Genomic DNA, 54282 nt, shown 5'->3' with positions numbered 1-54282 from the left:
TTTCGCTCCGCCAGAGTTCGTGTCCTGGCACCAGTGACCAGTCCCATTTGTATGGACTCCGCTGGAGGCGCGGCGAGGGCGAGGCCACTTTCATGATCCGATCAGATACCGCAAGACTAGCAGCACGGGAGACTTCCAGAATACTGGGCATGAACAACCAGCGCTCTGCCGTTTTTGCGGCGTTTGTATCGGTTCACAAGATGTCCGGTTCGCGCCGCTCATCGCGAGGGGCGTTCCGTCACTGTGAAGATGCCGCGCCGCTCCTGCTGAACGTGTTGCCAAAACTGAGAAAACATGACGTCGCAATTTGAACTGACCCCGACCAACAAGAAACCCCGGCGCAAGCACAGCGTTTTGCCAAAACCGAGCTCGCACCGCTGCTGGCGCGCATGCGTTGCCAACCATTCCATCAAGTAGTCCCATTGTTGCGCCTCCGAGCTCAATTGATCATGCGACCGTTGGAGGTCTTCAAAAGCTGTGCGATTAGGGAACGTCTTATATGGGCGCCTCCCGGATCGCAAGTAACTCGTGGATGTGAAGAAGCAGGAGGCAGGGCTGCAGTCTTATATCCGGCCTGTTGTGCAGGCGGATATGCCTGCTGGCCCTGATGGTTTTCGCTGACAAGGTTCCCATCTGAACATCGAGCTTGGTGCTCTCGTTCCCTATCGGAGTGTCCTCGTCCCGGTCCGACCTGTCTGGCCCATCACACGCGTGGTCGCTTGCTCTCCTTTAAATCGGGTGCAAAGACTTCCCTGTCAGTGCGATGCCTGCCAGGCCTCGGGCCGCCAGGCTTGTCCGCGCGCCAGCACCGCCCAGATCGTTCGCGCCAACTTGTTCGCGACCGCGGCGACAGCCACGCTGTACGGTCGGCGCTGCAACAGAGCTGCCAGCCATGGCCATGTCGAGCTGTCCTTTGCTCTGATCACGACGGCTCGAGCGACTACTACCCCAGTGGCTGTAGAGAAATTGAGGCAGCAGGATTGGCGGTTGCATCGGGTGTATGGAGGACTCGCGTACCGTGCACGCCGGATCTGGCAAGCAGAGGATTGCCCCCAAAAATGAGCAGCTGCATTTCATTGCGACTGACTAGTCGAGAGCATTCCTCTTTGTAAATAATCCCCACATCGTAGTTTCTTGATGATGCGCATGCCTGTGTTGTCCGTAGAGCCGATTTTTGTGACAAGGACAGCAGCGAATGCAGATGCCGACTTTTGGCGATAGTGAAGGCGCAGTGTGCGAGCACCATTACCGGCCGAGGAATCGCTGGCTTTGCGTTGATCGGCGTCGTGATCGCGATGGTGATCGTGGCCGTTCCTGCGGCGATCACCACACGCAACTATCGCGACGATGTGCTGCGCGATCAGTTCGGGGGTGGCATCGTCGCCCGATTTTTAGTCCCATGGCCTTTCACTGCACGGTGGTCTTCCTCAGCCTGCTGATCACGGGCACCCCTGCAGCCTGTCGAGGCAGAGCCGGGCGTATGCCGACAACTATCGGGACCGGCAAATTGATCCTGCCGTCGCTGGTTGCACGCTATATGGTGATCCCCTGGGCCATGCAGGACCTGCGCCTCGTCAGTGTCGGCAGACGCGCGCGCTGCCGGTGGCCGCATCTCTGTTCATCACAGGTATGGGCGTAGGCTGGGGCGAGGTGATCGCAACGGACGGCCTCATCGCCATTCCGCCACTGGTCTTCACCTTCGCGGCGGCTCGACAAATTCCCACAGGACTGACCGCGAGTGCGGTGAAAGGATGATCCCCATGAAACGACGCGACATGCTGGCGCACACAACGCTGGCCGTTTTCGGCGCCAGCCTGCCGCTGGCCTCTACCCGCGCACAAGACCGATTCTCACGTTACCGCGGACAGGTCGTGAGAATGAGTATTCCGGTGCATCCGCACTACGATGCGATGCTCGAACTGCTACCGGTGTTCACACGCGAGAGCGGCATCAAGGTCGAGGTTGACCGGTTACCGATCCCGAAAATGAAGGAAAGACAACTCGCTGAGCTCGCCAAGCCGCAGAGCATTTTCGATCTGGCATGCTACGTGGTCATGTGGAAGAGCGAGTACGTCCGCAAGAACCTCGTGCACGAACTCGACACGTTTCTGAAGAACCCAGCTCTCGCGGATCCGGCTTTCGACATGGCGGACATCGCGCCCAACTACTTGGAGAATTTGGGACTGGTTGGCGGCTGGCGCGGCTACCTTGCGGGACCGACGGCGAAACTCTACGGACTGCCCTACGGCGCGGAGACATCGATTCTCGCCTACCGCACCGACATCTTCGCGAAGCACGGGCTCGTTGTGCCTGCCACGTATTTCGAGCTCGAGCACCTGCTGCCGTTGCTGCGCGACAAGTCCGGCATCGGCGCACTGAGTTCGCGTGGGCGGGTGGGCCATCAGTGTGTGCATGCATGGCTGCTACACCTCAATCCGATCGGTGGCAAGGTATTCAACCTCGATTGGTCGGCGCGCGCCAACGATGCCAAGGGTCTGCGTGCGCTGGAGTTGCTGAAGTTGGTGATCGAAACCGGACCGAAGGACGCCGTCGAATTCGATCAGTCGGCCATGATGAACGCTTTCCTGCAAGGCGAAGCCGCGATGTACCTCGATTCGACCGTGATCTTCGGTGCCGTGCGCGACCCGCAGCAATCGAAGATCGTCGGCAAAGTCGCATATGCGCGGCACCCGAAAGCCTATGTCCATGCCTCGCAGTCGGGTGGCCTCGGCCTCGCGATTCCTCGCACCGCAAGGAATGCCGAGGCTGGCTTCCTGCTGATGCAGTGGCTGACCTCAAAAGCGCAGGACAAGGCGGTGTGCCGCTTGGGCGGCGCACCCACGCGGCTGTCGACGCTCCAGGACGAGGCGTTGACGCGGCAGTACCCGGAGTATCTGACAATGCGTTCGCAGATTCAGGATGCCTCGCCCGATTGGCGGCCGATCATCGCGGAGTGGGACGAGATCAACACGCAAGCGCTAGGCACGAGTATCGGCGATGCGCTGCACGGCAAGGTTTCATCGCAGCAGGCACTTGACGGTGCGAACCAGAAGATCGCAGCCATCATGCGCCGCAGCGGCTACAAAGGTTGACCATTCGTACGCTTCGAAGTGAGCCTATTGCCCGGTGTTTCCTTTCCTCTCTTCTCAGGTGAGGCGGCCGACCAATACTGTCTCAGTATCCGGGCGTTCTTGCTGGTCAAGGCAAGTGCCGCTTCTGCCACCCAGATCTTTTTCTCAAGCGAACTACCCATTGCGATATTGGTCGCTTCGCTTATCGGCAGGCAGTTCGGGAACCTCGACCGTGGAGCCGAAATTGAGCAGCAGACTGTTAATCTTACTGTGTCATAAATGAAATAATGCGATCCTCTCGTCTTCGCACCGGAGGATTGATGAATGCAGCAGAGCGCTTCGATAGCTACCTGGAGCACTTGAGCGCAGGCTTGGGTCACATGGACCGGCACGCCGGCCTTCGTGGTTACTGCACGGGCCTGATGCTCCCCCTGTCGCGCAAGAGCGTGGAGCCCATGGCCGCGCGGGTGGATCCGACGCATGCCAGCGCGCGGCACCGAGCACTGCATCACTTCGTGGCCAAGGCCGAGTGGTCTGACACGCAGATGCTCCGTCGCGTGTGTCAATGGGTGATGCCCAGGATGGACTTCAGCCAGGGCGGCTGGTGGATCATCGACGACACCGAGTTCCCGAAGAAGGGGTGCCATTCGGTCGGGGTCACGCGCCAGTACTGCGGGATGCTGGGCAAGCAGGACAACTGCCAGGTGGCCGTGAGCATCTCGCTTGCAAGCAACCAGGGCAGCCTGCCCGTGGCTTGGCAGTTGTACCTGCCCGAGGATTGGGCGTCAGATCCTGAACGTCGCGCCAAGGCCGGCGTTCCCGATGAAGTGCGCTTCGCCACGAAGACGCAGATCGCGCTGCAGCAATTGCGTACGCTGCTGGATGAAGGCGCGCCGCGCCATTGCGTGCTGGCCGATGCTGGCTACGGCGTGGACAACGCTTTTCGTCAGGCGCTCAGCGATATGGGCTTGCTCTATGCGGTAGGTGTCACATCTGCCGTTGTGGTCTGGCCGCCTGGCGTTCAGCCGCTGCCACCCCAGCCTTACAGCGGCATGGGCCGACTGCCAGTGATGCCCAGGCGCACGGCGGCACTGCATGAGCGTCAAGGCATTGGCGCAGTCCCTGCCAAGCCGAGCGTTCCAGAACATCAGTTGGCGCGAGGGAACCAACGACACACTGAACGGCCGCTTTGCGGCCGTGCGGGTGCGCCACGCCGGCGGCAATACGGGCAAGGCACGCCTGCGTCCCGAGCAGTGGCTGCTCATCGAGTGGCCGGCAAGCGACGCTGAACCGAGCAAGTACTTCCTGTCCACCTTGCCAGAGGACACGCCGATCAACGAGTTGGTCGACGTGGCCCATCAGCGCTGGCGCATCGAGCGCGACTACCAGGATCTGAAGCAGGACTTCGGTCTCGGCCATTACGAGGGCCGAGGTTGGCGAGGGTTCCACCACCATGCCGCCTTGAGCATCGCGGCCTACGGGTTCCTGATGGCTGAACGCCTCGTCGCCGACAAGTCTGTCGGCGGTAAAAAAACTTCATCGAACGCCAGGTGCCTGCCGTTCCCGAGGATTACGTCCCCCGCGGAAGTCCTGCGCGCGCAGCGCCACGTGGCGACGTCGATCACGACACTGCGCCATCGACTGAGCTACCAACTGATCGCTCGTCTCGGGCAGTGCCCCTGCTGCGGAAGGGCGGGCGTAAAGCTACTCTTGTGACACAGTAAGACTAGAACTCGGGTTTTCGATTTAGCAGGTCGAAAGCAGCAAAATTTTTTGCACTGCCTCCTCAACAGTAACTTCAGCCGTGTCGATTTTAACGTCGGGCGATTGCGGGATTTCGTAGGGGGCATCCCAGCCTGTTAGTTGGCATAATTGACCTTGACGCGCGCGCGCGTACAGTCCCTTGGGATCGCGCGCGATGCAGGTCGTCAGACTGCTGCTTACATGCACTTCGAAGAATTGGTGTGGCTGGAACAGTGCACGCACCAGCCCTCGATCTTTCGAGTATGGAGAAATGGCCGTGACAATCACGATCAATCCGGCGTCGACGATGCTGTGCGCCAGGTAGCCGAGGCGGCGCACGTTTTCGCTGCGGTCGGCTTGGCTGAATTTCAGATCGGCATTTAGTCCTTGTCGGGCGACATCGGCATCGACAACATAGGCGTGTTTCCCGTTTTGCCAGAGGCTCAACTCCAGCGCGCTGGCAATGGTGCTCTTGCCCGCACCAGATAGCCCCGTCAGCCAAAAGCATGCAGGGCTTTGCTTCAGCCGCGCTGCACGGTCATCTGGCCCAATCGCTCGGGACAACGGTACGGTGTGGATTGCATCGGGGAGCATGGTATTCCTTTCGCTGTTTCAGGTTGGGGCGGACGCTGCAAGCGGGTGCAGACGCGCCTTGCAGGCCATTCAATAGGCAGCGCGCGTCAGCGCACGCCAGCCGGATCACGCCGCTCAAAACTCGTCAGAGCCGACCGAATCGCTCTATACCATTTTGGAATTTGTGAGATCTGCGTACTCGAGTGCAAACAGTTTGCGCGCCCGGTTTTGGCCATCAATTCGAAGTCACCATAACGGGTCGCAAGGCGATGCATCATTTCTGCCGCTTTGACCTCGATGTCCGGCTCGTCGAGGACAACGCCATTCAGTCCATTTGTGATTTGCGTTTTCAGACCAAAGGCGGACGACACCACAACTGGTTTTCCTCGGAACAAGGCCTCCGTTGTTGTCAGCCCGAAGCCCTCTTCGCGGGAGAGCTGGAATACCCCATGCGCGCTCTGTTGTAGCCGACCGACAATTTCGGCATTCGCGTCGTTGTCCTTCATCGAGACACAGGCCAGGTACACGCGCAGCCGCACCTGCTTGGGTAATTGGGAGCACAGGGTCACACATTGCTCGAAATACGCCCGCCCTTCCGGATCGTCAGCAACGGCCATGGGATCCGGTCCAGCGATCACCAGACGCATATCGGACACCTCGTCGAACGCCGCCGTCATGAAGCGCTCGAAGGCAGCAATGATCCGGTCAATACCTTTCAGTCCATCCCACCTGGATACGTGCAAAAAATACCGCGAGTCGAGAATGTTCTGAAGTGTTGGGCCGGGCTCTGAATCGCAGTTGTTAAACAAAACCAAATTTTCCAGCGACTGGCCAACTGGCCCCGTATGGTTGCGGTTCTTGCTTGAGAACGGACTGATCGATGGCTGGATAATGTCTATAGGGCGGCTTGTTTCAAAGGCATATCTCTTATTGCTTAAGACAATGCGCTCAAATGGATGGAGATATTCCCCCAAAAGCTGCCATATTTTGTCGACCGTAGAGGTCTGTTCAGGGTAGCCGATATGGCATCGCCAGATGGCTGGGTGCGGATGAGAATCCAGAAACTGTGATACAGCACAAAGAGGCTGAGGATCATGAGTAACCAGAAAATCATCAGGCTCGATGATTCTCTCCAGCTCCATGGCGCCTTGATTTGATTCCGCCAAGTAGTGCGGCAACAATTCATTCAGGCCTACCGCCGCGGCGTTGTGAAGGGAATTGTGAATTCCCTTGGTGAATTGAAAGAAATGTTCTTCTTTTGGTTTGAAGATGAGCCAGCGCGCATCAAAGCCAAGTTCTCGAAGGAGGCATATGTGGTGCGGAAGCATTTCGGCCACCCCGCCGCCGAATGCGGTGGAGTTTATATGCCAAATACAACGATTGCCGATCTTGTCTCGAGTTTCTCTGGAGGAACAAAATAGCTCAGCGAGAAGCTCCTTGTAGTCCTCGGGCTTCGCGATGTACTTTTCAAGTACCGAGCCTTCTACCAGCACCTCATCAAATAGCGGTGTGCGGCCTTGTGTTGATACTTTCATTGCGTGGCCTTTATTTTTATCTGGTCGGCAAGTTCGGCGCAGCCGCTTACAAAGGAAATCTTACGAAAATCCTCTATCCAGCCGTCGATGTCGCGGTGGCCTTTGGCATTGAGGCCGACACCGATGCAGGCGCACCCTGCAGCGATTGCCGCTTCAATTCCGGTTCGGGAGTCCTCAAAAACCAGGCATCTTTTGGGAGAGATACGCAACATGCGCAACAGCGTTTGATAGGGTTGCGGATGCGGTTTTCCCTGGCTCACGTCCTCGGCCGCAATCATGATTTTTGGGCAAGAGATTCCGACCGTCGCGAGCCGGGCAAGCGCAGAAACCCTGGCCGAAGAGGTCACGATGGATTTCCGTGCGGCAGGGATCGAGCCATAGAACTCTGCGGCGCCCCGGATCGGTTGCAGCAGTCCCATCGCCTGGATCTCGTAATTCGCAATGCGGGCTGCTTCGCGTTCGGGCGAGAGGCCGGGCGCAATCGACGCCACCAAGTCGACATCCCGGCGGGAGGCCGACATCCGCATGACGTGATCCGGAGAAATCTGCGCTTCCCGCGCCCAGCGGCGGAGTGCGCTTTCGATCACTGCCTCCGAATCCACAAGGACTCCGTCCAGATCAAAGGCCACGTGATCGTAGTCTTCGATCCGAATTTCGGTCATGGCTTCTTCCGGGGGATCTCCCAGCCACGGGACGAACCGGTGGTGGGTCTTTTTTGTTTGATCCTTCACGGCGCTGTTCCTGTCATGCCCAGTGATGCTTGTTGGACAGACATGCTTTTTCCGTGGCACGAAACGCCTCGGCGCAGTATTCGGCCACGGACGCGGCAGTGACCTCGACAGCCATGTCCTCGTCCTTGCGGTAGTCTGCGAGCGTTCGCTCAAGTGCCGGCTGCAAAGCTTTGAAGAACGCTTCATGCATGGACACATTGCTCATGTACGTTGCCGGGTAGCCGGTGTAGATGCCATGTTGCAGACATCTCTGTGCGAAGGCCTTTCCATGCCTTTTTGTGGGCAGAACAATGTCGAACATGGTGTCGCTGCCGAGAACGCGCGCTGGTATTTCGCTGCGCTCGAACGAGGTCTGGAACAGACTTTTGAGCGTTGAGCCAACTTCGGCGAGACGGGCCGCAATTCCGGCTTCTTCAAAGATTTCCTGTGTCAGGTTGCCAGCCACAAAGGCCCGGTTCTCGCGCAGGTAGGTATTGCCGAGATAGGCCCTGTCGGCTCCCGCCATGGCATCCATGGTGCCGACCACCGCGGAAAGGCCGACACCTTGTGCGATCCCCTTGGCCAACGTAATGAGGTCGGCTTTCACGCCATGTTTCTGGCAGTAGCCCCCCTTGGCGTAACGAAGTCCGCACAGGACCTCGTCGACGATCAGCAATGCGCCATGCAGCCTTGCCAGCCTGGAGATTTCCTGCAGCAGTTCAGGGGGAAAGACCGAGGGCTCGGGCGTGAAAAAAATCCCTGCGACTTTCCCCTCGTTCTTGGCCAGTTGCTGCTCCAGGATCTCGAGGTCATACTGAAAATCGTGGATGTGCTGATCGCTGGCTGGCGGATTGTCCGACCAGGGATGCTGCTGAAAGATGTCGTGCCATCCATGGAAGCCAGCCGTCAGGATGATCGACTGGCCTGTTCGGTGCCGGGCGATCCGAACCGCTGCTTCCGTTGCACAAGACCCCGTCCTCAGAAAGAACACTCTGGGCGTGTCTGGGAACATCATCGAGATTTTCCGGGCCAGCATCTGGCGTTGCAGGCTCACCGGCGATGGCAAGATGTCGGCTTCCTGCTCCATCGAACGCGCCAGCTTGGCCTTGAATACCGGATCATTGCTGCCGAACGGTGAAGCCCCGCTGCAGGACGTCATGTCCATATAGGTTTTGCCGTTGATATCCTCCGCCATCGCGCCGTTGGCTGAGCGAAACAGGATGGATGAACGGGTTTCACGTTCCCATTCGGCCAAATGTCCGGTAGCTTCAAAATCGAGCATTCAAATTACCCTTTCATCGAGTGACATGGCCATTCGCCTCGCATTGGCCATGATGGTGTGAGTCGGATTGCTGTTCCCTGCGAAATTCATGACGGAGCCATCCATGACATGAATGTTTTTGAATCCATGGATGCGTCCGCAGCTGTCTACGACCGAGGTCCTGGGGTCGCACCCGGCGCGCATCGTGCCGTGCAGGTGGGAGCTGCCTTTTGAGTGGGCAAAAGGCTCTCGCTCGATTCGACCTGCGCCAAGGTGGCGCAGAATTTCATCCGCGCGGTCGGCGAGAAAACCAATTCGCGCGCGATCATTTTGCGAATTGGCGTATTCGAAACGAATGCGAGGGATACCGTGGTGGTCAACGGTCTCGTCCAGCACGACGCGGTTGTGTGACCATGGTTCCTCACCGGCGATGTAGTGCAGGCGCACAAGACCGGTGTTTTCATGCGGCGATGGGAGATTCGCCTCGTAGATGAGGCCGCCCAACCCGCAAGGCACATCGACATGCTCGTAGAACTGGTCCGTATACACGGTCGCATGAGTTCCCCAGTGAGGGGCCAATGCAGCGGAGTTGCAATCGGCAGACTTCACGTGGCCGACCGAGTAGCCGCTGATCTTGAATGAGAGGCCTCGTCCGACAAGGTCGGAGCCGTTGCCTATTCCCTTCGGCGCATGCACGCTCTTCGACCGAAGCATCAATGCGGCTGTTTGCACGGCGTTTGCGCAGACGATCACCCTGTCGACCGGGATGCGGATCAGTTCCGATGAGAGCGGCACATAGCACTCAAGGGCTTCCGCCGTGGCGTCGTTGCGCAGCGCGATCCGATTGACAAAACAGCCATACAGAACCGAGATCATTCCCGGCAGGGCGTCGTCGTCCAGGATGTTCCTGGCCAGCACGGATGCTTTCGCCTCCGTGGGGCACACCAGTTCATCGCAGGCTGAACATGCGATGCATCCCTTGCGGGTCCCTGGCGGGCGGATTGCCAGTGGAATACGCTGCGGTCTTATTCCGAGCTCCCGCATCGCGTTGGACAGCATGAGTCCGCGAGGGCTGGCCGGATACGATGGAAATCCGTTCGAACCACTGACCTCCAGGAGATGCTCGATCTCCGCGTAGAAGGGTTCGAGGTCCTGGAGGGCGATGGGCCAGTCGACCTCCATGTCGGTCGCAAGATATCGGGAGGCCGACAGATCCGCCTGCCGGTATCTCAACGTGATCGCGTTGTAGAACTGCATTCCGCCGCCGACACCGCACGCGGTCCATGGATTGCCGTCGGCGGGGCCATCCGAAGAAGTGAATGCGCGGCTGTAGGCTGCTTGATGAGGGCCGTACATGGCGCCCGGGGAAACCAGGCCTCCAAATTCCAGGATGGCCACGCGGTAACCTTTTTCCGCCAGTGTCCGCGCGGCGATCGATCCAGAGGGCCCAGAGCCAACGATGATCGCGTCGAAGTTCGTGTAGTCACAGGAGGCGGCCGAAATATGTCTGATGCTTGTCACAGACAGTGGTCCTCGCCTCTGGGTCTGGGTGTGGCGGGCCAGCAGCCGGTGCTCGCGACGGTGACCAGGAGGTGCTTCGTACGTGCCACGTAGTGGGAAACCGCAATGCCCGCTGGGTCGGTGGCGGGGTGGCGGTAGTCGACGAATAGGCCGTCGTGAGTTCGCGAGATCCAAAGGCACACCTCGTCCGGATCGGTGCAGCGGCTACGCAGGGCGATGGTTCGCCAACGGTTCCAGTCGCGACTGCCGCGGGTACGGCGAGCGTCCATGTACGAGATCATGAAAGGATCGCGCAGGGGGTGGCCCAGCAGTTCCGCCACCCGCAACATCGGTGTCCGGGCCAACTCCTTGGCTTCGTCGAGACTGGAGAACGCGGCACTCACCGCCTCGTCAAAGGAGTCGGTTGCGCTCAAGGGGAAGGCAACCGGGACCATTCCCACATACCAGCCGATGGACCATTGCCAGGCGCTGGTCTGGGTATTGATGGGGACCATGGTGCGAAACTCGTCTGAGCCGGTGATTTCATGGCCGACCTTGGCGAAGCAGGCGAGCAGCCCGGATGCGGCGTCGCCTCCGGCTGCGCGGCAGACTCGGTCGAAGGCGCGTGCGGCGGATGCGTCAAGCAATTCGCTGCGTCCACTTGTCTGGGTGCCGGAGCTGTTGCTCAGATCGCTGACCGGTAAAGGGAACTCCGGCAGGCGGCCGCTGCCCTTGGCGAGGAATCGCCGCCAGTGGACGATGGATTCGTGGTCGGCGGTCAGCGCATCGGCGGCGGTCCGTTCGGCCTCAGCGAAATCAAGATAGCTGGCCGCGGGGGGAAGAGGAGGCGGGGCAGGCGTGCCATTGGAAATGGCGAGTGCTGCGGCGTACAAGGCTTGGATCTCATATATGGTCTGGCAAACCGAGTAACCATCGATCAGGCTGTGATCGGCGGCGAGACAGACCGTGGTCGCCTCCGGGCCGCTGATGGTGGTACAGATATATCCAGGCCAAGCGAGGGGACCGGCCTCGCTGTCGAACAACTCCTCCAGGTGCCACGCCAGTTTCCGGCCGTCGGCAAAATCTCCCTCTGCACTGGGTTGAATACTCACGGCACCGGCCGATAGTGTCATGCGCTGCAGGCCGGCCTCCGGGGTGGAGCTGGATGCAGGAGCAAGGTGACTGCGCAGGGTTTCGTGGCGATTCGCCCAGTCGCACAGGGCCGTGGCGAAGGCGTTCGCATCGAGCTCGGCGGGCAGTTCGAAGGCGCAACCCAGCCAGGACGGTGGCATAGGACCTTCGCCTGCCGCCTCGATTGCGCATGTGATGAGTGCTTCCTGGACGTGGGACGCTCGCCGGAGATCGGCTACCCAGGCCGCCGCGGACCTGTCCGGGGCGCGGGCTCGCCAGACGGTGAGGCGGCCTGGAGACAGGCTGAGTGACGACATGTCAGTGAATTTCATGATTGGGCATGTCCTATCTGCGAGGAATGAAAACGGTTGGCGCGGATGTCGGCGCGACTTGTGCTTCCGCAAGCTGCGGCGTGCGCACTGTCCACAGGTCGGACGCCAAAATCCAAGCGGTGGCTGTCGCGATCAGGGCGCCGCTGAACAGCAACGTTGTTCGGGAATCCAGCCACATTCCACAGGCGCCTCCCAGCAGGGCACCCAGCGAAGCCAGACCCCAGACGACTGTGCGGATGCTCGCGTTCACCCGGCCGTGCAGCTCAGGTGGCGTCAGTGCGTAGCGGATCGGTACCTGGTGGACGTTGTAGACCTGCTGGCCGGTCCATAGCAGGAGTTGCGACAGCCCTGCCGCCAGCCATCCCGACTCTTGAAGCACCGGGGTAAGTACCGCGCCGACGGCGCTGGCGAGGAGGGCTGCGACCAGCACGCGACCCAAGCCCAGCACCCTGGCAACTGGACGGGCGAGCAACGAGCCTGCGACAGCTCCAACCGCAGCGATGCCCGTGACTGTGCCGACCTCGGCGCCGGTCAGTCTCAGCGCTTCGGTCAGGTACACCAGGAAGACCGCAGAGTAGGCGCTGTAGCAAAAGATGAGCGTGCCGGTGGCAAGGGTGACCGCGCGCAGTCGAGGCGTGCGCAGCACGAACAATGCACCCTCGGCCGCCTCCGAGAGGACGCGGCCGATACTGCTGCTGCCTCGCATGACGCTCCGATGGTCCTTGCAGCCCTCCGTAGCCGACGAGGCTCTCTCTGGCCTCATCGCCACGTACGGGAGCAGCGCCGTCGCTAACAGGAACGACGCTGCGTCCGCGAGTATCGCAATGGGCGCGGAAACGGTGGCGATCAGCCAGCCCGCGAGAGGCAGGCCAAGCACCAGCGCCGCCGACTGTCCCAACTCCAGTCTGCTCTGCGCCTTTACCAGTTGCGGACGCCGCACGACGGTTGGCACACACGCCAGGAAGGCCACATCGGCGATCACCGTGGCCGCACCCACAAGAACGGCGACGATATACAGGTGAAGCATGCTGACGTTTCCGTGCAGAGAAGCAGCCAGCGGCACGGTGGCCAAGGTGAACGCCATTGCAGTGTTCGCCGTCATCAGAAGGATCCGGTGCGAGACCCGGTCGACGAGGACTCCAGCGGGCAGGCCCAGCAACAGGTACGGAACCCGTCCGCAGGCGAGCAATACCCCAGTCTCGAGCGGCCCCGCGCTGTGCAGTTGGATCGCGGTCAGAGGAAGGGCGAGAAGCGTCACCTGAGAGCCCAAGAAGGAGACCACCTGGCCTGTGAGAAGCAGGTAAAAGCTGCGAGACAGTCGAGGCGCTTCGTGCGTCTTCTGGCTCATCTCGCGTTCTCGGTATGCGGTGTCGATAGGCCGTAGCCCAGGCGTTCCAGTTCCTTCCCTGCGATCTGCTCGAACGCCTTGATTTCCCCGGACGTGAGGTCGTGCAGATATCGGCCGTTACGCCCCGTGTACAGCGGTTTGTTGGCGGCTTTTGCCGCAGGATGGCCCCAGGGTTTGTCGAACAGTGCGTGCTTTTGCTCTGCGTGGTGCAGGACTGCCTCGTCCCATGGCAGTCCGAGATAGTCCAGCATCTGCCCGATGGTCTGGCGAGGCTGGCTGACCAAGTCCTCGTACCGTACTTCCAGATAGCGACCGTCGGGGGCAGCTTGGCGGGGTCGGGTGAGAACCTCCAGCCATCCGCGCGCGGCCTGCTCGACCGTCCGGTAGCCCCAGTCGGGGACGGTCTTGATATGGGACGCAGCCAGGTCACGGCCATCGCGGATGATGTGGATGAAATGGGCTTGTGGCCAGATCGCGGCATACGTGCCGATGTCCTGAATCCGCCGCTGAAGCTTCAGGCCCCATCTTCCGGCCCCCGTCTGTTTACGTCGGAATTCGCCGATGGAGTCGATGAGCAGACAGCGATCCTCCAACGCGGACAGATCGGTGCCGCGTTCGACCATCAGGCGGGTTACCAGGTTCCGTATGTCGTCACGGCTGAGACCGAATCGTTCGCACTGCACAACGAAGTGAGCACCGTCGAACCACTCAGGGGCAACGCTGTCCTTCGTCGCATCGGCGAGCTGCGAGGCGTGGAGGTCCATCAGGTCGCATACCGCGAGGATGTGCGGGCCGAGGTCGACGGGTTCGGTGAAATCGATCTCCGGGCCGACGACCAGATCGGAGTGGGAGTCAAGCAGGATGCTGAGCAAAGTGGTACCGGAGCGATTCTCACCGCCGAGCAGCACAGGGTTGGAGTGCAGGGCAAGTGAAGGGGTGCCGGTGGGCTGGATGCTGGTACGGGGCACGACATCTCCTGTGGGCAGTGACAAGCGGGTTTGGTCAAATCAGTCCACCTGCTTCTTCACACCGCACGGGTAGCAAACTTGCTTGGAGCTGACGTGGGCGAACTGCATGCCAAGGCTGTGTCTATCCAACACGCAAAAATGGGCTGGCCGTCAACGATGGCCGGAGGTCCTGCACGGTGCGCCGCGAATCCGTATCGACGTAAAAGGCGCTCAATGCCCAAGGGGGACACAGTGATCAGCCGATGTACGCCGTGAGCAGCTGCGAAGCGCAGCGCCGCCTCAAGTAATGCAATCACCTTCGTAGATGCAAATTGCGAAAGTGCACCGGAGGCTGCGATTTCGTCGCCGCTCGCTGCGAACCGCGAAAGCTCCCAGACCTCTGGGTCCCGGGGGGGCTCGCCCGGGATTAGCTGCGGAAACACCTCGCCAAGCAGATACGGGCGAACGGTGGGAAGTAGACGGGCGGTGCCGATTACCTCGCCGGCGTCCCCTCGCGCAAGTAGATACATCGTGTCGTCGCGGTCGAATTGGTCCAATTCGGTGTCATGTGCGGTGACCAGCTTCCAGCCGAGTTTCTCGACGAAGATCTTGTAGCGATACTTGGCCAGCTCGTGAAGAGTGCCAGGAGCTAGAGAGTCGGATCGACCAGTAAGAATCTCCACCTTGACCTCTTTGCGTTGTGCGTGGAGGTGGATTTCACCGTTGGCTGAGTGATCTCGGAACTGCCAATTCTGGTAGTTCATCTGGTCTGAGATTTGCAGAACGAATTGCGTGCGAATGCGTGTCAGTCGAGGCGATCTACAGCAGTTGCGAGTGCGATAAGGTTTGGAGTGAAATCAAGATCAATTTCGTCCTCGCCGATCAAGAGGACGTTGCGTCGCAGTAGGCCGACTCGCACAAAGCGAGTCTCGGAAAGGCAGACCTCAACCACCAATCCCAGCCGATAGAAAGTGGGGATTCCGACGCCCTTCTACTCAGTGAACCCGCTGATATTGGCCTGTGTGCCGCAGAAGCGGTCTGCGTCTGGAGTTGTCTCCCTCTATCCCTGTTATGAGATGGCAAACATCGAGTGTCAGGAGCTGATTCACCGATATACGCAGATGGCCATCGCGCGAGACCGGTGTCTAACCAGAAATGCGTATTCGCCTACGGCAGGCGAACGTGTGCAACTCAACGATCAGCCACCGGAAAGCAAGCTGGGCCAGGATGGAGGTAGGTCGGATGCCCAAAGTCGATGACAACGAGTCGGCACAATTTGCACAACATTTAAAGTGAACCCGATCGTACATTTCATGCTGCTTGGACTCAAAAACTGACTTGACGCAACACGTGAGGTAGAGCTATGAACAAGTGGTCGGAGACGCTGCTGACGGCCTTGAACCGAACCTCTGGGGAAGAGGAGGTGTTCGCACTTGTTCTCTCATCAGCACGAGAACTCGGCTTCGAGTATTGTGCGTACGGTCTACGCCACCCGCTGCCACTGACTAGTCCGAAGGTTTTCATGATCAACAATTACCCGAGCGAGTGGCGGGAGCTCTATGTGCAAAAGGGGTATCTGCACATTGATCCGACAGTGATTCATTGCCGGAAAAGCCAAACCGCACTCGTTTGGAGCGATGACATTTTTGAAAGTGCGAGGGGGTTCTGGCATTCAGCACGCTCATTCGGACTCAATATCGGGTGGGCCCAGTCCTGTTTTGACGGGCATGGGGGAGTCGGAATGCTGACGCTTTCGCGGCGAGCAACGCCGCTCAGTCAGGCGGAGCTTGATGCCAACGAATCGCACATGCGCTGGTTGGTCAACATATGTCATCAAGCCCTTGCGAGAGTGGTATCGCCTCGCTTGAATATTGAACAAGATGTGCCATTGACTTCGCGCGAGATCGAGATATTGCAATGGTTAGCTGATGGCAAGACATCGAGCGAGGCTGCTGAGATACTTTGCATCTCGGCCGACACGGTGAACTACCATCTGAAGAATGCCGTGGTAAAGCTTCGAGCTGCGAACAAGACGGGGGCAGTAGTGAGGGCCGCTTTGCTTGGCCTTCTGAGCTAAGAGTGTTGATTTCTATGGAGTCCTGACCCGATGGGGAGGCGGACAAAAACTTGGACTACCAAGAGGTAGTTCATGTATTCGCACGAAGACTGGATTCGAGCTGTGCACCGCTCAGCGAGATCGAGCCCGACTCGGTCTGCGGCCAGATGAAGCGGCCACGCTCCAAGTGTTTGGCCAGCACACACATGCCGTCGTCGTCAACACACACCGGCATCAATGAAACCCCCTCGGCACTGTCCCCCATTTTTTCGAGCGCCGTCCTAAGCGACTCGATCGCTGCTGCAGAAAGATCCTTCCGCTTCAGCTTGATCGTTGTCAGTCCCTTCGCCGTCGTTGAAATTACGGCAACGAGAACTCCTTCCAGAATCACGTTCACATCCGGTTTCGGCAATTGAGCTTTCGACTCCGTTGGCTCTTCGTTTCCGAGCAGCAGCGCCAGCACCGCAAGACGATCCAGTTCCCCCTGAAATGCGGCCGCCTTGGTCGCCCGAAAAGCCATCTTTTCCGGATCTTCGTCCCAGGCTCGCTTCAGCGCCCCTGCGTCCCGGTATTGCAACTCCAAGGGTGACCTAAGGAAGGTCTGATCAAGTCGTAAATTGGCTTGATGGCGAGCGCGTGTGCTTGTCGTTGCGCTCGCAAGCTCGTCTCTCCAGGCGAAGGGCGACCATCAAGCGCTTGAGTCCCGACAACACTTCGAACCTCGCTTCCGGAAACTCCGGGTGCACTGAGGACGGCGAGCATGGCCGGACCAGAATTGGAACCATGTTTCCGCCCGCTTCACGCATCTGCTCCTGCAACTCGTCGGCACCGACAGCGTGGAAGAGATCGCCGTGCCGGATCGCCCAGCGCGATGGGGAGACCAGGTGCGGATCGATCAGTCCCGCTACGCCCGTGGCGCGAAAGTCGGGCGACCAAGCCTTCAATTGCGTCATAAGCCTATGAACCTCGTTGTCTTGGTATTGGGTTGAGGTCGAGGCCGGGGGGAAGGGCTCCTTCAGGAGCTTGATGTAAGGGACAAGTGCCACCGCAGAAGAAACAGTATGGATGGCGGGCTGGGGTGTTTCGAGACGCATGACGGCTCCTGAGGTCGACGGCCGACTCCGGCGGCGGCCCCTGCCAGCGCCCAGCCATAGCGGCTGATACACTTTGAGCGCGTTGTCAGGTGTCCTAGCGTCCCGTGGAAACGGCGGGGCGGCCAGGGTGAAACGGGAAGTCGGTGCGCAGCGGTGGTAAACACCGCGCCATGCCGACGCTGCCCCCGCAACGGTAAGCGAGTCAAAAGCAAAACCCCGGGATTCGGTCCCGCGCCACTGTGTCACGAAAAGCACGGGAAGGCGGTCTTTGCGGGAGAGCCGATGGCCCTCCGCTCGCGAGCCCGGAGACCGGCCTGACGACCAGCGCATGACCTTGCGGTGGGCGAGGATCGGCGGGCGACGCATGGCGTCTGGCTCGATGCATCCTCGCATCCGTCGGCGCCGCATCCACGGACGCCTCCCGATTTCTCCCTCCCGCCGGGTCTTACCGACCATCTATCGCGCGGCGGGCGCGGAGGAACCAACATGAACGAGCGAGCCATCGCTCCAGGCAGCGCCGCGGGCAGCGCGGCCCTGCGTACGTCCGCGCCGGGAACCGTCTGGTTCGTCGGCGCGGGTCCGGGCGACCCGGAACTCATCACCGTCAAGGGCCGCGGCCTCATCGAACGCGCCGGGGCGATCCTGTTCGCGGGCTCGCTCGTGAGCGAAGCCGCCACGCGCTGGGCGCCCCCCGATTGCGTTGTCGCCGACAGCAAGGACATGACGCTCGAGCAGATGTCTTCATGGCTGATCGCGCAGGCCGCGCGCTGCCAGACCGTGGTGCGCCTGCAGACCGGCGACCCGGGTCTCTATGGCGCGCTGATCGAACTGGTGCAGCCGCTGGATGCGGCGGGCGTGCCGATCGGCGTCGTACCGGGCGTCTCCTCCGCCATGGCCTCGGCGGCGGCGGCGGTGGAGAGCCTCACGCTGCCCGAGGTCACGCAGACCGTGATCTTCACGCGCGTCGAAGGGCGCACGCCGATGCCGGAAGGCGAGTCACTCGAGGCGCTGGCTGCGCACCACAGCACGCTGTGCATCTTCCTGAGCATCACGTTGATCGGCAAGGTCACGGCCGCGCTGACGGCCGCTGGCTGGTCACCCGACGCGCCCGTGGTGGTGGTCCACAAGGCGAGTTGGCCGGGTGAGGAGCAGATCGTGCGTGGCACGGTCGCCACCATCCAGGCGCTGTGCCGCGAAGCCCGCATCGTGAGCCAGTCGATGATCATCGCCAGCCCCACGCTGGGCGCGCGGCAGTGGACCACGCTCGCCAAATCCAAACTCTATGACGCGAGTTTCACGCACCGCTTCCGGCGCGCGAGCGTTCCCGTCGAAACCCTCCAGCAGGACCTTCCATGAGCACCGAAACCATTCTCCTGGTGGGCCACGGCTCGCGCGAAAAATCCGGCAACGACGAGATCGAGGCTTTCGCGGCGCAATGGCGCGAGCGGCAACCCGGCTGGCGCATCGAGGTCTGCTTCATCGAGTTCTCCGAGGTCACGATGAGCGAGGGCCTGCGCCGCGCGGCCGAGGGCGCGCAACGCGTGGTCGTGGTGCCGCTCATCCTCAATGCGGCGGGCCACGTGAAGATGGACATCCCGCAGGCCATCGATGGTGCGCGGCTCCAGTATCCGATGGTGCAGTTCCTCTATGCGCCGCACCTCACGGCCTGCGACCCGATCCTCGCGATCCTGCGGCGGCGCCTCAAGGGCGCGATGCAGGCGCTGGACATGCCCGACCCGACCACCACCGGCGTGGTGATCCTGGGCCGGGGATCGTCGGACCGACAGGCCAACGGCGACATGGCGAAGATGGCGCGCTGGCTGCTGGAGGAGACCGACCACGAACTGGTGGATCTGGCCTTCACGGGCATCACCTACCCGCGCCTGGAGAAGGCCGTGCAGCGCCAGAGCCTGCAGGGCATGAAGCAGGTGGTGGTGCTGCCGTACTACCTGTTCAACGGCACGTTGGTCGAACGCATTGCGCGCCAGGTTGAGAACCTGAAGGCGCAATACCCGACGATCCGCTTCGTCTCGACCCGGTACTTCGGCTTCGAGCCCGAGATCTTCGCGCTGCTGGAACAACGCGTGAACGACCTGCGCCGCGGCGTGCCGATCGCGCTCATGCCCTGCGACGGCTGCAAGTTCCGCGACTTCGCGGTGGCGCACGGCCTGGGCGGCCACCACCATGACGATGCGGTGCTGCACAGCCATGGCGAGGGGCATCCGCATCCGCACGATCACGCGCATGACCACGCGCATGGCTGCCCTCATGCGCACGACACAGCGCCAGCACTGCGATGAAACCGACGTCTTCCATGGCGGCCAACGTCGTCACCGAGCAACTTACCGCGGCCGGCCGCACCATCGAGCACGACTCCTTCGCGGTGATCGATCGCGAGGTGACGTCGCACGCCTACACGGCCGATCAATGGCCCGTGGTGCGCCGCATGATCCATGCGAATGCCGATTTCGACTTCAACGGCCTGACCGACTTCCACCCGGACGCGGTCGACGCCGCCATCGCCGCCATCCGTTCGCGAGCAAGCCGCGTGGTGGCCGATGTCGAGATGATCTGCGTGGGCCTCTCGGCCCCGCGCCTGGCCCATTTCGGCATGGGCACGCACCAGTTCATCAGCGACGAGGATGTGATCGCGCAGGCCACGGCCGAAGGCACCACACGCGCCGTGCAGGCCATGCGCAAGGCACACCGCTTGGGGCTGGTCGACGGCGCGATCATCGGCATCGGCAATGCACCGACCGCGCTGATCGAGATCGTGCGGCTGATCCATGAAGAGGGCGCGCGCCCCGCGCTGGTGGTCGGCATGCCGGTCGGCTTTGTGTCGGCGGCCGAGTCGAAGGACCTGATGGCGCTGGAGGCCGGCGTGCCCTGGGTCGTGATTCGCGGCCGCAAGGGCGGCTCCACCTTGGTGGTGGCCGCGATCCACGCGCTGCTGGGTCTGGCCGAGGCGCACGAGCACGCCGCATGATGAACAAGGACGCGCCCCGCGGCACCCGCACCGGTTTCACGACCGGTGCGTGTTCGGCCGCGGCAGCGCGCGCGGCGGTGATCGGCCTGGTCACCGGCCGGGTGCCCGAGGAGGTCGAATGTCTGCTGCCCAACGGCGACCTGGTGCGCTTCGCGGTGCAGGACGGCCGCGTCGACACCGCGGGCGTGAGCGCGCATGCGATGGTCATCAAGGACGCGGGCGACGACCCCGACTGCACCGACAAGGCCCATCTCACGGCCGACGTGCGCCTGTTGCCCGAGCTCGCAGGGCAGGTGGTGCTGGCGGGCGGCGTCGGCGTGGGCACCGTCACCATGCCGGGGCTAGGGCTGGCCGTCGGCGGGCCGGCCATCAACCCGGTGCCGCGCCGCAACATCGAGGCGAACGTGCGCGCCGTGGGCACCACGCTGCTCGACCAGGTCGGCCTCGAAGTTGCGATCTCCGTGCCGCAGGGCGAAGAGATGGCCAAGAAGACACTCAATGCACGCCTGGGCATCCTCGGCGGCATTTCCATCCTGGGCACGACCGGCATCGTCAAACCCTATTCCACCGCCGCCTACCGCGCGAGCGTGGTGCAGGGCGTGCAGATGGCGGGCACGCTGGGCCATGGCGTGGTCGTGCTCACGACCGGTGGACGTACCGAGAAGTTCGTGATGGCCGAAATGCCGGAGCTGCCCGAGCCGGCCTTCGTGCAGATGGGCGACTTCCTGCGCTATGCGATGGGCGCTGCGGTCAAGGCCGGGATCAAGAGGGTCGTGATCGGCGGCATGGTCGGCAAGCTCACCAAGATCGCGCAGGGCGAGACCATCACCCACGCCGGCCGCGCCGAGGTCGACACCGGCCTGCTGGCCGACCTGGCCGCAGGGCTCGGCGCGCCGCCCGACGTGTGCGACGCGATCCGCGGCAACGAGACTGCGCGCTATGCCGGCGAGCGCATGGACGCGCTCGGGCTCGGCACCGCTTTCCACACGGCGCTGGCACAACGCGTCATCCAGACGCTGCGCACGCGCTACCCCGACCAATTCGAACTGAAAGTGCTGGTCTGCGACTTCGAAGGCCGAAAGATCGCGGAGGCCTCCTGAACACCGACAAGATGATGAACAAATGCCGAATTCTTGGCGTGCTCGATGACGGCGATGCGAGCCTCGGCCGCAGCGCGCTGGCGCATCTGCAGCACGCGCAACTGGTGATCGGCGGCGCGCGCACGCTGGCCCTGTTCGCGTCGCACATCGCACCCGATGTGGTGCAGCGCGACCTGACCGGCGACCTGTCGCAGGTGCCCGAATGGATTCGCGCCGCGCAGGCCGAGGGGCGACGCGTGGTCGTCCTGGCCACCGGCGATCCGCTGTGCCACGGCATCGCGGCCTTCCTGGCGGCGCACCTGTGCCTGGAGGCGATCGAGGTCCTGCCCAACGTGTCGACGCTGCAGTTGGCCTGTGCGCGCCTTGGCCTGCCATGGCAGGAGATGAAGTTCGCTTCCGTGCACGCCAAGGACGCGGGCGACTGGCTGCCGGGCTCGCCGCCCGCGCATGGCCTGTATGCGCTGCTGCGCGACATCCGCCAGCACGATCGCCTGGCTGTGCTCACCAGCCCCGACAACACGCCCGACCGCATCGCGCGCATGCTCGTGGCCGAGGGCCTGGCCGACGACTTCGAGATGGCCGTCGCCGAGCGTCTGTGCCAGCCCGAGGAGCGCGTGGTCAGCGGCATGCGCATCACCGCCGCGGCGCAGATGCGCTTTGCGGATCCGAACGTGGTGCTGCTCTGGCGCACCCGGCTGCGTGCGCCGCAGGTGTTGTTCGGCCTGCCGGACGCCAGCTTCGAGCAGCGCCATCCCGAGAAGGGCCTGATCACCAAGAACGAGGTGCGTGCCGTCTCGCTCGCTCGCATGCAGTTGCGCGCCGACAGCGTGGTATGGGACATCGGCGCGGGCTCTGGCTCGGTCGGGCTCGAGGCCGCACGGCTGTGCTGGCGCGGCCACGTCTACGCGATCGAGAAGAACGCGGACGACAGTGCCATCGTCGCGCGCAACCGGCAGGCCATGGGCGTGAGCAACCACAGCCTGGTGCACGGCAAGGCGCCCGAGGGCCTGGCGGCGTGGGCCGACCCGGACGCGGTGTTCATCGGCGGCTCCGGCGGCGAACTGGCCGAACTCATTGCGCTGGTGCTGCGGCGCCTGCGCCCGGGCGGCTGGCTGGTGATGAATTTCGTGACCATCGAGAACTTCGCGGGCGCGGTCGAGGCGTTGAAGGCGCAAGGTGCGAGCTGGGACGTGCTGCAGCTTCAGGCCTCGCGCAGCAAGCCGATCCTGCACATGCATCGGCTTGCGGCCGAGAACCCGGTGTGGCTGGTCTGTGCGCAAAGGGGCGAGGCCCACGCGAAAAGAGATGAGGCCTGCGTGCAGGCGGGCGGTACGGTATGACGGCGCCCGGCATGCTCTACGGCGTGTCGCTCGGCCCCGGCGACCCCGACCTGATCACGCGCCGCGCCTGGTCGCTCCTGACGCGCCCCGACACCATCTGGACCTATCCCGTTCGCAGCCTGCGCAAGGAAAGCTACGCGCTGGACATCGCGCTGCGCGCCGGGCTGTCGACGCCCGCGCAGCATCAGGCCCTGCTGTTCCCGATGACGCACGACGTCGAGAAGCTCGCGCGCCATTGGCTCAAGGCCGCCGAGGCCGTGCGGGCGCTGCTGGCGACCGGGCAGGATGTGCTGTTCCTGGTCGAGGGCGATGCCTCCACCTACGCGAGCTTCTGCTACCTGGCGCGCGTGCTGCGCGAGCTCGACCCGGCCGCGCGCATCGAGGTCGTGCCCGGCGTGACCTCTTTCAATGCGGCCTGCGCACGGCTGCAGTTGCCGCTGTCCGAGCAGGACGACACCGTTGCCATCGTGCCGGCGGCCTACGGCATTGCCGCGGTCGAGAAGATGCTCGAGGACTTCGACACGCTGGTGCTCATGAAGGTCAAGCCGCTGCTCGACGACCTGGTTGACCTGCTGGCGCGGCGCGGTCTGCTTGAACACAGCCGTTTCATCGAGAAGGCCGGCTCGCCGGTCGAACGTATCGTGCACGAGGTGGCCAGCCTGAAGGGCACGAAAGTCAATTACCTGTCGCTGCTGCTGGTGAAGAACCCCGGCCGCGAACGCGGTGAGCTGGTGCGCGGCTGCCGCAAGAAGACCAGCACCGAAATCGAAGAGGACAACCCGAATGACGAATGACGCCGCATCCGCGGAAACCGCACCCCGCGTGGTGCTTGTTGCCATCACCAAGCATGGCGCGCAGCAGACGGCCGGACTGGCGCGCCTGTTGCCTGAGGCCAGCGTGTGCGTGGCCGACAAGTTCGCGCCGCTCATGGCCGGCCTGCCCAACCCCGTGCGCGCGTACGCGGGCGCGTTTCGTGACGAGATCGCCGCGCTGTTCGCGGACTTCGATCAGGTCGTGTTCTTCGTTTCGCTCGGCGCCGTGGTGCGCCTGATCGCACCGCACCTCAAGAACAAGGACGAAGATCCGGGCGTGCTGGTGGTCGACGATGCCGCGCAGTTCGTGATCCCGGTGCTCTCGGGCCACGTCGGCGGTGCCAACGCGATGGCCGAGCAGGTCGCCGCGCTGCTGGGGGCCACACCCGTGCTGACCACTGCGTCGGATGTGGGCAAGACCATCCCCGTCGACATCCTCGGGCGTGAACTCGGCTGGAAGGTGGAGGCGCCCAAGATCAACATCACGCGCGTCTCGGCCCATGTCGTGAATGGCGAACCGATCGCGGTGGTTCAGGAGGCAGGCAGCCCCGATTGGTGGACCCGCCCGACGCCTCTGCCGGCCAACATCCACCGGTTTGCGCGATTCGGCGAGGTCGACCTCGCGCGCTTCAAGGCCGTGCTGTGGATCACGCAGGCCGAGGTGAGCGCCGAACGCTGGACCGCGCTGGCGGAGCGCCTTGTGGTCTACAGGCCGCCCCAATGAGCCCGGTGCGCTATGCCATCGGCCTGGGCTGCGACCGCGGCACGCCGCAGGCCACGCTGCAGCAGGTACTCGACGAAGCGCTGACCAGCATCGGTGCGCAATTGGCACAGGTGGCGGCATCGGCCAGCATCGACCTGAAGGCCGACGAGGCGGGCCTGCTGGCGCTGGCCGCAGCCCACGGCTGGGCGATGCGCTTCTATCCCGCCGCGCAACTGGCGGACGTGCCCGTGCCGCATCCGTCGGAGACGGTGCGCAGGCACACCGGCACGCCCTCGGTCAGCGAAGCGGCCGCGCTGCTGGTCGGCGGCGGCCTGCCGATGACGGCGCTGGTCGTCCCGAAGCACAAACACCGCGGCGCCGACGGGCGCCACGCGACGATCTCGATCGCGCGAATGTCCTGAATCTCAATCCCGAATGGATCCCGCAATGAATACCTCTGTGCGCACCGCGCCAGCCCTGGAGTTGAACCGATGAGCGGCAAGATCTCACTCGTCGGCATTGGCCCCGGCAGCCATGACCATATGACCCAGCGCGCGCTGGCCGCGATCGCCGAAGCCGACGTGGTGGTCGGCTACAGCACCTACATCAAGCTGGTGGCCGATCTGCTCGAGGGCAAGGAAGTGATCCGCAAGGGCATGACCGAAGAGCTCGACCGCGCGGTCAACGCGCTCGAACGTGCGCGCGAGGGCAAGAAGGTCGCGCTGATCTCCAGCGGCGATGCCGGCGTCTACGGCATGGCCGGCCCGACCTACGAGGTGTTATTCCAGGCCGGCTGGACGCCGGACTCGGATATCACCGTCGAGGTGGTGCCCGGCGCATCGGCCATCAACGCCTGCGCGGCGCTGGTGGGCGCGCCGCTCACGCACGACTTCTGCTCGATCTCGCTGAGCGATCTGCTCACGCCCTGGCCGGTGATCGCACGACGGCTCGATGCGGTGGCGGCAGCCGACTTCGTGGTGGCCCTCTACAACCCGAAGAGCGGGCGGCGCACGCAGCAGATCGTGCAGGCACAGCAACTGTTCCTACGGCACCGTCGGCCGGGCACGCCAGTGGCGGTGGTCAAGTCGGCCTACCGCCGGCGCGAGCGCATCGAGTTCACCACGCTGGCCCACATGAGCGAGTGCGACATCGGCATGCTGACGACCGTGCTCATCGGCAACAGCCACACCTTCCTGCAGCACGGCCTGATGGTCACGCCGCGCGGTTACGCCAACAAGTACGACCTGGACGACGGTGGCAGCACGCGCGGCGGCGAGAAGCCCGGCCGCTCGCTGTCGACCGGGCTTCTGGGCTGGATGGCCAACCTGCGTGCCGACCATGCCGAAGGGATGAGCGTTGCTGTGCTGGCGGTGCAGCACTGTCTGCCGGCTGACTACATCGAAGCCGTGCTTGCAGCACCAGCAGAGGAGGAGGGCGCTGCGGCCGCGCCGGTCGAGGAGGCACAGGAATGACCGAGATCGTCAAACCGAAGATCGGCAGCTACAAGCGCCACCTGCTGGTCTGCACCGGCCCGCGCTGCAGCCCCGACGGCGCCTCGCAGGATCTGTTCGACAGTCTGGGCGACAAGTTCAAGGCGGCGGGGCTCAATGAGGGCGAACTGCGCGTCAAGCGCAGCCGCGTCGGCTGCTTCGCCGCCTGCAAGGGCGGGCCGGTGATGTGTGTGCAGCCCGACGGCACTTGGTATTACAACGTCACGCCAGAGAACATGGACCGCATCTTGTCCCAGCACTTGGTAGGTGGCGCGGTTGTGGAAGACCTAGTGTTCCACCAGGGGCCTGGGCTGACGGCGAATGAGGACACCTGAAACGCCGCAGATGTGCGCTGGCGAAGCCAGCAAGCGGTTCTTTGAACAAGGGACTCACTTGATCGAGGACCGGGACCTGCCCGAACAAGATTCTGATCCCTCGGCACAATGCGTTCCATGATCGAGTTGGAAAAATTGCCCGACGCGGAACTGGGCGCAAGGGCGGTCGAATGGCGCAGAAGAGCGCTGCAGGGTGATCTGAATGCTCGCGGCGTGGCTCACCAGTTGGAAGCTGAACTGCGTCGACGTGCTGGTGCCCCCTTCCCGGACTACGACACCCTTGATTTGAGGCCACTGGATCTCAGGCAGGAGCGGCGACGCTGGTGGTGGCCATGGTGAGATTTCACGTCCTATCGATCAAGGACCCTTCCCGACGCGGCGCCCGTGCCGTTCGGTGAATGTATGCCACAGGCTTGCGGGCTTCAGAGCTTGCTGAAGCGCACTGCGACGGCGTGACGCCTAACGCAGCACCAGCACGGGGATGTGAGAGTGGGTCAGCACATGCAAGGTCTCACTGCCCATGAGCAACCGTGCCAGGCTGCGTCGTCCGTGTGACGCCATGACGATCAGGTCGCACTGATGATTCTTGGCCGTCGCGATGATGGCCTCGGCGATCTGGTTCGATCGCGCAACCACGATTTGTGTATTGCGAACACCTTTGACCAGCGCTGCGGACTTGACGGCTCCCACCAACTGCTGGGCCATGGCGTCCGACTGCTCCTGCATGGTTTCGATCTCCCGCTGGTTCAGCACCATGGAGCCTTCGAAGTAGCTGTATGGCTGGAGGTGCACAACCGTCATGCTCACCAGATCGGCACTGCTCAGCAAAGCCAGTTCAATGGCGGCGGCGACCGCCTGAGCCGACAAATCCGAGCCATCGGTTGCGACAAGAATGCGCTTGTACATGGCAGGCTCCTTGGCCCCCGGCACCGCGGGCGCCCTGTGAATTCAGTCTAGTCCGTGGCCTTAAGGCCTACAAGGCCAGAGTATTGGCATCGGCCCCTAGACCGCTGCAAAGCTGGCGTGCCGCATCGCTGTACGGCTAGACAAGATTCGGTCAGTTGCGACTGGCCAAGCAGCGCAGCCATCTTGGAACATCGCATTGCACGAGCCTCAAAGGCGACACAGCCGAGACCAGGGGCATTGCTCCCGATTGCATCCAAAAATGAGAGGCTGAAATCCGATTTTCATCCGAGTAGATTTAAGACTTTGGAATTAAGCTTGCGCCGCAATCTTTCTCCATGGCACCGTCTGACGGCTTTGCAGAGCTACGGGGGACTCTTCATCAGCTGCAAGTTCACGCCCCTTCGCTTGAAACATGGATTACCTGTCACCGAGACTCGCAACGAGCGCCATCGACATATTTGAAACGAAGGTGCTGACCCTGGCGAGCTGGCCGCAACTAAGACAGGTTCCGGCAGACAGGCTTGGTTGCTATGCACGCATCTGCGTGCTTCTTGCCTACGCGCCCTCTGTTGGATTTCTGATCCATCGTCGGCTCGGCTTGGAAAGCGAGGAAGTCTTGCCCGTACTCCATGCCCTGCATGATGCGGGTCACTTGCGCGTGACCTGCGACGCGCATCAGCCAGGCAATACGACGATCCTCGAAGAAGAGGCTCCCAGTGTGGAACCCGAGATTGCTCGACGCACCACCCTCTGGGGCAAACTGTTGACCAAGTTGCTGAGCTGAGCATGGAGAGTCGCATTCTCTTTCTCGGTCCGGTGGGCGCTGGCAAGACCACCGCGGTGCGGACGATCAGTGACATCGATGCGGTAGACACCGATGTGCGGGCCTCCGACGAGGTTTCCGACCTCAAGGGGACAACCACCGTGGCCATGGACATGGGGATCCTGCAGTTGAGCGACGCCGACCGCATCGTCCTCTATGGCGCGCCCGGGCAGGACCGGTTCGATTTCATGTGGGAGATCCTGCTGGAGCAGAGCGACGCCGTGCTCTTGGTGCTCGATCATTCCGCGGCAGATCCGGTGGCCGACCTCCGCCGCTATCACTCCACACTGATGCGCGTGCCACGGCAGCGGCTGCCTATGGCGATCGGCCTCACGCATACCGACCGCGCGCCGCAACGACCGCTGGACATTTATGACGGCTTTCTGAAGACAGTGAAGGACCGCTGCGGTTGCATGATGTGCACGCCTCCCGTACTGTCCATGGACGCGCGCAGCCGCTCGGATGTGCTCGTGACGCTGGCGGCGATGCTGGAAGTCTCGCAGCGGTTGCCACTCAAGCCCTGCGCCGCATGAGGCTTCCCGCTCCAGGCTGCGTACTGTCGCTGCGCGGTCTTTGCATTTCCTACGACGACCGTCAGGTGCTGAGCCAGGTCGATCTGGATCTGCCTGAGAAGGGGGTCACCGTACTGCTCGGCCCCAGTGGCACCGGCAAGTCGGCGCTGCTGCGGACAGTGGCTGGCGAGAACGCCGGCCACCCCTCCATCCGAGTCGAAGGCCGCGTCGACTACGTGCTGCCGGATCGAAATCCGCCGCTGGTGATGCAGAAGGCCAAGCTGCTGCTGTCCGCCGTGCTTGAAAATCTTGTTCACGACTGGCCCGAGCGCGCCAATTTGACTGCCGCGCAGCAGCATGCCCATGTCACTCAATGGCTGGCCTCGTTGGGTCTGGAGCGGCTTGTACAGCACCTGCACGTACCGGTCATCAGCCTGCCTCTGTCGGACCAGCGCCTGGTGTCGGTGTTGCGCCGCGCAATGGTGACTTCCCCCTTGCTGCTGTTGGATGAGCCGACTGCGGGTCTTTCCGACGAACAGGCCGAGCCGATCCTCGCACTGATGCGCCGGCTCCGGCAGCAAAGTTCGCTTCTTGTGGCGATGCACAACCTCGGCCAAAGCCGGGCCATCGCCGACGCGGTCGTATTGCTCGCCAGCCGATGCGTGCAGGAGCACAGTGGCGCACAAGCCTTCTTCACCGCCCCGGCCAGCGAGTCGGGGCGACTGTTCTTACGCACGGGGTCGTGCCCGGAAGAGCCGCGGCATCAGCTTGAGAAAGAGCTGGCGCCGGAGCTTGCCAGCACGGCGCCAAAGCCGTCGCCTCCTCCCCATCATCCTCTTCCTCCTCGCTCGCCCGGTCCCAACGGATTCGCGTGGCTGATTCCCGGACGGCTCGCAGGCACGCCATGGCCCGGCCTCCTGCGGCCTGCGGCATACGACCTCGAACTGCTCCAGGCGGCCGGTGTCACGCAGTTGTTCTCAGTCACCAACCGGCCGTTCCCCGCCGAACTGGCCCAGGCCCACGGCATGGCGGTGGAGAACGATCCGATGGTGGACATGCAGCCGCCGGATATTCCGCAGGCGATCGCGCTGTGCCAACGCATAGAAGCTTCGCTGGCCAGCGGTGAGGTGATGGCCGTGCACTGCCACGCAGGACTCGGGCGGACGGGCACCACGCTTTGCGCCTATTGGATCTGGCTGCAGCGCGGGCGCACCACCGGCGAGCTTGCCTTGCAGCAGATCCGCCGCTTTCACCTGGGCTGGGTGCAATCCGCCGCCCAGGTCGACTTCCTCCATGTGTTCGCACTGGCCGTCGCGCGCATGAACTCCGCCATGCCGAGTCTTTCGACAACTGCGGGCCGCAGCGATGTGACTTTATCCAGGTCCGTGACAACAACTCCTCGATAACTATCCACGAAAGGCAATTCGAAATGTCCCAACTTGACAACATGCTGCAGAAGGCAGTTACCAGCGTCCCTGAATGTGTGGCCACCGGATTCATCGATCTCGCATCCGGCATGCTGCTGGGCGTAAAAACGGTGGACTCGCATCCGCAAGAGGTGATCGAGTTGCTTGCCGCCGCAACAGCCGACCTCTTCCAGGGCCCCAACGTGGTTGCCATCGAAAAGCTCTTTCGGACAGCCCGCGGCGTGTCGGAGGACGGTCAGCACTACTTCCAGGAAGTCATCGTCAACAGCAACAACCTGATCCATGTGTTCTTGCGCGGCAAGAGGCAGCAGCAGGTCGCGGTCTTCGTGTGCCGCAAGGGTGCCAACCTTGGCATGGTGCTCGCGAAGGCACGCATGGCGATGCCGGAAATCGAAGCCGGCCTGTAAAGCGTCGCGAGCGAAACCGTGGCCACCCACATCGCCGTAGCGCCAACGCAGGCCAGCCGGGCGCGGTCGGTCCTGCGTACCTTGAAAAGCACGCATGGGGCCATCGAAGGCTGCGCCTTCGTGACGAGCGATGGCAGGGGGGTGGCATCCGCACTCGGTCCGGACATGGATCCCGACCGCTTCGGCGCGATGTGTGCCGCGCTCATCGCTTTGGCCTCGCGGGCAGCACGTGAAGCCGCCCGCGGAGAGCTCCTGCAACTGATCATCGAGGGCCGGGACGGGCCGATGCTGGTCACGCATGCTGGCTTGCACGGCGTGCTGTCCGTTTCGGCCAAGCCTCAGTGCCCGCTGGGTCGCCTGATCCTGGACGCCAGAACCACCGCGAATTCGCTGGCCAAGATCTTCGACGGTGAAGCCCCTCCATGACAGCCGGCGTGCAACGCTTCATCGACCTCACGCCCCAAGGAGCGCTCATAAGCACGGTTGGCCCCGCAGCCGACCTACGGGGCCGGTTGCTGCGCGCCTTGCTGCTGCGGGAGCCCCATCGTGCGTGGAGTGGCGAAGAACTCGCACAGCTGTTGCCGCATGAGCAGGCACACACAGCTCGGGCGCTGTTCGGCCTTCACCGCGTGGGCTGGATCGCCGTCAGCTTGGTGCCACCTGCACCTGAAGAACGACACTGGGCTTCTCTCCAGCTTGACCTGGAATCGCTGATCGACGACGGTGCCACGCTGGCTGCGTTGCTCGATCACGATGGTTTCGTCATTGCGCAGGCGGGAGGGGACGCATCGCTGGCCGATGATCCGCTCTCCGCGCCGCGGCAGGATGCGGTGCAACTGCACGTCGGCGACGGCGCACTGAGGGCGACCTACGGTTTCGCGCTGCAGGGAACGCCGATGGAAAAGTGCCCGTCGTTGGTGAGGCTCATACGCCGTCTTGCCTGTAGGCGATCGGGCCATGAATACGCATGAGCTCCTTCGTTTCTGATCTTCACGAAAGCACGTCGCTGGACGCGCATTTGCAGGCCGAGCTGCGTCGCCTGCATGAGATGTGTCACGACCTGCAAGCCGCCGCCATTGCCACCGACGAAGGCTTGGCCTTGTGCGCATCGGGCAGCGAACTGCCCGACGTGGCCTGCGCAACAGCTGCTTTCCTGCTCAATTGGCTCAATACGCATCTGGGGATGCTGCAAGTCGGCGGTGCGTGCGAGGTGATGATCTGGACCAGTTCCGGTCCGTGCTACATCGCGCGTATCGCCTCGCTGCCTTATGTGATTGCGCTTTTTGCAGCCGGCCAGATGCCTGCCGCGGCGTTGCGCCACGCGGGCGCCCTTGCTTCAAGCCGCCTCGTCCCTGTGCTCACTCCGCTGACCGAACGCTCCATCGAGCACGACAACGCATGATGAATCAACAACCGCCTGTCGTCTTTGGCGTGAGCCACATCCGGCTACCCGTGCACAGCCTTGCTCGCTCGAAGGCCCTCTATCGCGATGTACTGGGTTTCGAGGAACGAGACCAAGGCACGGGATGGTGCGAGCTGGACGCAGGCGGAACCATCGGGCTGCTGCTCGTGGAGTCCGAGCACATCGAACAGCATGCCAGTCTTCGACTGTTGACGGCCAACGTGGAGGCCGCACTCGATGCGCTGCTGTCGCGAGGCGGCTGCACACTGGCCGAAGACGTGACCAGAACGGCCGAAATGACGCTCACCGCGACCGTGCGCGACGCTGACGGCCATCTGTTGACCGTATGGCGCACGTTGACCGAAGACGAATACGACGCTGCGCCGGAGCTGCCCAAAGTACTTGCATGGGACGACGATGCCGAGGTGCTGCTCAAGCAGTTGCTCAAGAGTGTGCCGGCTCTCTTTCGCGGCATTGCTCGGCGCAAAGTCGTACGGGTGGTGGAAGAGCTCGCGGCAGGTAGCCGTATGGTGATGCGTGAGGAGGTGATCCGGGGTTTCATCCTGGCGAGCCCGAAAGTCACGCGGGAGCGCAATCGCAAGCCACTCATGGATGCCGGCATCGACGTTGATCGCTACCGGGGCGACTGGGAAGCCGACTGACACCAGTCAATCGGCCTCCCACAAAGTACCCAGGATCGGCCGCTGTTGTCTAGGCGCTCGCTGCATGGGTCATGGGTATAGCGCTGCGACAGGCAGTGCCGGTAGCGTAAGCAGGGGCTGACCTGAGTCGTTCATTGGCGGTGGCGAACTGCATCGCCCCTGCCGCTGGGCTCGAACATATAGCCCACACCCCAAACTGTCTGGATGTACGAAAACGGTCCGTCCTCCAGGAGCTTTCGAATGCGTGAGACCTGCACATCCAGACCTCGTTCGAAGGCGCCGTGATCGCGGCCACGTGCCACCTGAGCGAGTTTTTCCCGTGACAGCGGCTGTCCTGCATGGCGGGCCAGTACTTTGAATATCGCGAACTGAGCAGTCGTGATGCTCAGAAGCCGGCCGTCTTTCCGAAGCGTGCGCGTGCTCATGCTGAATTCGAACGGCCCGAATCGGACTGATTCGTCTCCGATCGAAGGCCCACCCGGCTCCTCCCTTGGAGGACTTCTGCGCAGGATGGCCTGGATGCGGGCACGCAGTTCCCGTGGATTGAATGGTTTGCAGACATAGTCGTCGGCCCCCATCGTCAAGCCCGCGATTCGGTCAGCATCTTGAACCTTTGCACTCAGGATGATGATCGGTGTTCGTACGCCCGCGGCACGCAGTTGCAGACAGATCGAGAGGCTGTTCTCGTCTGGCAACTGCAGGCCAAGCACGATGAGGGCAATGGCGCGGCGATGCAGAATCGCGGAAAGTGATGCACCGTCATCGGCCTCGAATACTTCAAAGCCTTCCTGCGAAAGATAACTGCCGAGCAGTTCTCTCACGTGCGAATCGTCATCGACGATCGCGATCGCGTCGCCACCATGGGCTGTCATCATAGAAACAAACCTTCGCGCATGAGCGATGTTGGGCAAGGCCTCGCCGACTTATTCAACGCGGCTGCCCGCGCGTCTTCGCTCTTTTCAAACTCGTCTTGCTCTTACGCAGAGACGAAGGACAGCTCGGCTCTGACTCGCATAAGCGCGTCTTGAGTCTCAGCAGATGGTCGGAGAATCTGACCTGGCTGACCTGGCTGACCTGGCTGACCTGGCTGACCTGTCCGGATCCCGGTGCTAGGGCCCCACTCCAGCAAGCTGAGCTTCTCCACCGCCATGTCGGCGAACGCCGACACCGCCTGCGGAAGCTGTTGGCGACTCGTGTAAAGAACATTCAGACCGCAACCGGCCCGCTTGTACTGCGGCAGAACAGGGACGAGCTTGCCCGACTCCACGTCGGCAACGGTCAAGACCGAGGGCAGTGCAGCGATTCCGAGTCCGGCGCAGGCAGCCAGTCGCTGCGCATCCAGGGAATCGCTGATGAAACGCCCGCTCACTTTGACATCAACCTCTGTGTCATCGGGGCCCTGCAGGCGCCAGGTGGAGCAGTTGCCGGAGTCCGGCGGCGAAATCACGCACTCGTGCTTCGTCAGTTCCTGCAGGGTCGTGGGGGCCCCGTGCGCCGCGAGATAGGCCGGGCTGGCAAGCAACTCTCCATAGCTGGTGAAGATCTTCCGTACAACGTAGCTTGAGTCCGACAAAGGACCACCGCGGAAAGCGATGTCGATGCGCTCGGCGATCAGGTCGGCCAGGAGGTCGCTGAGCACGAACTCGAGCCTCACCAGTGGATGCTCGTCGAGGAATGCATTGGCCCATTCCATCTGGAAGAGCTTGAAAAAATTAACTGGCGCTGCCACCCGCACCAAGCCCTTCAGTTCTCGGTTGTCCATCCTCTGCCGCCGACCGGCCCTCATCAGCTCCTGGACTGCCGGGCCACACTGCTCATGAAAATCCTGGCCCGCGTCCGTCAATGTCAAGTTTCGGGTGGAGCGCTGCATCAGCCGGACACCGAGGCGTGTTTCGAGTTGTTGGATGCGCCGGCTGACGGTCGCTGGTGGCACGCGTAGGCGTCGGGCCGCCTTGGCGAAACTGCCACAGCACACAACCTCCACGAACATCGCGACATCATTGAGATCGAGCACAGGGGTCTTTCATCGGAGGGAGGTGTGCTGTCCTATCGTGTGTCGGACGTGCTTCGGTCCTTGCCGGTCACCGATTTCCATGAATTTGAATCCAAATTCATGGAAATACCCGAGTAACCCATTAAGATCGTTTGCCGCCAAACGAGATGCCTCGCAATGACTGGAATTGTTGATTCCAACTTCTGCAAGATGGCGTTTGCACTACCTTTTGATTATGAAGTTGCATCAACTGGTTGTTCAAATCAATCAATTAAAATCATCGCAAAAGTTTGGCAAGACGATCACACAACCGTCTTCATCGCTTCATGATCAGTGTGCGAAGAGGCGCCCCACCGAGGCAATCGGTGCGTACGCGAGACGCAGCGCCTCCACACCACCATGGTGATCGTGTCGTAGACCGGCAGCAGCCCACCCCTTGCCGATGCCGATCTTCAGCAGCGCGAAGGTCGTCACAGTCCATGATGATCGTTAAACCGTAGCAGCGAGAGTCCGATAAGCAGCGGTTGCTGCCGGCGGCCGAACGCGTGGCTGGCAAGGACTCGGGCAGGGAGGTTTTTGAGCTGCCCATCTATCTCTCGCAGTTTCCCTTCCCCAATGTGCTGGGCATGGTTGAGTCGCGCGCGTTCGCGCCGTTCCGGCACATGCTCTACAAGTGGTACTGGCTGCGCGACGAGAAGTAGGCGTGCGCTGAAGATGAATGGGGAAGCGCGAGGCCGCGCCGCATTCGATCATCCATGAAAGACAGCACCTCATTTCTGCTTCTAGTCATAGATGCCTCGAATGCAAAGAATTGGCGGCCTCCGCCAAGTTCAACTCCCCTCCATGAGCGACCCAACAGTTTCCATTCAACCATTTGCGCAAGGCCCCAACTTCATCGCCAACGCACGCTGGCTGACCGGCATTGCGCTGGTTTCATGTGTCGCCGCTTGCGGAGGAGGAGGTGGTGGTAGCGGCTCATCGCCGGCGGCCCTGGCTTCCTCCGCCTTGGCTTCCTCTGGCTCCTCTGCGTCGGCGGATGCGGGTTCCGCGACAATGTCGGCGTCTGCCGCATCGGCATCGAACAGTGCATCGTCGTCCTCATCGTCCTCATCGGCTGCCGCGAGTGTCGGCACCCAATGGGGCACCGTCAGCGAGCCTGCATTGCCAAGCTCGGCCGCAGTGTGCGCCACACTCGCAGCCCGGCTGAGTCCGGTGAATGATTCGCTCGACGCTGCCGACGGCAATGCCTCGACCTCGCAGCCCGATGCCCAGCGCATCCAGGGCGCCATAGACGCCTGCCCCACGGGCCAGGCCGTGAAGCTGGTGCAAGGCAGCTCCGGCGAAGCGGGTTTTCTCAGCGGCCCGCTGCAACTGAAGGCCGGCGTGACGCTGTGGATCGACAGCGGCGTGACGCTCTTCGGTTCACGCAACCCGGCGGACTACGACAACGGCCCCGGCACCTGCGGCACTGCGACCTCGTCGGACGCCAATGCCTGCGATCCGCTCATCAGCGTGAACAGCGCGACCAACAGCGGCATCGTGGGTGACGGCACGATCGATGGCCGCGGCGGCAGCCTGCTCACCAGCGGCCCGAACGCGGGCCTGCGCACCTGGTGGGACGTGGCCTACCAGAACAAGACCTCCGGCCTGAACCAGCAGAACCCGCGAATGATCCAGGTGAAGAAAGGCAGCGCCTTCACGCTCTACCGCATCACGGTGCAGAACTCGCCGAACTTCCACATCGTGACCAGCGGCGTGAAGGGCGTGACCGCATGGGGCATCAAGATCCTGTCGCCGAGCCTGGTCTACACAAGAGCCGGCTATGCCTGCCCTGCGGGAACGACGCCGGACGCGGTAACGCCGGCCACCTGCTTCACGCCCGACACGGTGAAGAACACCGATGGCTTCGATCCGGGCCAGTCGAGCCAGGTGCTGCTGGCCCACTCCTACATCAGCGTCGGAGACGACCACGTGGCAGTGAAGTCGCACAGCGGTCCGGCTTCGAGGCAGCTGACCTTTGTGCACAACCACTTCTACTATGGTCACGGCATGTCGATCGGCAGCGAAACCGATGCGGGCCTGAGCCAGCTTGCGGTCAACGACCTGTCCATCGACGGCTTCGACAGCGTCAACGGAGGCGGCTTGCGCATCAAGTCGGACTCGTCGCGCGGCGGTTCGGTCGACAACGTGAGCTACAGCCAGGTCTGCATGCGCAACGTGCGCCGGCCGCTGGTGTTCGATCCGTTTTACAGCGGCTCGACCGGCAGTCTCTATCCGTCTTTCGCCAACATCTCGATCAGCGACTTGCACAACCTGGGCAGCAACAAGTACGGCGGCGGCCTGCTCACCTTCGTCGGGTACGAGCTCAATGGACAGAAGAACCCGCTGACCATCTCGCTGGACAACGTGGTGTTCGACGGCACCCAGCCGACCTTCGAGGCCGGGCATAGCGGCGGCCCCCAGCCCGCGGCCACGCATTTCAGCTTCGGGCCGGGCGCGGTGAGCTTTGCATCGGCCATCACCGAGTCGGCGGCGAAAGACGTCACGGTCACCGGCCCGCCCGGGAACTCGACGGCCATCGATTGCAGCTCGGCCTTCGTTCCACTGAGCTCGGTGCTCGCGAGTTCGCCGATCTGATTGGCGGTCGGTGTTGTGTTGCAATCGCATTTTTTCAAAGTGCAGGCAGCAGACGCCATGAGTACGCCCTGTTGGATTTCGGTGGGGCGACGGGCGTGGAGTTGATCGCAGGCGAACATCCACAACGGTCCGGAGTCGACAAGCCCGTGCTGCAGGCGATTTACGCGCTGACTTCCGCCGAGTGACACCAATTCGTGATGAATCATGCGTTGGAGGATTTTCACCATGCATCTGCGTGATGCACTCTTGAGAGCTCAGTTGAAGTAGCAGTTTCCGAAACATCGATACGACGCTGGCCCCAACGCCAAGCGCCTGCACTCCGCGCTCGGCTATCGTCCACCCGACGAATTCGAATCCAAACTCGCTCGGCAGGTGGCTTAATTCGGACGAACCCGATGGTCAGCCGCAGAGGTTCACTCCACTCGCATCTCGAAAAGAGTACCTTTTATTTTGTAGAAATTCAGCGCACTTTCTTTTGGTTTTGATCGCGTCTAAAGTGAAACAACAGGAAAAAAGCAAGCCAAGGAAGCAACCAAATTAACGAGACATTTTTGCTCGTTCCTCTGCAGCGCTCGCCTCGTGGCTGCGACGGTGGGTTGGTGAGGCTGGCGGTTGAAGTTGTGTGCCTCTGTCTGATCGCATTGCACGGTTGCCGGATATTGTCGATTCGGCCGGAGGCACGTTTCGCTGGCTGCTCGAACATCCACAGGCAAGGATCTTGAGGGCATTTTCTCCAATGCTTGTTGAATTCCGCAGATCTCTGACCCTGGGATCAGTCCTGACTGAAAAGAAACGCCACGCACAAAGTGCGTGGCGCCGAAGACCGGTCAAAGGGAGGAGGGAGGAGGAGGCTGACCGGCCGGTGCAAAGTGTACCGGCCAGCTATCAGGTATGTGCCGGCTCCACCGTCAGCTTGAAGCCCAGCGCGTTGATGACCTTGAACAGGGTATCGCTGCTGGGTGCCCTTTCTCCCGAGAGGCTCTTATACAAGCTCTCGCGGGAGAGACCCGTGTCCTTGGCGAGTTGGGCCATGCCTCGCGCGCGCGCAATGGCGCCCAGCGCTCCAGCAAGCTCGGCCGGGTCGTTGTCATCCACCACCTGGCGCAGGTACTCCACCATGTCTGCCTCGCTGGCGAGGTAGTTGGCGATGTCAAATGGACGGGTCTTGATCTTGCTCATTTCGCAACTCCAGAGCCATCTTTTTGGCTCGTTCAATGTCGCGCTGCTGGGTCGACTTGCCGCCACCACCCAGCATGACGATGATGGCCCCATCCTGCTCAATGAAATACATGCGCCAGCCGGGGCCAAAGAACTCACGCATCTCGGAAACACCTTCATCGACGGGCTCTACGTCGCCGAGGTTCCCTCGGCGTGCTTTGTCGAGCCGACGGGCCAGTCGGATGCGCGTCATGCCATCCTTCAGACCCGCAAGCCACTCGGAGAACTCATCGGTTTCGATGACCGTGAACATGGAGGTATTGTAGCCGGAAGGATACAGCCATGCAACCGCCACTCCAAGTGGTCCGACTGGAGAGAGGCGGCATTTCACCGCGCCTCGACACGCTCGCTGGCTCGATCAAGCGAGCTGGTGCGATGAGCAAAGCGTACCAATTTACGGAAAGGACGATCACCCACCCTGACCCTCGTCGATGGGGCTGGAGGCCGCGGCGGGCAAGGACAAGGTCGCGGAAATCCTGCCGTCGATGGGGTCGGAGGATTTCGGCGCGTTCGGCACCACGGGCGTGCCGGTGGTCTTCTGGATCCTCAACGCCTCGCCTTATCCGGACCGCGCCGGCCCGACGAACCACTCGCCGCTGTTCACCATCGGCGAATCTGAGATGCGTATCGGGGTGCGGGCATTGACCGGCGCACCTGACGCGCGCCAGTGACACTTCGCCCTGAAAGTTCGTGGCGTGACGTTTGGGAACGTTCTTCACAGTAACGATGTACGCGGTGGCACATGGCCGGCCGTTGGACACGCATCAGGGCTATTTCTCGCCCTTCAGGAGATGAAATGACTTTTCCCCGAGCTGCTCTCAAGCTGGTTGCCGCAGGCTTCGTCGCTGCCGGTGCCTTGTTCATCGCCGCATCGGCCAATGCGGGCACGAGCTGGTCCATTGGCGTCGGCGTCCCCGGCCTGGTCGTGAGCGAGCCCGCACCGGTCTACTACGAGCCCGCGCCTGTTTACTCGCGCCCGGCCCCGACCTACTACCAACCCGCGCAGCCGGCATACTCCGTCCCGGCACCCGTCTACTACGAGCCTGGATCCCGCTGGGAAGAACGTCGCGCGGAGCGTTGGGAAGAGCGCCGCGCAGAGCGCCGTGAATGGCGTCGCCGGCAATGGGAGCGCGAGCAGTACAGGCGTTATTACGAGGATCGCGACTGATTAGTGCAAGCGCAGGCAACGTCGATCGGTACGAATCTGCCGAGGCGCTATTGCGCCGCGAAGATCGAACTGCGGCGTACTCAACGTACGCCGTTAACCCTCCTCACACTGGCTCGCTTCCGGGCATCGAACGGCGGGCCCTTGCCATCTATCGCGCCCGCCTGACTGTCGGGCTGCATTCAAGACCAGCGTCGCAGACGCCGCGATTTGCGCCGTCATCTGATCATTGAGCCCTGTACGGAGCGTAGGGGGTAGGCTCCAAAGGAACCACTCTACAGATACTGCGGTGAAAGCAACGCCTGTTATGAGCAAGGACATGAACTCCATTTTTCTTACCTTCACTGAAACACGCTGCGAGCAACGGGGAAGTCTGCATCTCTTTCGCACACTCGCCTACCCACTATTTGGCGTAGCCCATACCTGATTGAGCATGCTCACGATGAGAATGCGCATGATTCACGTCCTCTTCATCAAGGAGTAATTAACCGAATCGCGCTACTTTGAATGTTGCCTTGCGCCATGTACCTATGACCTTCATGTTTCGTAACGTCGTAATCCCCGCAACCGTTGATTTGCACTTCGAGAAGTAATTCACGAATCGAGCATGTGTGCAAGAAAAATGCACGAGCGCAAGTCCAAGTGCGTCCAGATACTCGCGTGGAAGGCTTTCACACATGAAAGAACCGGGAATGACCAGTGGGCAGAACACATACAGTGCCAGTGGACTCATCTGCACGATGGAGATTCCCATCCTGACGAGGAATGAGAACTACAAGTACCTCCCCGTTGTTGCCACCTTTCGGTGGCTGCCAGGCGAAAGCGTGAATGACTGGGTCATGCCCAATGGTAGACCGCGCAGTGACAGGGAACTCGCGGCCGAGATCCTGATTTCGATTCGTCGTGTACAGGAGGCAGGGAGTTCTTCACCATCGCGAAAGCTCAGCGTTTCGCACGTCCTCGAACTGGACCGCGCCGCCGCACTGGTGGTCTCGACGTTTCTATCGGCTCTGCCTCGACTCGGCGAACCCGCTCTCGATACCAGGCAGCAACGATTTGCTGAGGGCGAAAGGGAGTTTTCTCTACGACCCCTGTCGTATGGAGTTCAGGAGATCTGGCCGTGGAACTCAAAATCTACTCGCGTCACCTGACCGCTTCCTGGAAGGTGGTGCTGCTGCCTATCGATAGGTCAAGAGTTTCCGTCACGCATCACGTCGCTCTACCAAGGAGTTCATTCATGTCCGCACGCACTCTCAAGAACAAGGTCGTCGTCATCGCCGGCGGTGGCAAGAACCTCTGTGCCCTCATTGGCCACCAGATGGTCGACGGCGGCGCCCGCGGCGTCGCCATTCACTACAACAGCGACGCCTTGCGCGCCGACGCCGAGAAAACAGCCGCCGCGCTCAAGGCCAAGGGCGCCGACACGCTGCTGGTGCAGGGTGATCTCTCGGTGGTCGACAACAGCGTGAAGCTGTTCGACCAGGCCGTGAAGCATTTCGGGCAAGTCGACATCGCCATCAACACCGCCGGCGTGGTCATCAAGAAGCCGATCCTCGACGTCACCGAGGCCGACTACGACAAGAGCTTCGACGCCAACGCCAAGGCCGCTTTCTTCTTCATCCAACAGGCTGGCCGCACGATGGCCGATGGCGGCAGCATCGTCACGCTGGTGAGCTCGCTGCTGGCGGCCTACACGCCGTTTTATGCGATCTATCCGGGCTCGAAGGCGGCGGTGGAGCACTACACGCGCGCCGCGTCGAAGGAGTTCGGCGAGCGCGGCATCTCGGTCAACGCCATCGGCCCCGGCCCCATGGACACGCCGTTCTTCTACGGGCAGGAGAGCAAGGAGGCCGTCGAGTACCACAGCAGCGCCGCCGCGCTCAGCAAGTTCTCGAAGAAGGGCCTGACCGACATCGAGGACATCGCCCATCGTGCGCTTCCTTGTCACCGAAGGCTGGTGGATCACCTGGCAGACGATTTTTGCCAACGGCGGCTACACCACACGCTGATTCACGCGCTGATCCGACCGATTGACCGGCGTTGCCGTCAAGATGAGCGGCAAGACGAAGGCATTTTGCGAATACAAACAAGCAAGCATTAGCAGTGCTGTTGAATTTCGGCCCTCGATGCCGATTAAGGTGCTCGTCGCGAGGTCCCCGGAGCTGTTTGGCGGTTTCGTGATCGCGTCATTGCGCACGGCACACGATGCCGTTGCGCTTTTCGCGCTGGTGCGGTGCTTCATTGCGCCACCGTCTGCGGCATCGAACGGAAGATTCGAGCCATCCGCACGATGTTGCTCGCAGTCATCGTCAACTTGAACTGCTGGTCCACGCGCTGGAGCCCGCGGTAGACCGTCTGCCGGATGCGCCCCACCGTCTTGCCCCAGCCGAAATGCATCTTCGATGCGCTTTCGCTTCGTCTGGCTCACTGCGTAACCGGGATGTCGGGTCGTCCTCGCATCGATTGCGCTGCCGCCCCAGCGCGTCGCATAGCTGGCCACATGCGGCGTGACGCGCCGCTCGCGGCACGCCTGCACGAAGTCGCGTGTGTCGTAGGCCTTGTCCGCGGCAATTGTTCTTGGGTGCTTGCCCGGTAGCGTATCCAGCGCCGCAGCACGCTCGCCGTAGTCATCGGCGTGCGTGACCACCGCGCCCACCACCAAGCCCGATCTGTGCTCCATCAGCACATGGCCTTGGTAAGCAAGGATGCGTGCCTCGTCAGTTGCTCAACAGCGCTGCACACATTGGCACGCGTGCAATTCGGCGATCAATGCACAGGACTTTTCGTTGGCACTCGAGTGGCAGGCTTGCACCAAGTGCTCCAGGATCGACTCAAGCTGGCGCAATTCAGCCAACTCGGCGCGCACGTCCACAAGCTTGCGTTCGGCCAACTCACGCGCTTGGGCGCAATCCGTCTTGTCGTCCAGCCTGAGCAGGCCCGCGATTTCGTCGAGGCTGAAGCCAAGGCGCTGGGCGTACCTGATGAAACGCATGCGCCCAAGGTCGTTTTCTCCGTAGCGCCGGATACGACCCTGGAGGCGTTGCGGCTCCGGCAGCAGGCCCTTGCGCTGATAGAACCTGACCGTCTCCACCCCGACACCCGAGACCTCGGCAAATGCACCAATGCTTAGGCTGTCAACGTGGTGATTCATTTGGCTTGACTCCGTACTTCGGTACGGAACTAATCTTACTTCAGTGGAAACAGTTTGAAACCTAAATCATCGTGATCAACTACCTCGTGGCTGTTCCCCGGCCAATGCCGTCCACAAGCGCCCCCGTACGTTCCAGGGATGAGGCCATGGAGGAAGCGGTGTCGATTTCGGCGCTCGCCCGCCATCGCCCGACGTCGCACGAGGACGAGGACGATGATCGGTACCTGCCATGCAGGCCAAAGGCGCCAGCCGTTGCGCTGCCCGCGCTGTGCTTCGCAGACATCGACGCCGCCCAGTACATTGGTATCGAGATCGAGGCCTTTCCTCTGACTTCCTTTGCTTCTTCCGGCGCAGACAATGGCGAATGGCTGGAAATTCCCAATTCGGCAGGCGTGCGCACCGTCCCGATGTATTTGGTGCTCTTGCGAAACAGATCTGGCGTCGCCGAGCGGATCGCCGATTTCGCCACCTGTGTCGAGGCAGTCGACTATGCCGAATCCATCATCGCGCTTCAGTTGAATCGAGGATTTCACTGGACGCGAAGCGGCAGGATCTTTGATATTTACTGCGTCACTGGGCGCCTGGGCGATTCGCTGTTCCTGGGCAAGGAATCAATGCCCGGTATGCCTCGGTGGGTTAGGAATCCGGCCGATGCCATGCAGTTCAACTGCGGTATTGAGGAGGAGAAGATGCCCAAGTCCTTCTTGCCGGACGGCCAGTTTGACAAGCGCTCCTGGCTGGCCGCCAAGGTTCTTTTTGAGCGAGCCCGAAAAGCGGAAGTTGCCTCTTCGACAACAGTCATCATCAAGACCGAGCCGAAACATCGATTCGCCCCGTCGTTCGCACAGGTCCAAGTGGACGAAGAACTCTGCGTCGAGATCATGCGTCTGCAACGGTTGTGCATTGACAGAGAACTCGGCGAGGTTCGCCTGGACATTGCTCCGTTGAGATGGGGCCCTGATGATGCTCGCACGGATCTGGCACTATTTCGCGATCAGTTGATCGTCACCCAGACCGCTTTCCAGTTCGCGGTGCAGTCAGGCGCATTGTGTGGCCGCGTCAAGACCTGCGCACAGAACATCGTCGCTTTTATTCGGTCCGTAGACACGCATCGCCCCGAGCAGGGCGTGTTGTTGATGGAAGAGGAAGACGACCGCGTCACTTCGGCGAATGACAATAGCGAAGACGTGACCTGATACCTCTGCATGTGCGGACGTCGCAGCCAACGCGACCACACCTTTGGCGCAGCGGCTGCGCCTCGCAGACCGACTTCTAGAGAGCTTGCGACGCCACACTCAACTGATAGCCCCGTGTCCGGATCGACTGCAGTTCCAGGCCATGCAGGTCAGCGCGCAGCCGAAGCTTCTGCCGCAGGCCCGACAGGTTCATGTCCAGCGATCTCGAGTTCGACTGGCGGCCCTGTTCCCAGACCACCGAGCGCAACCAATCGCGAGTCAGAGGACGGCCCATGTTTCGAAAGAACTCCACGGCCAGGTCAAACTCGATGGGCTTCAGCTTGACTTCGTCGCCGGCCACTTCCGCCGTGTTCAAGCGCAGGTCGAAACGGTAGGCACCCCATTCGACAAGCGGCGCGGCCACAGGCATCTGTTGGTCTTGAAGGCATGACGCCATCAACTGGTACGTTCCGCTGAGCGATCCGGGAGTCACGATGACGGCATCGGCCACGCCTCCATGCAGGATCGACAGTTCTCGGGCATGGCTCCTGGAAGTGCTCACAATCATGGGAATGTCGATTCCCAGAAACTCTCGCAATTGGGCGATGAGAAACTCCCCCCAGTCGAGATTGTCCAGGCAGGCCAGCACCAACGCTTCGAAGCGCGGCTCTGGTGCGAGGCATTCCTGCAGCAAGTCCTTGACGCAGGTGAAAGCCACTGGCACATAGCCCAGCCGCCGGATCGCTCGGCGCATGCGTTTCCTGGTGCACAAGTCGGGGTCGAGCACGGCAATGCGAGAGGCATTGAGCTCATGCAGCGGTGCTGCTGGCCGCATCAAGGTCTCCACGAAGCCGACAAACGATGAAGAGAGATCATTCTGATTCTGCATCGAAACTAGGGATGGTCTTATATGGGCGCCTCCCGGATTGCAAGAACTCGTGTGTGTGAAGAATCAGGAGGCAGGGCTGCAGTCTTATATCCGGCCTGTTGTGCAGGCGGATATGCCTGCTGGCCCTGATGGTTTTCGCTGACGAGGTTCCCATCTGCAGATCGAGCTCTTCGCTCTTAATCCCTATCGGAGTGTCCCCGTCCCGGTCCAACCTGTCTGTCCCTTCACGCGTGTGGTCGCTTGCTCTCCTTCAAAGCGGTCGTCTATCAATCCTTGTCAGTGCGCGGGCTGCCACGCTTCAGGGCGCCAGGCTTGTCCGCGTGCCAGTACAGCCCAGATCGTTCGCGCCAGCTTGTTCGCTACCGCGGCAACAGCCACGCTATAGGGCCGCCGCTGCAACAGTGCTGTCACCCATGGCCATGTCGAGCTGTCCTTTGATCTGATTACGACGGCTCGAGCACCGTGCATCAGCAGCGTTCGCAGGTAGGCATCGCCACGTTTGCTGATGCCGAGCTGCCTGACCCGTCCACCCGTGCCAGTTTGGCGCGGAACCAAGCCGACCCATGCGGCAAACTCCCGAGCATCCTTGAATGCCGACGGCGTGCCCATGCTGGCGACCACGGCCGTCGCCGTAAGAAGACCAATGCCGGGGATTTCGGCGACGGCCTTGCATGCCGGTATTTCTCGCATCTGCTGCGAGAGCCGTCGCTCGATGAGGCCGATGTCAGCCTGCAGCTGCCGGACTCGCCTGATCTGCTCATCCAGACTGTCCACGAGCATCGCTGGCAGCCAAGCATGTGTCCTACGTTATCGCCGCATTTGCGGTGGTGCTGGTGATACAGGCGTGGGATTTCATGAAGGCCGTTCAGACGGTGCGAGTCGTTGCTGTTTGAAGGTTGGGCAGATGCGCGCCCGGATCGACTGGCCCAACTGGAGGCCGTCATTGAATGCACTGACGGGCGTGATGGCTCGAACTTGTTTCTTGTGGCCGATTGCGCCATGAAGGCGGGTGGTGAAAGCCTGCGTGCCGTTGTCGCAGCGGCCGAGGATCGAGCCGATTCGGCCATGTCCTTTCCACTGTCCCTCTTTGCGCGCTGATCGCGGGGGCGTACCCGTTGCGTTTCAGAGGAGCGTTGTTGGAGCTGGCAGGTTGGCCGGCAGCCGGGACACGGCATATTGAGCATCGTCGGGGGGCGGCAGCGCTGGGGCGGTTTTCAAGTTCCTATAATTCTCTATAATCAACTGTAATTCGATGTATTCGCCCCTTTCGGGGCTATCTTGGTGCGGCCTCATGTGGCTGGAGGTCCCTTCATGCCAAACCCCGTTTTTCATCGTACTCAGCTTGCCGAGCAGATGGTCAAAGCCATCATGGCCTCTGCCGTGGGATCCGCATCGGCTTCTGGGCTGTTTCTGGCTGCCCCAAGGCGGACGGGCAAGTCGACTTTTGTGCGTGAAGATCTGCGGCCGGCACTACAAAATGCCGGCGCGATCGTGATGTACGTTGACCTGTGGGCCAACAAACAGGCCGACCCAGGCACGGTGATCGTCGCCGCAGTGCGTGCGGAGCTCTCCAAGCACGACGGCATTGTGGCCCGCCTGGCGAAGTCTGCGGGCCTCGAAAAAGTCACGGTGGGCGGCGTTGCCTTCTCGCTCGATCGTGTGGGTCTGGGTAAGGAAGTCTCTCTGAGCGGGGCGCTGGCGGCACTGTCGGACGAGACGAAAAAACCGATCGTCTTGCTTATTGACGAAGCTCAGCACGCGATCACCACTGAAGCCGGATACGACGCGCTGTTCGCACTCAAGGCCGCGCGTGACGAACTCAACAGCAGCGCACATCATGGCCTGCGGATCGTGGCCACCGGCTCGAATCGCGACAAGCTCGCGATGCTGCGCAACAGTAAAGACCAGGCGTTCTTCGGGGCACCGCTAGTCAGCTTCCCGGTGCTGGGGTTGGACTACGTCGAGTGGTTCTGCCACGGCGTGGCTCTACCGGGCTCACTGGATCCAACGGAAGTGATGAAACTCTTCGAGCGCGCGAGCTTCCGGCCCGAGATCATAGGGGCCGCCGCTGATACCTTGCGCTTCGATTTCGGCCTCCATCCGGCGAATGTCGGTCCTGCCTTCGCGAAGGCAGTCGACGAGCAGATCGAGGAAGCCGACGTTCAGACTCTGAGGGTCATTCACGCGCTGACGCCGCTGCAGTCGGCGGTGCTGCGCGTTCTCGCCTCGGAGGGGGAGAATTACGCACCGTTCGAAGCCAGCACCATGCAGAGTTACCGCGCGGTACTCAAGGCGATTGCGCCCGACGAGACCGTGACGCCGGAGGTCTCGAACGTACAGCAGGCGCTCGTTGCGCTTCAGGAGAAGTCGCTCGTATGGAGGGAGAAGCGGGGCGTGTATTCCCTCGAGGAAAGTACAACTGCAGAGCTACTGCGTCGTCACGGATTGCTTGACGGTCATTGATTCCAGAATCTTGGGCGTGAGCGTCCAGTCCGACCATCTTGAAAGCCGGTTCGGAGCATAGGAGCCTCGAGTCCACTTCAACTCTTGGTGGACACGTGAACACTATCCCCGATCAACAAGCCGGCAGTGGCCGGCGGCGTCGCATGCACAGTGACGAGTTCAAGGCCGGTGCGGTGGCGGCCTGCGCGCAGCCTGGCATGTCGATGGCCGCAGTGGCAATGGCTCACGGCATCAACGCCAACCTTCTGCGGCGATGGGTGCACGAGGCCGAGATGAAGCCAAGAAGCGAGGTCGTGCGCGCAGACGTCGTGGATGCAGCCAAGGCGCAAGAGCCCAAGACCGTCTTCGTGCCGGTCAGCTTGCCGACACCGGCGCCACCTGCTCAGGCCCCAGACATTCGCATCGAGCTGCGGCGTGGGCCCACGACGGTCACGGTGACCTGGCCGGCAGGTGCCGCCAGCGACTGCGCGGCCTGGATGCGCGAGCTGCTTCGATGATCCGCATCGACGCGATGTGGCTGGCCGCCGACCCCATCGACATGCGCGCCGGCGCCGACCGCCTGTTGGCGCACGTCGTGCAAGTCTTCGGTGCAGCGCACGCTCACCACGGCTACCTGTTCGCCAACGCCCGCGGCACCCGCATCAAGCTCCTCGTGCACGACGGCTTCGGCGTCTGGTGCGCGGCACGCCGGCTCAACGCGGGCCGCTTCGCGTGGGTGGCGGCCACCACGACATCGCCCATATCCTTGTCGCTCACCAACGCGCAGTTCGATGCGCTGGTCCTCGGCCTGCCGTGGGAACGACTGCCAGAATTGAGCACCATCACGCGGGCCTGACAGCAACATCGACGCTGGCACTCGACAGCGCCAGCGTCGATGCAATTCGTGCTTGCTCCGATGCGCTGCATGCGGGGTCCTGGCACCATGCCGTGATGCTCGGCACGCACGATCTTCCCCCGCTCAACCTGCAGGCACTCCCGCCCGAAGCGGCGGCCTGGGTCGCCCGTTGGCAGCATGCTGAACAGCAACTCGCCTTGCGTGACCAGGCTCTTGTTGATCGCGACATCGAGCTGGGCCAAGCCAGGGATCTCCTGCAGCGCAAGGACCGCGACATCGCCTGGCGCGATGCCAAGATCGAGAAGATCACCTTCGAGTTGGCTCGCCTGAAGCGCTGGAAGTTCGGCGCCAGCTCCGAGGCGATGAACGCCGACCAGCGACGCCTGTTCGAGGAGACGATCGCCGAGGACGAGGCGAGCCTGCGTGCGCAGCTGGAACAGCTGCGAAGCGAAGCCGCCGCGACCACTGTCGACGTCAAGCCGAAGGCCGCGCCGCGGCGACCACGCCGTCAGCAACTGCCCGAGCACCTGCGTCGCGTCGAACACCGTCATGAGCCCGAGAGCACCGACTGTCCCGAGTTCGGCTGCGGTCGCCCGATGACGCGCATCGGCGAGGACATGAGCGAGCGGCTGGACATCGTGCCGGCCGAGTTCTTCGTGCATCGCTACATCTACGGCAAGTGGGCCTGCCGCTGCTGCCAGATCCTCAAGCAGGCGCCGTCCATCCCGGAACTGATCGAGGGTGGCATGGCCGCTAGCGGCCTCATCGCGCACACGCTCATCAGCCGTTGCGTCGACCACCTGCCGTACTACCGGCAAGAGGCGATCAACGCCCGCAGCGGTGTCCACACGCCACGTTCCACGCTGGCGGCTTGGGCCGGCCAGGCTGGCGCGGCGCTGGAGCCGCTCTACGAGATGCACAAGGCCTTCGTCCTCGCGTGCCGGGTCCTGCATGCCGACGAGACGCCGGTGGCGCTGCTCGATCCCGGTGCCGGCAAGACGCGCAAGGCCTACGTCTGGGCCTACGCGAGGAGCTGGCACGACGCCATGCCCGGCGTGGTCTATGAGTTCTGCCTGGGCCGTGGCGCGCAGTACCCGAAGGCCTTCCTCGCGGGCGACGTGCGACGGGGCCGAGCGCGCTGGTCCGGAACGCTGCTGACCGACCGCTACGGAGGCTACGACAGCGTGCTCGACCCGCGCATCCATGCTGACCGCATCGGCGCGGCTTGCGTCGCGCATGCACGCCGCAAGTTCGAGGAACTGGCGCGCGCCGGCACGAGCCCGATCGGCGACGAGGCGATCCGTCGCTATGCGCGGATCTATGCGGTCAAGGCCGAACTCAAGGGCATGAGCGACGGCGAGCGCAAGTCGCAGCGGCAGCAACTCGCCAAGCCGCTGTGGGCCAAGCTCAAACAATGGCTCGAACTCGAACGACGGCTGGTCGCGGGCGGCGGCACCGCGGCGGGCGCCATCGACTACACGCTCGGCCACTGGACCGCGCTGACGCACTACCTGGAGGACGGTGCAGTTGCGATCGACAACAACCACCTGGAGCGGCAGATCAAGCCTTGGGCAATGGGGCGCTGTAATGCGAAGTGCGCTTTTATGCGAAGTCGGGATGTCGATACTGCAATCAGGCCGAGGGACAGGGAAGAGCTTGCGCCCATGATGGCTTTGCATAATCACAGTGCCTGCAGGAACGCCAGCAGGGCCTTGGGCGGACGGTACGTCGTGGGTTTCACCCGCGGTGTCGTCAGGCGCGCCAATGCCCGCTCCTTCATCGCCAGGTCCGCCTCGACGTACATGTGTGTTGTCGCTGGACTCTCGTGTCCGAGCCACAAGGCAATCTCGCACGGGTCGGCGCCCGACTGGAGCAAGCACATTGCGGTGGCGTGCCGAATTAGGTGCGGCGACACAGACATGTTGATCAGGTCGGGGTACTTGCCGGAGGCGATTTGCACGGCGAGTTTCAGGCGCTGAGCGACGTTGGCCCGCGTCATGGGCTTGCCGTCGCGGCGCGCCAGCAGCGGCGAGTCGGCCTGAAGCTGTGGGTTCAGGTGGAGCCAATCCCGCACCGCTTTGGCAGCGGTCTTCCACAGCGGCAACGAGCGCTGCTTGCGCCCTTTGCCGTGCAGCCGGATGCTTGACGTCGGGCCGAGTACAACGTCTGCCACCCGAACGCCTAGGATCTCCGAGACTCGAGCCCCAGTGTTGAACATCAGCGCGAACATCAGGCGATCTCGCTGGCCGATCCAGGTGTCGCTCGGCGCATCGATCAAGGCGAGCATCTGCTCCCTGGGGACGAAGCCCACCATCTTGCGATCGAAGCGCTTCATCGGCACGGCCAGGGCCTGCTCGATGAGGCCCAGGTGCACCGGATCGCGTCGCGCGGCGAACTTCAGGAAGGAGCGCACCGCAGCCAGCCGGATGTTGCGGCTGCGCACCGAGCTGTGTCGTTCTTGCTCAAGGTGATCGAGGAAGCCGACCAGGAACTTCGCAGTGACGTCGGTCAGCTCCATGCTGTTGGGCTCCTTGCCCTGGCGTTGCGCGTAACGCAGCATCAGCACGAACGTGTCTCGGTACGAAGCCACTGTACACGGGCTCAGGGCTCGCTGCTGGACCATGTAATCGGTGAAGAACTCCTGCACCAGGGTCGCGAAGGTCGGCGATGTCGACTTACTCATCGTCGTCCCCTGTGAGCGAGAAGCGCTCGAACTTGGCGCCGACCATGTCCATCAATTCGGGTACGCCGGTGAGGTACCAGTAGGTGTCGGTGATCTTCGCATGGCCAAGGTACGTGCACAGCCAGAACATCGCCTGGTCAATGGACACGCCTGTCTCATGCCAGAGCTGAACGCGTCGAACCGCCATGGTGTGCCGAAGGTCGTGCAGGCGCGGGTTGACGTGGTCGCCTCGCGTGCACCATCCCAGTCGCGGTCGTAGGCGTTTGAACACCTGCTCGGCCGTGCTGCGGGGCAAGAATCCTCCGATGCGAGAGATGAAGAATGGCGCATCCGCGTCGGAGTGGGCGTACCGGTCGCGCGCGTGCCGATACTCCCTCAGCGCCTGCACCACGCTGGCATGGATCGGAAGACAGCGGGACTTGTGGAACTTGGTTTCCCGTACCGTGACCGTCGCGACCTCCAGATCGATGTCACCGACCCGAAGCTTCAACGCTTCGGAGATCCTGAGACCGACGGCGGCCAGAAGCCCGAACAGCGTGCGGTACATCAGCGGACGCAAGCCACCCAAGGGTGCCAAGCCATCGGCGTACCGCAGCAGTTGGAGGATCTCTTCGTCGGTGTAAATGTGCGGCGTCAGTCTGCGATGACCCCGGCCTAGCACGTTCGTCAGCAGTACTTCGGTGCCCACCTCGAATTGCCGGTAGTAGGCCGCAAACGGCCGCAGGATTTCGATCCTGCGCGCCGCGGTCACCGTGCTGGTGCGGTGAACATGCTGCCGAGCCCATTCAATCTGCAGTTCTCGCGTCAACGGCCCCTTGTGGCCGCGGTCGTCGGCGAAGCGGGCGAACCGCATCAGCTCGGTGGCCGGAGCCTTCAACGCGAAGCCGAGCTGCCGACGTTCCTTGAGGTAGCGCTGCACGGCCGCCTGCAGCGTCATCCCGGCTTTCATGCCGTGCTCCCCGGCCACGGCATCGCGACACCGCCAAGGCGATTCATGTCGACCTTGGCATAGATGAGTGTGGTATCAAGGTGGCGGTGGCGCAGCACATCGGCTACTTCCTTGAGTGTGCCCCCGGTTTCGAGCAGTCGACCAGCCAGGGTGTGGCGAAGGATATGCACACGGGTATAGGGCAAGCCACTGCGTCGATAGGCATTGCGCACGGTGTTGCGCACGACGTCCGGGCCAACGGGCTCGTCGATCGGCGCCACGTGCCGGACAAACACCTGCCGGTTGGCCGTTGGAGGTCGCTCCATGCGCAGATACTCGGCGATGGCACGACCGGTCGCCGGCGGCAAGGGCATCAGGTCCGCGCGCCGGGTCTTGCACTTGGCGATGCGCACGGTGCCGGCCGTCCAGTCGATATCGTCCAACGTAAGGCGGCTGACTTCGTGGGTTCGCAATCCGAGATCTACGAAGCACCGCACGATCGCGTATGAGCGAAGGCGAGAAGGCAGCCCAAGCGGGAAGGCATCGAGCAATCGCTCGACATCGCTGCGCGACAGCGTCTGCGGCAGCGGCGCCAAGCGCCACCGCGCCGGCGACCCAATCACCGGTAACAAATGCTCGACACGGTCGCCTTCGAAGGCTCTGAAGTGCAAGTAGCCGCGCAATGCCGTGGCGATCACGCCCCCACTGGCCGGCGACACGCGGTCGAGTTCCTGAGCAATGAATCGCCGCAGTTGCTCCGCACTCGGCGTGACCGCCGCAACCTTGCGAATTAATGCGTCCACGATCTTCAGTCGCCGAAGGCGAGTACTTCGAGCCAAGCCCCTGGCCTGTTGCATATGCTCGTCATAGCGGTGCAGTGCCTCTTCAATCGGATCGGCCCGACGTCTGTCTGTCACGATCCCGGAGTTCCCAAGAACTACTCTCAGGTGTTGCAGTGCAGCTCGAACTTGGTGGCGACAGCGATGCGCCAGGGACGGGCAAGTACAGCGTGGCAAATGCTCATCGATGAACCTCGCGATCGCGTGATCGATGTCATCCAGCGGATGACGACATCGACGAATCCATCGCGCGAAGTGCGCGAGGCAGCAGAGGTATGACCGCGCCGTGCTGGGCGCATAGCGCCGCTCGGTCAAGTAGCGCCAATAGGCAGGTACTGACGGCGCAAGTGCGCTCGAGCGAAGCCATGACGCGGCCGTCGGATGAAGGGTATCAAAAGCGTCCATGATCGTCTCCTGAGGTGGGGTTGACACCGCAGGAGACGCTTACTTTTATGCGAAGTCCAGAGCCATCCGGATGCGCCTCAGACCGCCGGGATCTGCCCTTTCGCCGATTTCGTCATGCGCGACTTCGCATAAAAGCGCACTTCGCATTACGCCGCTCATGCTCTTATGTTCATGAACGCCGGGCATGGTTGTTCGCCGGCAGCGAACTGGCCGGCCAACGCGCGGCCATCGTGATGAGCCTGGTGCAGTCGGCGCGGCTCAACGGTCATGACCCGTGGGCGTACCTGCGCGACGTGCTGCAGCGCCTGCCGACGCAGCGCAGCAGCCAGATCGAGGACTTGCTGCCGCACCGATGGCAGCCAGCGTCCGACGCGGCACCATGACCTTGCTCACGCAGGCCGTGATGGTCCGGGCGAACATCGACATCGACGGCATGAGCGCGCAACAGAAGGTTGAGCTGGCTGACGAAATCTACGTCCAGCAGCCCAACCTGCTGGCCTCCATCCTCGTGTTGTCTCGCTACGGTGTCGACATGCTGCAGCTTGAGGTGCCGATCCACGTTCTGCTGGTCGCGTTCCAGGCCATGAAGCACTGTGGGCACGCCTTGCCAACGATCTCTGAAGACGTCCAGGAAATCTGCTTGCAGCGGCTGATGGCGACGATGAGGTTCACCGAAGGCGTGCCGCCAGACCTCGTCGCGCAGATGATCACAAAGTTCTGCGTTGAGCACCCCGAGCGCTACCTGCTGGCATTTGTGTATGGCCACCTTGGCCAGCACGACCTGCTGCGCGTGCGAACTGACGCGGAACAGTTCTTGCTGCTGGCCGCCCTCAACCTTGTGGAGTGCGTTGCTCACGTCGGAGCACAGCTGCAGTCCAAGTGAACCGTGTGCGGCCGGTCAAGATGGGATGATTGGACGCTCACTCTTGGGCAGCATCTCGATGACTTCGAGTTCCAACTGAACCCCATGCTCAGCGGCATCGCCAGGGCTCTTGACGACGGATCCCGCAGCGAGTCGAGGAGTAGAACGCCAAAGGTGATCGGAGCCTTCAAGCAGGCTGTTTCTTCGGAGGATCCGGCAGCTTTGCAATAGTGCCTTGTGCCAGAGCGCAGAGCTTCTCGACATCTTCATTGAGCGCAAAGATCTCACAGGTGCAGACAGCTTGTGAGTTCCCGCTGTGAACGGACTTCGCACGCACGATCAGGCGTTGGCCCATCGCTGGCCTGACGTAGTTGATCTTGTATTCGGAGGTCACAACCGCCGCGCGCAGCGCCGTGCCACCGACAAATGTCAAAGCGTTATCGGCCAGGTAGCTGACGATGCCGCCATGAGCGAAACCGTTCTGCTGCGTGAGTTGCTCGGCGAGTGGGAGTTGGATTTCGGCATGGCCTGGCGAGAACGCATGGAGTTCGGCGCCGATCAACACGCTGAAGGGCTGAGCGGCCAGAATTTGCGACCCATTTCGAGGGGAGGCATCGGGCGAGAGCGATCTGGGTTTGCTGTCAGTCATGTGGCTTGAAACGAGAGAGGACTATGTCTACCGGAGTTCATTGATCGGTCGTAAGCGTACGGTCTAGCTTTCAATTACCCACAACTTTCGCCCCGAGTTGCATCCCGAGGACGATGTCAGTTAGACGTGTGAGCCCGCGCCACATGACGATGTTGCCGGGCGGAGGGTCGCCTTTGCGCGCGAG

58 protein-coding genes, 7 pseudogenes and 1 riboswitch are annotated in these 54282 nt (G+C 62.2%); of the genes and pseudogenes, 38 read left to right on the top strand and 27 right to left on the bottom strand.

Translation table 11 applies throughout. The annotated features are described in order from the left end of the window. The first annotated feature begins 149 nt into the window (after positions 1-149). The gene (locus ACSFCA_RS34235) at positions 150-311 is read left to right on the top strand and encodes a hypothetical protein (protein ID WP_435462638.1); all 162 of its coding nucleotides are present in this window, start codon (positions 150-152) and stop codon (positions 309-311) included. A 444-nt stretch (positions 312-755) separates the two neighbouring features. Here ACSFCA_RS34235 and ACSFCA_RS34230 read toward each other — a convergent pair. Further along, a pseudogene (locus tag ACSFCA_RS34230) lies at positions 756-938 on the bottom strand (IS110 family transposase); the annotation flags it as partial. A gap of 273 nt (positions 939-1211) precedes the next feature. On the opposite strand from ACSFCA_RS34230, the gene ACSFCA_RS34225 reads away from it, so the two are divergent. The 3 genes and pseudogenes from ACSFCA_RS34225 to ACSFCA_RS34215 all read left to right on the top strand — a co-directional run. Then, positions 1212-1439 (top strand): hypothetical protein, encoded by a 228-nt coding sequence (locus tag ACSFCA_RS34225; protein ID WP_435462637.1) that lies wholly within the window; start codon positions 1212-1214, stop codon positions 1437-1439. A 321-nt stretch (positions 1440-1760) separates the two neighbouring features. Then, positions 1761-3092: an ABC transporter substrate-binding protein gene (locus ACSFCA_RS34220; RefSeq protein ID WP_435462636.1), complete on the top strand. Its 1332-nt coding sequence runs from the start codon at positions 1761-1763 to the stop codon at positions 3090-3092. A 299-nt stretch (positions 3093-3391) separates the two neighbouring features. Then, a pseudogene (locus ACSFCA_RS34215) lies at positions 3392-4684 on the top strand (IS701 family transposase); the annotation flags it as partial. 133 nt (positions 4685-4817) lie between these two features. On the opposite strand, the gene cysC reads toward ACSFCA_RS34215, so the two are convergent. The 9 genes from cysC to ACSFCA_RS34170 form a co-directional block, all read right to left on the bottom strand. Further along, positions 4818-5408: an adenylyl-sulfate kinase gene (cysC, locus tag ACSFCA_RS34210; protein ID WP_435462635.1), complete on the bottom strand. Its 591-nt coding sequence runs from the start codon at positions 5406-5408 to the stop codon at positions 4818-4820. A gap of 86 nt (positions 5409-5494) precedes the next feature. Further along, positions 5495-6922 (bottom strand): glycosyltransferase, encoded by a 1428-nt coding sequence (locus tag ACSFCA_RS34205; RefSeq protein ID WP_435462634.1) that lies wholly within the window; start codon positions 6920-6922, stop codon positions 5495-5497. After that, entirely contained in the window at positions 6919-7653 is a 735-nt protein-coding gene (locus ACSFCA_RS34200) for an HAD-IA family hydrolase (protein WP_435462633.1), read from the bottom strand. Before ACSFCA_RS34200 ends, ACSFCA_RS34205 begins: the two co-directional genes overlap by 4 nt. 13 nt (positions 7654-7666) lie before the next feature. Continuing rightward, positions 7667-8914 carry an aminotransferase class III-fold pyridoxal phosphate-dependent enzyme gene (locus ACSFCA_RS34195; protein ID WP_435462632.1) on the bottom strand — a complete coding sequence of 416 codons (1248 nt, stop codon included), beginning with the start codon at positions 8912-8914 and terminating at the stop codon, positions 7667-7669. Further along, positions 8915-10414: a GMC oxidoreductase gene (locus tag ACSFCA_RS34190; RefSeq protein WP_435462631.1), complete on the bottom strand. Its 1500-nt coding sequence runs from the start codon at positions 10412-10414 to the stop codon at positions 8915-8917. It abuts the gene before it with no gap. Continuing rightward, positions 10411-11685 carry a condensation domain-containing protein gene (locus ACSFCA_RS34185; protein ID WP_435462630.1) on the bottom strand — a complete coding sequence of 425 codons (1275 nt, stop codon included), beginning with the start codon at positions 11683-11685 and terminating at the stop codon, positions 10411-10413. Before ACSFCA_RS34185 ends, ACSFCA_RS34190 begins: the two co-directional genes overlap by 4 nt. A 184-nt stretch (positions 11686-11869) precedes the next feature. After that, positions 11870-13204 carry an MFS transporter gene (locus tag ACSFCA_RS34180; protein WP_435462629.1) on the bottom strand — a complete coding sequence of 445 codons (1335 nt, stop codon included), beginning with the start codon at positions 13202-13204 and terminating at the stop codon, positions 11870-11872. Further along, entirely contained in the window at positions 13201-14172 is a 972-nt protein-coding gene (locus ACSFCA_RS34175) for a sulfotransferase family protein (RefSeq protein WP_435462628.1), read from the bottom strand. The genes ACSFCA_RS34180 and ACSFCA_RS34175 overlap by 4 nt, the downstream gene beginning before the upstream one ends. A gap of 56 nt (positions 14173-14228) precedes the next feature. Beyond that, on the bottom strand, positions 14229-14915 hold the full coding sequence (locus ACSFCA_RS34170) for an acyl-homoserine-lactone synthase (protein WP_435462627.1): 687 nt from the start codon (positions 14913-14915) through the stop codon (positions 14229-14231). Positions 14916-15514: 599 nt separating this feature from the next. On the opposite strand from ACSFCA_RS34170, the gene ACSFCA_RS34165 reads away from it, so the two are divergent. After that, positions 15515-16228: an autoinducer binding domain-containing protein gene (locus ACSFCA_RS34165; protein ID WP_435462626.1), complete on the top strand. Its 714-nt coding sequence runs from the start codon at positions 15515-15517 to the stop codon at positions 16226-16228. 70 nt (positions 16229-16298) lie between these two features. On the opposite strand, the gene tnpB (ACSFCA_RS34160) is transcribed toward ACSFCA_RS34165, so the two are convergent. After that, positions 16299-16790: an IS66 family insertion sequence element accessory protein TnpB gene (gene tnpB / locus ACSFCA_RS34160; protein ID WP_435462625.1), complete on the bottom strand. Its 492-nt coding sequence runs from the start codon at positions 16788-16790 to the stop codon at positions 16299-16301. A gap of 22 nt (positions 16791-16812) precedes the next feature. Then, the gene (locus ACSFCA_RS34155; protein WP_435462624.1) at positions 16813-17301 is read right to left on the bottom strand and encodes a ParB N-terminal domain-containing protein; all 489 of its coding nucleotides are present in this window, start codon (positions 17299-17301) and stop codon (positions 16813-16815) included. A gap of 70 nt (positions 17302-17371) precedes the next feature. Next, positions 17372-17633, top strand: a riboswitch (cobalamin riboswitch). A 154-nt stretch (positions 17634-17787) separates the two neighbouring features. On the opposite strand from ACSFCA_RS34155, the gene cobM reads away from it, so the two are divergent. The 11 genes from cobM (at position 17788) to ACSFCA_RS34100 (ending at position 26406) form a co-directional block, all read left to right on the top strand. Continuing rightward, positions 17788-18657 carry a precorrin-4 C(11)-methyltransferase gene (cobM, locus tag ACSFCA_RS34150; RefSeq protein WP_435462623.1) on the top strand — a complete coding sequence of 290 codons (870 nt, stop codon included), beginning with the start codon at positions 17788-17790 and terminating at the stop codon, positions 18655-18657. Next, a complete protein-coding gene (locus tag ACSFCA_RS34145; protein ID WP_435462622.1) occupies positions 18654-19601 on the top strand; it encodes a sirohydrochlorin chelatase in 948 nt (315 codons plus the stop codon). Before cobM ends, ACSFCA_RS34145 begins: the two co-directional genes overlap by 4 nt. Then, on the top strand, positions 19598-20287 hold the full coding sequence (locus ACSFCA_RS34140; RefSeq protein WP_435462621.1) for a precorrin-8X methylmutase: 690 nt from the start codon (positions 19598-19600) through the stop codon (positions 20285-20287). Before ACSFCA_RS34145 ends, ACSFCA_RS34140 begins: the two co-directional genes overlap by 4 nt. Beyond that, complete coding sequence (locus ACSFCA_RS34135; RefSeq protein ID WP_435462620.1) at positions 20284-21387, top strand: cobalt-precorrin-5B (C(1))-methyltransferase; 1104 nt, start codon at positions 20284-20286, stop codon at positions 21385-21387. Before ACSFCA_RS34140 ends, ACSFCA_RS34135 begins: the two co-directional genes overlap by 4 nt. Positions 21388-21401: 14 nt before the next feature. After that, a complete protein-coding gene (cbiE, locus tag ACSFCA_RS34130) occupies positions 21402-22727 on the top strand; it encodes a precorrin-6y C5,15-methyltransferase (decarboxylating) subunit CbiE (protein WP_435474796.1) in 1326 nt (441 codons plus the stop codon). Further along, positions 22724-23521 (top strand): precorrin-2 C(20)-methyltransferase, encoded by a 798-nt coding sequence (cobI, locus tag ACSFCA_RS34125; RefSeq protein ID WP_435462618.1) that lies wholly within the window; start codon positions 22724-22726, stop codon positions 23519-23521. The genes cbiE and cobI overlap by 4 nt, the downstream gene beginning before the upstream one ends. Continuing rightward, complete coding sequence (locus tag ACSFCA_RS34120) at positions 23511-24263, top strand: cobalamin biosynthesis central domain-containing protein (protein ID WP_435462617.1); 753 nt, start codon at positions 23511-23513, stop codon at positions 24261-24263. Before cobI ends, ACSFCA_RS34120 begins: the two co-directional genes overlap by 11 nt. Further along, positions 24260-24664 carry a cobalamin biosynthesis protein gene (locus ACSFCA_RS34115; protein WP_435462616.1) on the top strand — a complete coding sequence of 135 codons (405 nt, stop codon included), beginning with the start codon at positions 24260-24262 and terminating at the stop codon, positions 24662-24664. The genes ACSFCA_RS34120 and ACSFCA_RS34115 overlap by 4 nt, the downstream gene beginning before the upstream one ends. Positions 24665-24733: 69 nt before the next feature. Further along, positions 24734-25714 (top strand): precorrin-3B C(17)-methyltransferase, encoded by a 981-nt coding sequence (gene cobJ / locus ACSFCA_RS34110; protein WP_435462615.1) that lies wholly within the window; start codon positions 24734-24736, stop codon positions 25712-25714. Next, entirely contained in the window at positions 25711-26067 is a 357-nt protein-coding gene (locus tag ACSFCA_RS34105; protein ID WP_435462614.1) for a (2Fe-2S) ferredoxin domain-containing protein, read from the top strand. Before cobJ ends, ACSFCA_RS34105 begins: the two co-directional genes overlap by 4 nt. Positions 26068-26175: 108 nt before the next feature. Beyond that, positions 26176-26406: a hypothetical protein gene (locus ACSFCA_RS34100; protein ID WP_435462613.1), complete on the top strand. Its 231-nt coding sequence runs from the start codon at positions 26176-26178 to the stop codon at positions 26404-26406. Positions 26407-26526: 120 nt separating this feature from the next. Here the strand turns inward: ACSFCA_RS34100 and ACSFCA_RS34095 are convergent, their stop codons facing one another. Beyond that, a complete protein-coding gene (locus ACSFCA_RS34095) occupies positions 26527-26973 on the bottom strand; it encodes a universal stress protein (protein WP_435462612.1) in 447 nt (148 codons plus the stop codon). Positions 26974-27385: 412 nt separating this feature from the next. On the opposite strand from ACSFCA_RS34095, the gene ACSFCA_RS34090 reads away from it, so the two are divergent. Genes ACSFCA_RS34090 through ACSFCA_RS34055 form a run of 8 tightly spaced genes read left to right on the top strand, consistent with a single transcriptional unit; the run spans position 27386 to position 32206 of the window. Continuing rightward, complete coding sequence (locus ACSFCA_RS34090; protein ID WP_435462611.1) at positions 27386-27757, top strand: hypothetical protein; 372 nt, start codon at positions 27386-27388, stop codon at positions 27755-27757. Positions 27758-27759: 2 nt separating this feature from the next. Further along, positions 27760-28329, top strand: coding sequence for a GTP-binding protein (locus tag ACSFCA_RS34085; protein ID WP_435462610.1), 570 nt, complete (start codon positions 27760-27762; stop codon positions 28327-28329). Next, the gene (locus ACSFCA_RS34080) at positions 28326-29714 is read left to right on the top strand and encodes an ATP-binding cassette domain-containing protein (RefSeq protein WP_435462609.1); all 1389 of its coding nucleotides are present in this window, start codon (positions 28326-28328) and stop codon (positions 29712-29714) included. The genes ACSFCA_RS34085 and ACSFCA_RS34080 overlap by 4 nt, the downstream gene beginning before the upstream one ends. Before the next feature lie 23 nt (positions 29715-29737). Continuing rightward, the gene (locus ACSFCA_RS34075) at positions 29738-30142 is read left to right on the top strand and encodes a hypothetical protein (RefSeq protein WP_435462608.1); all 405 of its coding nucleotides are present in this window, start codon (positions 29738-29740) and stop codon (positions 30140-30142) included. Between the two features lie 18 nt (positions 30143-30160). Next, positions 30161-30568, top strand: a complete 408-nt coding sequence (locus ACSFCA_RS34070; RefSeq protein ID WP_435462607.1) for a roadblock/LC7 domain-containing protein — start codon at positions 30161-30163, stop codon at positions 30566-30568. Beyond that, positions 30565-31113 carry a hypothetical protein gene (locus tag ACSFCA_RS34065; protein WP_435462606.1) on the top strand — a complete coding sequence of 183 codons (549 nt, stop codon included), beginning with the start codon at positions 30565-30567 and terminating at the stop codon, positions 31111-31113. Before ACSFCA_RS34070 ends, ACSFCA_RS34065 begins: the two co-directional genes overlap by 4 nt. Next, complete coding sequence (locus ACSFCA_RS34060) at positions 31110-31544, top strand: roadblock/LC7 domain-containing protein (protein ID WP_435462605.1); 435 nt, start codon at positions 31110-31112, stop codon at positions 31542-31544. Before ACSFCA_RS34065 ends, ACSFCA_RS34060 begins: the two co-directional genes overlap by 4 nt. Next, positions 31541-32206, top strand: coding sequence for a DUF2621 family protein (locus tag ACSFCA_RS34055; RefSeq protein WP_435462604.1), 666 nt, complete (start codon positions 31541-31543; stop codon positions 32204-32206). Before ACSFCA_RS34060 ends, ACSFCA_RS34055 begins: the two co-directional genes overlap by 4 nt. A 131-nt stretch (positions 32207-32337) precedes the next feature. Here the strand turns inward: ACSFCA_RS34055 and ACSFCA_RS34050 are convergent, their stop codons facing one another. Further along, entirely contained in the window at positions 32338-33081 is a 744-nt protein-coding gene (locus tag ACSFCA_RS34050; RefSeq protein WP_435462603.1) for a response regulator, read from the bottom strand. Positions 33082-33182: 101 nt separating this feature from the next. Beyond that, positions 33183-34220, bottom strand: a complete 1038-nt coding sequence (locus ACSFCA_RS34045) for a LysR family transcriptional regulator (protein ID WP_435462602.1) — start codon at positions 34218-34220, stop codon at positions 33183-33185. A gap of 156 nt (positions 34221-34376) precedes the next feature. Here ACSFCA_RS34045 and ACSFCA_RS34040 point away from each other — a divergent pair, with 156 nt between their 5' ends. Beyond that, positions 34377-34529, top strand: coding sequence for a hypothetical protein (locus tag ACSFCA_RS34040; protein ID WP_435477474.1), 153 nt, complete (start codon positions 34377-34379; stop codon positions 34527-34529). 215 nt (positions 34530-34744) lie between these two features. Continuing rightward, positions 34745-34900 (top strand): hypothetical protein, encoded by a 156-nt coding sequence (locus tag ACSFCA_RS34035; protein ID WP_435462601.1) that lies wholly within the window; start codon positions 34745-34747, stop codon positions 34898-34900. Positions 34901-35065: 165 nt separating this feature from the next. Here ACSFCA_RS34035 and ACSFCA_RS34030 read toward each other — a convergent pair whose 3' ends face one another. Continuing rightward, a complete protein-coding gene (locus tag ACSFCA_RS34030) occupies positions 35066-35332 on the bottom strand; it encodes a hypothetical protein (protein ID WP_435462600.1) in 267 nt (88 codons plus the stop codon). 79 nt (positions 35333-35411) lie between these two features. Here ACSFCA_RS34030 and ACSFCA_RS34025 point away from each other — a divergent pair, with 79 nt between their 5' ends. Beyond that, complete coding sequence (locus tag ACSFCA_RS34025; protein ID WP_435462599.1) at positions 35412-36836, top strand: glycoside hydrolase family 28 protein; 1425 nt, start codon at positions 35412-35414, stop codon at positions 36834-36836. Positions 36837-37721: 885 nt separating this feature from the next. Here the strand turns inward: ACSFCA_RS34025 and ACSFCA_RS34020 are convergent. Both ACSFCA_RS34020 and ACSFCA_RS34015 read right to left on the bottom strand, forming a co-directional pair. Beyond that, positions 37722-38015 carry an addiction module antidote protein gene (locus ACSFCA_RS34020; protein WP_435462598.1) on the bottom strand — a complete coding sequence of 98 codons (294 nt, stop codon included), beginning with the start codon at positions 38013-38015 and terminating at the stop codon, positions 37722-37724. Further along, positions 37987-38307 carry a type II toxin-antitoxin system RelE/ParE family toxin gene (locus ACSFCA_RS34015; RefSeq protein WP_435462597.1) on the bottom strand — a complete coding sequence of 107 codons (321 nt, stop codon included), beginning with the start codon at positions 38305-38307 and terminating at the stop codon, positions 37987-37989. The genes ACSFCA_RS34020 and ACSFCA_RS34015 overlap by 29 nt, the downstream gene beginning before the upstream one ends. Positions 38308-38485: 178 nt before the next feature. On the opposite strand from ACSFCA_RS34015, the gene ACSFCA_RS34010 reads away from it, so the two are divergent. The 4 genes and pseudogenes from ACSFCA_RS34010 to ACSFCA_RS33995 all read left to right on the top strand — a co-directional run bounded on the left by ACSFCA_RS34010 (position 38486) and on the right by ACSFCA_RS33995 (position 41228). Continuing rightward, positions 38486-38725, top strand: a complete 240-nt coding sequence (locus tag ACSFCA_RS34010) for a hypothetical protein (protein ID WP_435462596.1) — start codon at positions 38486-38488, stop codon at positions 38723-38725. A gap of 125 nt (positions 38726-38850) precedes the next feature. Beyond that, positions 38851-39222 carry a hypothetical protein gene (locus tag ACSFCA_RS34005; protein WP_435462595.1) on the top strand — a complete coding sequence of 124 codons (372 nt, stop codon included), beginning with the start codon at positions 38851-38853 and terminating at the stop codon, positions 39220-39222. A gap of 674 nt (positions 39223-39896) precedes the next feature. Beyond that, positions 39897-40370, top strand: coding sequence for a hypothetical protein (locus tag ACSFCA_RS34000; protein WP_435474809.1), 474 nt, complete (start codon positions 39897-39899; stop codon positions 40368-40370). 86 nt (positions 40371-40456) lie between these two features. Then, positions 40457-41228 (top strand): annotated as a pseudogene (locus tag ACSFCA_RS33995) (SDR family oxidoreductase). Here ACSFCA_RS33995 and ACSFCA_RS33990 read toward each other — a convergent pair. From ACSFCA_RS33990 to ACSFCA_RS33980, 3 genes and pseudogenes are all read right to left on the bottom strand, one after another. Beyond that, positions 41213-41461, bottom strand: coding sequence for a hypothetical protein (locus ACSFCA_RS33990; RefSeq protein ID WP_435462593.1), 249 nt, complete (start codon positions 41459-41461; stop codon positions 41213-41215). The pseudogene ACSFCA_RS33995 and the gene ACSFCA_RS33990 sit on opposite strands and share 16 nt — an antisense overlap. Then, positions 41458-41926, bottom strand: a pseudogene (locus ACSFCA_RS33985) (transposase); the annotation flags it as partial. The pseudogene ACSFCA_RS33985 and the gene ACSFCA_RS33990, both read right to left, overlap by 4 nt. Positions 41927-41944: 18 nt before the next feature. Beyond that, on the bottom strand, positions 41945-42370 hold the full coding sequence (locus tag ACSFCA_RS33980; protein ID WP_435462592.1) for a MerR family transcriptional regulator: 426 nt from the start codon (positions 42368-42370) through the stop codon (positions 41945-41947). 71 nt (positions 42371-42441) lie between these two features. Between ACSFCA_RS33980 and ACSFCA_RS33975 the strand changes: the two genes are divergently transcribed. Beyond that, positions 42442-43566 (top strand): hypothetical protein, encoded by a 1125-nt coding sequence (locus ACSFCA_RS33975; RefSeq protein WP_435477473.1) that lies wholly within the window; start codon positions 42442-42444, stop codon positions 43564-43566. Positions 43567-43642: 76 nt separating this feature from the next. On the opposite strand, the gene ACSFCA_RS33970 is transcribed toward ACSFCA_RS33975, so the two are convergent. Together ACSFCA_RS33970 and ACSFCA_RS33965 are read right to left on the bottom strand one after the other, a co-directional pair. Further along, positions 43643-44434 (bottom strand): winged helix-turn-helix domain-containing protein, encoded by a 792-nt coding sequence (locus ACSFCA_RS33970; protein ID WP_435462590.1) that lies wholly within the window; start codon positions 44432-44434, stop codon positions 43643-43645. Between the two features lie 276 nt (positions 44435-44710). Then, positions 44711-45223, bottom strand: a pseudogene (locus ACSFCA_RS33965) (IS110 family RNA-guided transposase); the annotation flags it as partial. Positions 45224-45745: 522 nt separating this feature from the next. Here ACSFCA_RS33965 and ACSFCA_RS33960 point away from each other — a divergent pair. From ACSFCA_RS33960 to tnpC, 4 genes and pseudogenes are all read left to right on the top strand, one after another. Then, on the top strand, positions 45746-46897 hold the full coding sequence (locus ACSFCA_RS33960) for an ATP-binding protein (protein WP_435462588.1): 1152 nt from the start codon (positions 45746-45748) through the stop codon (positions 46895-46897). Between the two features lie 95 nt (positions 46898-46992). Continuing rightward, entirely contained in the window at positions 46993-47394 is a 402-nt protein-coding gene (tnpA, locus tag ACSFCA_RS33955) for an IS66-like element accessory protein TnpA (protein ID WP_435462587.1), read from the top strand. After that, complete coding sequence (tnpB, locus tag ACSFCA_RS33950) at positions 47391-47732, top strand: IS66 family insertion sequence element accessory protein TnpB (protein WP_435462586.1); 342 nt, start codon at positions 47391-47393, stop codon at positions 47730-47732. The genes tnpA and tnpB (ACSFCA_RS33950) overlap by 4 nt, the downstream gene beginning before the upstream one ends. Positions 47733-47827: 95 nt before the next feature. Next, positions 47828-49321 (top strand): annotated as a pseudogene (gene tnpC / locus ACSFCA_RS33945) (IS66 family transposase); the annotation flags it as partial. Between the two features lie 92 nt (positions 49322-49413). On the opposite strand, the gene ACSFCA_RS33940 reads toward tnpC, so the two are convergent. From ACSFCA_RS33940 to ACSFCA_RS33930, 3 genes are read right to left on the bottom strand one after another with little or no spacing between them, the layout of a single operon-like run. Next, on the bottom strand, positions 49414-50415 hold the full coding sequence (locus ACSFCA_RS33940) for a tyrosine-type recombinase/integrase (RefSeq protein ID WP_435462585.1): 1002 nt from the start codon (positions 50413-50415) through the stop codon (positions 49414-49416). Beyond that, positions 50408-51364, bottom strand: coding sequence for a tyrosine-type recombinase/integrase (locus ACSFCA_RS33935; RefSeq protein ID WP_435462584.1), 957 nt, complete (start codon positions 51362-51364; stop codon positions 50408-50410). Before ACSFCA_RS33935 ends, ACSFCA_RS33940 begins: the two co-directional genes overlap by 8 nt. Further along, the gene (locus ACSFCA_RS33930; protein WP_435462583.1) at positions 51361-52587 is read right to left on the bottom strand and encodes a tyrosine-type recombinase/integrase; all 1227 of its coding nucleotides are present in this window, start codon (positions 52585-52587) and stop codon (positions 51361-51363) included. The genes ACSFCA_RS33935 and ACSFCA_RS33930 overlap by 4 nt, the downstream gene beginning before the upstream one ends. A gap of 176 nt (positions 52588-52763) precedes the next feature. Between ACSFCA_RS33930 and ACSFCA_RS33925 the strand changes: the two are divergent. Next, positions 52764-52970 (top strand): annotated as a pseudogene (locus ACSFCA_RS33925) (transposase domain-containing protein); the annotation flags it as partial. Next, positions 52967-53470 (top strand): hypothetical protein, encoded by a 504-nt coding sequence (locus ACSFCA_RS33920; RefSeq protein ID WP_435462582.1) that lies wholly within the window; start codon positions 52967-52969, stop codon positions 53468-53470. The pseudogene ACSFCA_RS33925 and the gene ACSFCA_RS33920, both read left to right, overlap by 4 nt. Before the next feature lie 166 nt (positions 53471-53636). Here ACSFCA_RS33920 and ACSFCA_RS33915 read toward each other — a convergent pair whose 3' ends face one another. Beyond that, positions 53637-54098: a PaaI family thioesterase gene (locus tag ACSFCA_RS33915; RefSeq protein ID WP_435462581.1), complete on the bottom strand. Its 462-nt coding sequence runs from the start codon at positions 54096-54098 to the stop codon at positions 53637-53639. Positions 54099-54282: the final 184 nt, after the last annotated feature.

Source organism: Variovorax multivorans (genome assembly GCF_051216835.1).
Classification (GTDB): domain Bacteria; phylum Pseudomonadota; class Gammaproteobacteria; order Burkholderiales; family Burkholderiaceae_C; genus Variovorax.
Note: the sequence above shows the minus strand (reverse complement) of the source record. Positions and strands in the feature narration are given on the sequence as shown.

What these genes read in the sequence shown, in the direction of transcription:
- ACSFCA_RS34205 (WP_435462634.1), bottom strand. Translation starts at nt 6,922, where the DNA reads ATGAAAGTATCAACACAAGGCCGCACACCGCTATTTGATGAGGTGCTG.
- ACSFCA_RS34015 (WP_435462597.1), bottom strand. Translation starts at nt 38,307, where the DNA reads ATGTTCACGGTCATCGAAACCGATGAGTTCTCCGAGTGGCTTGCGGGT.
- cobJ (WP_435462615.1), top strand. Translation starts at nt 24,734, where the DNA reads ATGAGCGGCAAGATCTCACTCGTCGGCATTGGCCCCGGCAGCCATGAC.
- ACSFCA_RS34235 (WP_435462638.1), top strand. Translation starts at nt 150, where the DNA reads ATGAACAACCAGCGCTCTGCCGTTTTTGCGGCGTTTGTATCGGTTCAC.
- ACSFCA_RS34115 (WP_435462616.1), top strand. Translation starts at nt 24,260, where the DNA reads ATGAGCCCGGTGCGCTATGCCATCGGCCTGGGCTGCGACCGCGGCACG.
- ACSFCA_RS34085 (WP_435462610.1), top strand. Translation starts at nt 27,760, where the DNA reads ATGGAGAGTCGCATTCTCTTTCTCGGTCCGGTGGGCGCTGGCAAGACC.
- ACSFCA_RS34080 (WP_435462609.1), top strand. Translation starts at nt 28,326, where the DNA reads ATGAGGCTTCCCGCTCCAGGCTGCGTACTGTCGCTGCGCGGTCTTTGC.
- ACSFCA_RS34140 (WP_435462621.1), top strand. Translation starts at nt 19,598, where the DNA reads ATGAAACCGACGTCTTCCATGGCGGCCAACGTCGTCACCGAGCAACTT.
- ACSFCA_RS34075 (WP_435462608.1), top strand. Translation starts at nt 29,738, where the DNA reads ATGTCCCAACTTGACAACATGCTGCAGAAGGCAGTTACCAGCGTCCCT.
- ACSFCA_RS34135 (WP_435462620.1), top strand. Translation starts at nt 20,284, where the DNA reads ATGATGAACAAGGACGCGCCCCGCGGCACCCGCACCGGTTTCACGACC.
- ACSFCA_RS34100 (WP_435462613.1), top strand. Translation starts at nt 26,176, where the DNA reads ATGCGTTCCATGATCGAGTTGGAAAAATTGCCCGACGCGGAACTGGGC.
- ACSFCA_RS34105 (WP_435462614.1), top strand. Translation starts at nt 25,711, where the DNA reads ATGACCGAGATCGTCAAACCGAAGATCGGCAGCTACAAGCGCCACCTG.
- ACSFCA_RS34195 (WP_435462632.1), bottom strand. Translation starts at nt 8,914, where the DNA reads ATGCTCGATTTTGAAGCTACCGGACATTTGGCCGAATGGGAACGTGAA.
- ACSFCA_RS33980 (WP_435462592.1), bottom strand. Translation starts at nt 42,370, where the DNA reads ATGAATCACCACGTTGACAGCCTAAGCATTGGTGCATTTGCCGAGGTC.
- ACSFCA_RS34005 (WP_435462595.1), top strand. Translation starts at nt 38,851, where the DNA reads ATGACTTTTCCCCGAGCTGCTCTCAAGCTGGTTGCCGCAGGCTTCGTC.
- cysC (WP_435462635.1), bottom strand. Translation starts at nt 5,408, where the DNA reads ATGCTCCCCGATGCAATCCACACCGTACCGTTGTCCCGAGCGATTGGG.
- ACSFCA_RS34120 (WP_435462617.1), top strand. Translation starts at nt 23,511, where the DNA reads ATGACGAATGACGCCGCATCCGCGGAAACCGCACCCCGCGTGGTGCTT.
- cobM (WP_435462623.1), top strand. Translation starts at nt 17,788, where the DNA reads ATGAACGAGCGAGCCATCGCTCCAGGCAGCGCCGCGGGCAGCGCGGCC.
- ACSFCA_RS33990 (WP_435462593.1), bottom strand. Translation starts at nt 41,461, where the DNA reads ATGAAGCACCGCACCAGCGCGAAAAGCGCAACGGCATCGTGTGCCGTG.
- ACSFCA_RS33940 (WP_435462585.1), bottom strand. Translation starts at nt 50,415, where the DNA reads ATGAGTAAGTCGACATCGCCGACCTTCGCGACCCTGGTGCAGGAGTTC.
- ACSFCA_RS34170 (WP_435462627.1), bottom strand. Translation starts at nt 14,915, where the DNA reads ATGAACTACCAGAATTGGCAGTTCCGAGATCACTCAGCCAACGGTGAA.
- cbiE (WP_435474796.1), top strand. Translation starts at nt 21,402, where the DNA reads ATGAACAAATGCCGAATTCTTGGCGTGCTCGATGACGGCGATGCGAGC.
- ACSFCA_RS33920 (WP_435462582.1), top strand. Translation starts at nt 52,967, where the DNA reads ATGACCTTGCTCACGCAGGCCGTGATGGTCCGGGCGAACATCGACATC.
- ACSFCA_RS34145 (WP_435462622.1), top strand. Translation starts at nt 18,654, where the DNA reads ATGAGCACCGAAACCATTCTCCTGGTGGGCCACGGCTCGCGCGAAAAA.
- ACSFCA_RS34185 (WP_435462630.1), bottom strand. Translation starts at nt 11,685, where the DNA reads ATGCCACCGTCCTGGCTGGGTTGCGCCTTCGAACTGCCCGCCGAGCTC.
- ACSFCA_RS34020 (WP_435462598.1), bottom strand. Translation starts at nt 38,015, where the DNA reads ATGAGCAAGATCAAGACCCGTCCATTTGACATCGCCAACTACCTCGCC.
- ACSFCA_RS33935 (WP_435462584.1), bottom strand. Translation starts at nt 51,364, where the DNA reads ATGAAAGCCGGGATGACGCTGCAGGCGGCCGTGCAGCGCTACCTCAAG.
- ACSFCA_RS34180 (WP_435462629.1), bottom strand. Translation starts at nt 13,204, where the DNA reads ATGAGCCAGAAGACGCACGAAGCGCCTCGACTGTCTCGCAGCTTTTAC.
- ACSFCA_RS34040 (WP_435477474.1), top strand. Translation starts at nt 34,377, where the DNA reads ATGACTGGAATTGTTGATTCCAACTTCTGCAAGATGGCGTTTGCACTA.
- ACSFCA_RS34055 (WP_435462604.1), top strand. Translation starts at nt 31,541, where the DNA reads ATGATGAATCAACAACCGCCTGTCGTCTTTGGCGTGAGCCACATCCGG.
- ACSFCA_RS34220 (WP_435462636.1), top strand. Translation starts at nt 1,761, where the DNA reads ATGAAACGACGCGACATGCTGGCGCACACAACGCTGGCCGTTTTCGGC.
- ACSFCA_RS34090 (WP_435462611.1), top strand. Translation starts at nt 27,386, where the DNA reads ATGGATTACCTGTCACCGAGACTCGCAACGAGCGCCATCGACATATTT.
- cobI (WP_435462618.1), top strand. Translation starts at nt 22,724, where the DNA reads ATGACGGCGCCCGGCATGCTCTACGGCGTGTCGCTCGGCCCCGGCGAC.
- ACSFCA_RS34165 (WP_435462626.1), top strand. Translation starts at nt 15,515, where the DNA reads ATGAACAAGTGGTCGGAGACGCTGCTGACGGCCTTGAACCGAACCTCT.
- ACSFCA_RS33915 (WP_435462581.1), bottom strand. Translation starts at nt 54,098, where the DNA reads ATGACTGACAGCAAACCCAGATCGCTCTCGCCCGATGCCTCCCCTCGA.
- tnpB (WP_435462586.1), top strand. Translation starts at nt 47,391, where the DNA reads ATGATCCGCATCGACGCGATGTGGCTGGCCGCCGACCCCATCGACATG.
- ACSFCA_RS33970 (WP_435462590.1), bottom strand. Translation starts at nt 44,434, where the DNA reads ATGCAGAATCAGAATGATCTCTCTTCATCGTTTGTCGGCTTCGTGGAG.
- ACSFCA_RS34095 (WP_435462612.1), bottom strand. Translation starts at nt 26,973, where the DNA reads ATGTACAAGCGCATTCTTGTCGCAACCGATGGCTCGGATTTGTCGGCT.
- ACSFCA_RS34010 (WP_435462596.1), top strand. Translation starts at nt 38,486, where the DNA reads ATGGGGCTGGAGGCCGCGGCGGGCAAGGACAAGGTCGCGGAAATCCTG.
- ACSFCA_RS34065 (WP_435462606.1), top strand. Translation starts at nt 30,565, where the DNA reads ATGACAGCCGGCGTGCAACGCTTCATCGACCTCACGCCCCAAGGAGCG.
- ACSFCA_RS34050 (WP_435462603.1), bottom strand. Translation starts at nt 33,081, where the DNA reads ATGATGACAGCCCATGGTGGCGACGCGATCGCGATCGTCGATGACGAT.
- ACSFCA_RS34000 (WP_435474809.1), top strand. Translation starts at nt 39,897, where the DNA reads ATGAAAGAACCGGGAATGACCAGTGGGCAGAACACATACAGTGCCAGT.
- ACSFCA_RS34060 (WP_435462605.1), top strand. Translation starts at nt 31,110, where the DNA reads ATGAGCTCCTTCGTTTCTGATCTTCACGAAAGCACGTCGCTGGACGCG.
- ACSFCA_RS33930 (WP_435462583.1), bottom strand. Translation starts at nt 52,587, where the DNA reads ATGGACGCTTTTGATACCCTTCATCCGACGGCCGCGTCATGGCTTCGC.
- ACSFCA_RS33960 (WP_435462588.1), top strand. Translation starts at nt 45,746, where the DNA reads ATGCCAAACCCCGTTTTTCATCGTACTCAGCTTGCCGAGCAGATGGTC.
- ACSFCA_RS34155 (WP_435462624.1), bottom strand. Translation starts at nt 17,301, where the DNA reads ATGCGTCTCGAAACACCCCAGCCCGCCATCCATACTGTTTCTTCTGCG.